The 57,671-nt window shown below is 74.4% G+C and carries 38 protein-coding genes and 4 pseudogenes (1 of these 42 cut by a window edge); 19 read left to right on the top strand and 23 right to left on the bottom strand.

Features of this window, described 5'->3' with window-relative positions:
* The 6 genes from E4N63_RS06810 to E4N63_RS06790 all read right to left on the bottom strand — a co-directional run.
* On the bottom strand, positions 1 to 1,232 hold the 5' portion of the coding sequence (locus tag E4N63_RS06810) for a nitrite/sulfite reductase (protein ID WP_125626510.1). It extends 466 nt beyond the left edge of the window; 1,232 of the gene's 1,698 nt are visible here — the first part of the coding sequence; its start codon is at positions 1,230 to 1,232; its stop codon lies off the left edge, out of view.
* 213 nt (positions 1,233 to 1,445) lie between these two features.
* Positions 1,446 to 1,529, bottom strand: coding sequence for a putative leader peptide (locus E4N63_RS31435; protein WP_311133484.1), 84 nt, complete (start codon positions 1,527 to 1,529; stop codon positions 1,446 to 1,448).
* 343 nt (positions 1,530 to 1,872) lie between these two features.
* Positions 1,873 to 2,448, bottom strand: coding sequence for a GNAT family N-acetyltransferase (locus E4N63_RS06805; protein ID WP_125626509.1), 576 nt, complete (start codon positions 2,446 to 2,448; stop codon positions 1,873 to 1,875).
* 106 nt (positions 2,449 to 2,554) lie between these two features.
* Positions 2,555 to 3,223, bottom strand: a complete 669-nt coding sequence (locus tag E4N63_RS06800; protein ID WP_125626784.1) for a class F sortase — start codon at positions 3,221 to 3,223, stop codon at positions 2,555 to 2,557.
* A gap of 183 nt (positions 3,224 to 3,406) precedes the next feature.
* On the bottom strand, positions 3,407 to 4,783 hold the full coding sequence (locus E4N63_RS06795; RefSeq protein ID WP_125626783.1) for a helix-turn-helix domain-containing protein: 1,377 nt from the start codon (positions 4,781 to 4,783) through the stop codon (positions 3,407 to 3,409).
* 320 nt (positions 4,784 to 5,103) lie between these two features.
* On the bottom strand, positions 5,104 to 6,741 hold the full coding sequence (locus tag E4N63_RS06790; RefSeq protein WP_125626782.1) for an acyl-CoA dehydrogenase family protein: 1,638 nt from the start codon (positions 6,739 to 6,741) through the stop codon (positions 5,104 to 5,106).
* Positions 6,742 to 6,759: 18 nt separating this feature from the next.
* Between E4N63_RS06790 and E4N63_RS06785 the strand changes: the two genes are divergently transcribed.
* Both E4N63_RS06785 and rsgA read left to right on the top strand, forming a co-directional pair.
* On the top strand, positions 6,760 to 8,178 hold the full coding sequence (locus tag E4N63_RS06785) for a YihY/virulence factor BrkB family protein (protein ID WP_230240213.1): 1,419 nt from the start codon (positions 6,760 to 6,762) through the stop codon (positions 8,176 to 8,178).
* Between the two features lie 385 nt (positions 8,179 to 8,563).
* The gene (gene rsgA / locus E4N63_RS06780; protein WP_230240212.1) at positions 8,564 to 9,751 is read left to right on the top strand and encodes a ribosome small subunit-dependent GTPase A; all 1,188 of its coding nucleotides are present in this window, start codon (positions 8,564 to 8,566) and stop codon (positions 9,749 to 9,751) included.
* A gap of 92 nt (positions 9,752 to 9,843) precedes the next feature.
* Here the strand turns inward: rsgA and E4N63_RS06775 are convergent, their stop codons facing one another.
* Positions 9,844 to 10,578, bottom strand: coding sequence for a hypothetical protein (locus E4N63_RS06775; protein ID WP_374112699.1), 735 nt, complete (start codon positions 10,576 to 10,578; stop codon positions 9,844 to 9,846).
* 1,797 nt (positions 10,579 to 12,375) lie between these two features.
* Here E4N63_RS06775 and E4N63_RS06770 point away from each other — a divergent pair.
* Positions 12,376 to 13,797, top strand: coding sequence for a protein phosphatase 2C domain-containing protein (locus E4N63_RS06770; RefSeq protein WP_230240211.1), 1,422 nt, complete (start codon positions 12,376 to 12,378; stop codon positions 13,795 to 13,797).
* A gap of 494 nt (positions 13,798 to 14,291) precedes the next feature.
* Here E4N63_RS06770 and E4N63_RS06765 read toward each other — a convergent pair whose 3' ends face one another.
* Both E4N63_RS06765 and E4N63_RS06760 read right to left on the bottom strand, forming a co-directional pair.
* Positions 14,292 to 15,431, bottom strand: coding sequence for a DUF2637 domain-containing protein (locus E4N63_RS06765; RefSeq protein WP_230240210.1), 1,140 nt, complete (start codon positions 15,429 to 15,431; stop codon positions 14,292 to 14,294).
* Positions 15,432 to 15,824: 393 nt separating this feature from the next.
* Positions 15,825 to 16,658, bottom strand: a complete 834-nt coding sequence (locus E4N63_RS06760) for a (2Fe-2S)-binding protein (protein ID WP_230240209.1) — start codon at positions 16,656 to 16,658, stop codon at positions 15,825 to 15,827.
* 232 nt (positions 16,659 to 16,890) lie between these two features.
* Here E4N63_RS06760 and E4N63_RS06755 point away from each other — a divergent pair, with 232 nt between their 5' ends.
* Complete coding sequence (locus tag E4N63_RS06755) at positions 16,891 to 17,793, top strand: GntR family transcriptional regulator (protein WP_230242388.1); 903 nt, start codon at positions 16,891 to 16,893, stop codon at positions 17,791 to 17,793.
* 65 nt (positions 17,794 to 17,858) lie between these two features.
* Here the strand turns inward: E4N63_RS06755 and E4N63_RS06750 are convergent, their stop codons facing one another.
* The 3 genes and pseudogenes from E4N63_RS06750 to E4N63_RS06740 all read right to left on the bottom strand — a co-directional run bounded on the left by E4N63_RS06750 (position 17,859) and on the right by E4N63_RS06740 (position 22,735).
* The gene (locus tag E4N63_RS06750) at positions 17,859 to 18,812 is read right to left on the bottom strand and encodes a hypothetical protein (protein ID WP_230240208.1); all 954 of its coding nucleotides are present in this window, start codon (positions 18,810 to 18,812) and stop codon (positions 17,859 to 17,861) included.
* Positions 18,813 to 19,426: 614 nt separating this feature from the next.
* Positions 19,427 to 21,193 carry a PucR family transcriptional regulator ligand-binding domain-containing protein gene (locus tag E4N63_RS06745; RefSeq protein WP_230240207.1) on the bottom strand — a complete coding sequence of 589 codons (1,767 nt, stop codon included), beginning with the start codon at positions 21,191 to 21,193 and terminating at the stop codon, positions 19,427 to 19,429.
* Positions 21,194 to 21,672: 479 nt separating this feature from the next.
* A pseudogene (locus tag E4N63_RS06740) lies at positions 21,673 to 22,735 on the bottom strand (LuxR C-terminal-related transcriptional regulator).
* Between the two features lie 122 nt (positions 22,736 to 22,857).
* Between E4N63_RS06740 and E4N63_RS06735 the strand changes: the two are divergent.
* The 3 genes and pseudogenes from E4N63_RS06735 to E4N63_RS06725 all read left to right on the top strand — a co-directional run bounded on the left by E4N63_RS06735 (position 22,858) and on the right by E4N63_RS06725 (position 28,455).
* Positions 22,858 to 24,605, top strand: a pseudogene (locus tag E4N63_RS06735) (AMP-binding protein).
* Positions 24,602 to 26,359 carry an AMP-binding protein gene (locus E4N63_RS06730; protein WP_125626664.1) on the top strand — a complete coding sequence of 586 codons (1,758 nt, stop codon included), beginning with the start codon at positions 24,602 to 24,604 and terminating at the stop codon, positions 26,357 to 26,359. The pseudogene E4N63_RS06735 and the gene E4N63_RS06730 overlap by 4 nt, the downstream one beginning before the upstream one ends.
* Positions 26,360 to 26,514: 155 nt before the next feature.
* Positions 26,515 to 28,455 carry a glycoside hydrolase family 9 protein gene (locus E4N63_RS06725; protein WP_230240206.1) on the top strand — a complete coding sequence of 647 codons (1,941 nt, stop codon included), beginning with the start codon at positions 26,515 to 26,517 and terminating at the stop codon, positions 28,453 to 28,455.
* Positions 28,456 to 28,480: 25 nt separating this feature from the next.
* On the opposite strand, the gene E4N63_RS06720 is transcribed toward E4N63_RS06725, so the two are convergent.
* The 4 genes from E4N63_RS06720 to E4N63_RS06705 all read right to left on the bottom strand — a co-directional run bounded on the left by E4N63_RS06720 (position 28,481) and on the right by E4N63_RS06705 (position 32,663).
* Positions 28,481 to 29,197 carry a hypothetical protein gene (locus tag E4N63_RS06720; RefSeq protein WP_125626776.1) on the bottom strand — a complete coding sequence of 239 codons (717 nt, stop codon included), beginning with the start codon at positions 29,195 to 29,197 and terminating at the stop codon, positions 28,481 to 28,483.
* 171 nt (positions 29,198 to 29,368) lie between these two features.
* Entirely contained in the window at positions 29,369 to 30,301 is a 933-nt protein-coding gene (locus E4N63_RS06715; protein ID WP_268271237.1) for an ABC transporter ATP-binding protein, read from the bottom strand.
* Between the two features lie 104 nt (positions 30,302 to 30,405).
* On the bottom strand, positions 30,406 to 31,590 hold the full coding sequence (locus tag E4N63_RS06710; protein ID WP_230240204.1) for an iron chelate uptake ABC transporter family permease subunit: 1,185 nt from the start codon (positions 31,588 to 31,590) through the stop codon (positions 30,406 to 30,408).
* A complete protein-coding gene (locus E4N63_RS06705; protein WP_125626774.1) occupies positions 31,587 to 32,663 on the bottom strand; it encodes an iron chelate uptake ABC transporter family permease subunit in 1,077 nt (358 codons plus the stop codon). Before E4N63_RS06705 ends, E4N63_RS06710 begins: the two co-directional genes overlap by 4 nt.
* 147 nt (positions 32,664 to 32,810) lie before the next feature.
* On the opposite strand from E4N63_RS06705, the gene E4N63_RS06700 reads away from it, so the two are divergent.
* Together E4N63_RS06700 and E4N63_RS06695 are read left to right on the top strand one after the other, a co-directional pair.
* Positions 32,811 to 33,845, top strand: a complete 1,035-nt coding sequence (locus tag E4N63_RS06700; protein ID WP_230240203.1) for an ABC transporter substrate-binding protein — start codon at positions 32,811 to 32,813, stop codon at positions 33,843 to 33,845.
* A gap of 277 nt (positions 33,846 to 34,122) precedes the next feature.
* Positions 34,123 to 35,678 (top strand): annotated as a pseudogene (locus E4N63_RS06695) (aspartate aminotransferase family protein).
* 3 nt (positions 35,679 to 35,681) lie between these two features.
* Here the strand turns inward: E4N63_RS06695 and E4N63_RS06690 are convergent.
* Positions 35,682 to 35,921: a hypothetical protein gene (locus tag E4N63_RS06690; protein WP_230240202.1), complete on the bottom strand. Its 240-nt coding sequence runs from the start codon at positions 35,919 to 35,921 to the stop codon at positions 35,682 to 35,684.
* Here E4N63_RS06690 and E4N63_RS06685 point away from each other — a divergent pair.
* From E4N63_RS06685 to E4N63_RS06650, 8 genes are all read left to right on the top strand, one after another.
* Positions 35,814 to 37,094 (top strand): lysine N(6)-hydroxylase/L-ornithine N(5)-oxygenase family protein, encoded by a 1,281-nt coding sequence (locus tag E4N63_RS06685; protein ID WP_230242387.1) that lies wholly within the window; start codon positions 35,814 to 35,816, stop codon positions 37,092 to 37,094. The genes E4N63_RS06690 and E4N63_RS06685 overlap by 108 nt on opposite strands.
* Positions 37,091 to 37,732: a GNAT family N-acetyltransferase gene (locus E4N63_RS06680; RefSeq protein ID WP_230240201.1), complete on the top strand. Its 642-nt coding sequence runs from the start codon at positions 37,091 to 37,093 to the stop codon at positions 37,730 to 37,732. Before E4N63_RS06685 ends, E4N63_RS06680 begins: the two co-directional genes overlap by 4 nt.
* Positions 37,729 to 39,825, top strand: a complete 2,097-nt coding sequence (locus tag E4N63_RS06675) for an IucA/IucC family siderophore biosynthesis protein (RefSeq protein ID WP_308188659.1) — start codon at positions 37,729 to 37,731, stop codon at positions 39,823 to 39,825. The genes E4N63_RS06680 and E4N63_RS06675 overlap by 4 nt, the downstream gene beginning before the upstream one ends.
* A gap of 6 nt (positions 39,826 to 39,831) precedes the next feature.
* Positions 39,832 to 41,550, top strand: coding sequence for a DHA2 family efflux MFS transporter permease subunit (locus E4N63_RS06670; RefSeq protein ID WP_230240200.1), 1,719 nt, complete (start codon positions 39,832 to 39,834; stop codon positions 41,548 to 41,550).
* Positions 41,547 to 44,348, top strand: coding sequence for a penicillin acylase family protein (locus tag E4N63_RS06665; protein ID WP_230240199.1), 2,802 nt, complete (start codon positions 41,547 to 41,549; stop codon positions 44,346 to 44,348). Before E4N63_RS06670 ends, E4N63_RS06665 begins: the two co-directional genes overlap by 4 nt.
* A 103-nt stretch (positions 44,349 to 44,451) precedes the next feature.
* Entirely contained in the window at positions 44,452 to 45,198 is a 747-nt protein-coding gene (locus tag E4N63_RS06660; RefSeq protein ID WP_308188658.1) for a GNAT family N-acetyltransferase, read from the top strand.
* An 83-nt stretch (positions 45,199 to 45,281) separates the two neighbouring features.
* Positions 45,282 to 45,575 carry a helix-turn-helix transcriptional regulator gene (locus E4N63_RS06655; RefSeq protein WP_039823405.1) on the top strand — a complete coding sequence of 98 codons (294 nt, stop codon included), beginning with the start codon at positions 45,282 to 45,284 and terminating at the stop codon, positions 45,573 to 45,575.
* Positions 45,572 to 45,958 (top strand): VOC family protein, encoded by a 387-nt coding sequence (locus E4N63_RS06650; protein ID WP_125626142.1) that lies wholly within the window; start codon positions 45,572 to 45,574, stop codon positions 45,956 to 45,958. Before E4N63_RS06655 ends, E4N63_RS06650 begins: the two co-directional genes overlap by 4 nt.
* Positions 45,959 to 46,071: 113 nt before the next feature.
* Here the strand turns inward: E4N63_RS06650 and E4N63_RS06645 are convergent, their stop codons facing one another.
* The 3 genes and pseudogenes from E4N63_RS06645 to E4N63_RS06635 form a co-directional block, all read right to left on the bottom strand.
* Entirely contained in the window at positions 46,072 to 47,529 is a 1,458-nt protein-coding gene (locus E4N63_RS06645) for an FG-GAP and VCBS repeat-containing protein (protein WP_230240198.1), read from the bottom strand.
* Between the two features lie 388 nt (positions 47,530 to 47,917).
* Positions 47,918 to 49,243, bottom strand: a pseudogene (locus E4N63_RS06640) (MFS transporter); the annotation flags it as partial.
* Positions 49,240 to 50,040 (bottom strand): helix-turn-helix domain-containing protein, encoded by an 801-nt coding sequence (locus E4N63_RS06635; RefSeq protein WP_230240196.1) that lies wholly within the window; start codon positions 50,038 to 50,040, stop codon positions 49,240 to 49,242. The pseudogene E4N63_RS06640 and the gene E4N63_RS06635, both read right to left, overlap by 4 nt.
* A gap of 854 nt (positions 50,041 to 50,894) precedes the next feature.
* Here E4N63_RS06635 and E4N63_RS06630 point away from each other — a divergent pair.
* Positions 50,895 to 52,235, top strand: a complete 1,341-nt coding sequence (locus E4N63_RS06630; RefSeq protein WP_230240195.1) for an HNH endonuclease signature motif containing protein — start codon at positions 50,895 to 50,897, stop codon at positions 52,233 to 52,235.
* Positions 52,236 to 53,376: 1,141 nt separating this feature from the next.
* Positions 53,377 to 53,673, top strand: coding sequence for a PepSY domain-containing protein (locus E4N63_RS31000; RefSeq protein ID WP_185831406.1), 297 nt, complete (start codon positions 53,377 to 53,379; stop codon positions 53,671 to 53,673).
* A gap of 242 nt (positions 53,674 to 53,915) precedes the next feature.
* On the opposite strand, the gene E4N63_RS06620 is transcribed toward E4N63_RS31000, so the two are convergent.
* The 3 genes from E4N63_RS06620 to E4N63_RS06610 form a co-directional block, all read right to left on the bottom strand.
* A complete protein-coding gene (locus E4N63_RS06620) occupies positions 53,916 to 54,581 on the bottom strand; it encodes a pentapeptide repeat-containing protein (RefSeq protein ID WP_230240194.1) in 666 nt (221 codons plus the stop codon).
* A 250-nt stretch (positions 54,582 to 54,831) separates the two neighbouring features.
* Positions 54,832 to 56,451, bottom strand: a complete 1,620-nt coding sequence (gene aceB / locus E4N63_RS06615) for a malate synthase A (RefSeq protein ID WP_230240193.1) — start codon at positions 56,449 to 56,451, stop codon at positions 54,832 to 54,834.
* Between the two features lie 365 nt (positions 56,452 to 56,816).
* Complete coding sequence (locus tag E4N63_RS06610; RefSeq protein WP_230240192.1) at positions 56,817 to 57,566, bottom strand: NTP transferase domain-containing protein; 750 nt, start codon at positions 57,564 to 57,566, stop codon at positions 56,817 to 56,819.
* Between the last annotated feature and the right edge of the window lie 105 nt (positions 57,567 to 57,671).

The raw sequence follows: 57,671 nt of genomic DNA, 5'->3' as shown, positions 1-57,671 counted from the left end.
CCGGAGACGAGGGAGTCGATCCGCTCCTTCTCCACGTCGAGAATGATCATCTTCTGCTCGACGGTGGTGTTGAGCCGGTCCGAGCCGTGGGCGGCCGCCAGGTCGGCGAGGCGGGTGAGGGTGGCGCCGTCGACGCGGCCGACACGCGGGGCGAAGCCCACGTAGTAGCGGCCGTCGTTCTGCCGGTGGACGCCGACGTGGTCGCGCCACTGGGTGGAGGGCTCCGGCGGGGCGGGGCCGTCCGTGAGCTTCCGCTTCAGGTACTCGTCCTCCAGCACCTGCCGGAACTTCTCGGTGCCCCAGTCCGCGAGGAGGAACTTCAGCCGGGCGCGGTTGCGGAGGCGGCGGTAGCCGTAGTCGCGGAAGATGCCGGTGACACCGGCCCAGACGTCCGGCACCTCGTCCAGCGGCACCCAGGCGCCGAGGCGCTGGGCGAGCTTGGGGTTGGTGGACAGCCCGCCGCCCACCCAGAGGTCGAACCCCGGGCCGTGCTCGGGGTGGTCGACGCCGACGAAGGCGATGTCGTTGATCTCGTGGACGACGTCCTGGACGGGGGAGCCGGAGACCGCGGTCTTGAACTTGCGCGGCAGGTTGGAGAACTCCTTGCTGCCGATGTAGCGGCGGTGGATCTCCTCCACGGCGGGGGTGCCGTCGATGATCTCGTCGGCGGCGATGCCGGCCACCGGGGAGCCGATGATCACGCGGGGGCAGTCGCCGCAGGCCTCGGTGGTCGACAGCCCGACGGCCTCCAGCTTCTCCCAGATGGCGGGCACGTCCTCGATGCGGACCCAGTGCAGCTGGACGTTCTGCCGGTCGGTGATGTCGGCGGTGCCGCGGGCGTAGCTCTCCGACACCTCGCCGATGGCGCGGAGCTGAGCGGTGGTCAGGCGTCCGCCGTCGACGCGGACCCGCAGCATGAAGTACTTGTCCTCCAGCTCCTCGGGCTCCAGGACGGCGGTCTTGCCGCCGTCGATCCCGGGGCGGCGCTGGGTGTAGAGGCCCCACCAGCGCATCCGGCCGCGGAGGTCCGTGGGGTCGATGGAGTCGAAACCGGCCTTGGCGTAGATCGTCTCAATGCGTGTCCGTACATTGAGACCGTCGTCGTCCTTCTTGAACTGCTCGTTGCCGTTGAGCGGGGTGTGGTGTCCGACGCCCCACTGGCCCTCGCCGCGGTGGCGGCCGGCCTTCCGGCGGGTCGTGGCGGTACTGGCGCGTTCTGAGGTGGCGGCCATGGCGGTGGTGTCCTTCTCGGGCTGCTCAGGGGAGAGATGCCTCCCGCCGGTCGGGCCGGGGGCGAAAGGTGAACGGGGCACACCCCTGCCGACCTGTGCTGCGGCAGGAGTCCACCGCTCGGCGCGGCGGAGCCCGCGGCGCTGCGGGTGGTCAGGGGTGCTCGCTCGTCCGCGGGGGCGGGGACGGCGGGAAGCTCGGTGGTGCTGGGACTGTCAGCCCGCCGGACAGATGGCGCTGGACATGCGGCAGAGATCGACGTGGCGCCGACTCACCAAGGCAATTCCAGCTTCAGACATGCCGAGAGCGTGCCATGACGCTCGCGGGGCAGTCCATTGTTGTCCGCCAATTGGACAACAATGTTTCGCAATGTGGACGTTTGTGGCCGGGGTCACAGGCCGGGCCGTCCCGGCCGTGACCGAATGGTGCCGCCCGCGGCCGGATCCGCTCGATGGCGGAGCGCCTCCGGGTGCGGCCTCCCGGCGCGCGGCGGGGGCCGCACGGCCAGGCGGGCGGCGCGGGACATCCGCCGCGGGCGGTCCGGGCCACGGTGGGTCCGGACTCCCCGGGTCCCTCCGGGGGAGGTCCGTCCGCCGGCTTCCGTCCCCCGGGGCCCGTCCGCCGAAGGGCGGACCGGAAAGGTCAGAAAGCCCCCGGCCACGGGCCCGGAGGCGGCGTCCCGGGCTCCTCCGCGGTGCGCGTGTCGTACAGCCGGAACCCGCGCCGCCGGTAGTTGTCCAGCGCGTACGGGCCGTCCTTGCTGCAGGTGTGCACCCACACCCGCCGCGTCGGGGCGAGCCCCGGCCACCGCCCGGCGAGGTCCCAGGCGCGTGCCGTGCCCAGGCTCAGCAGATGCCCGCCGATGCGGCGGCCGCGGAAGGACGGGATCAGGCCGAAGTAGACGATCTCCACCACCCCGTCCTCCTGCGCCTCCAGTTCGATGTACCCGGCCGGGCTGCCCCGGTCGTACGCCACCCACGTCTCGACGCCCGGCCGGCCGAGGAACTCCCGCCAGCGGGCGTACGGCCAGTCCAGCCGGTCCGTCCACGTCACGTCGCCGCCGACCGCCGTGTAGAGGAAGCGGCTGAACTCGGGGGAGGGGATCTCCGCCCGCTCGACGCGCGGCACCCGCCCGTCCGCCGGCGCCGCGGCGGGCACCAGCTCGGCGGCCGAGGTCTGCTCCAGGTACCAGGTGGTCACGGTGACGCTGCTGCTCATGGCGCCATCCCATCACGCCCCCGCACGCCCCCGCCGCGCCCCCATCCCCATCCCCATCCCCGTCAGGCCCCGGCGCGGACCGGGGCCCGGAGCCGGGCGGCCGTGCTCACCGCACCGAGGTCAGCCGGGCGTAGACGACGACGTTGCCCGCGTAGCCGGTCTTCTCGTCGTAACCGCCCCCGCAGGTGAGCACCCGCAGCTCCGCGTGGCCCGTGCCGTCGTACACCCGCTCGGCCGGGAAGGGGTCCTTGGCCACCACCTCGACGCGGTAGACCCCGAACACGGCGGTGCGCCCGTCCGCCCGGGACACCTCGACGTCCATGCCGGGCCGGACGGCCCCGAGGGAATAGAAGACGGCCGGTCCGGACGCGTTGTCGACATGCCCGACCAGGACCGAGGTGCCGCGCTCCCCGGGGGTCACCGCCTCCGCGAACCAGCCGGCGAGGTTCCGCTCCCGGGCGGGCGGCGCCTCGATCCAGCCGTCGCCGTCCGTGGCGACGGGCGTCAGGGGGGCGTCGACGCGGACGGCGGGGACGCGCACCCGCCGCGGCACGGAACGCGGCAGCGGCTCGGCGGCCCGCACGGCGGGCGGACTCCGCAGGTCCGCCAGGGCGTTCGCGGGCTGCGGCGGACCGCCGGAGCCGGCCGTGCCCTGGTGCAGCAGTGTGAGCCCGACGAGGAGGAGCAGCGCGAGCAGCCCCCAGACGCCGGTCCCGGGCCGCGCGCGGCGGGGGCCGCCCGGGACCCGCTCCTCGCCGCTGCCGCCGCCGTCCATCGCTCTCCCCTCGGGGCGGGCCCTCCGCCGCGCCGGACCGGCCCCCGTCGCACGCCGACCACCCCCTCGCACGCTAAAGGCGCGGAACGGGCACGGCCACAGCGGTGGTGCGAACGGGTGCCCGCCCCCGGGCGGGCGGCCCGCAGCGAGCGGCCGCCTTGGGGCCGGCCGGACCCGCCGGGCTCAACTCCCCGGCAGCGGCGGCCGGGACGGTGCCGGCCCGCCCTCCGCCCGGCGGGCCGCGACGACCAGCGGGGCCGTGGAGCGCGGCAGCAGGTCACCGGGGTGATCCGGCGCGAGCAGCCGCACGTCCACACCGTCCGCGAAGCGGTACGGGCGGTGGTCCAGGACTCCGGCGAGGGTCCGCCGCAGCCGGGACATCTCCGCCCGGACGGTCACCGTGCGGGACGGGTCCCCGAACAGGTCCGCGGCGAGCTGGGCCGCGGACCGCCCGGCGGGGCGGCGCGCCAGCGCGTACAGCATCTCCGCGTGGCGCGGGCTCAGCGGCTGCGTCCAGTCGCCCGTACCGCCGCTGACCGTCAGGGTGGGGCGGCTCGGCCGGCGCAGGTCCAGCGCGACGCCCGTGACCGGCGGGGCGTCGCCGGGGCCGGGCGGGGACACCTCGTCCAGCCGGATCAGCCAGCCGTCCGGCAGCGGCTCCACGGTGCAGGCGCCCAGGGCGGGAAGCCGGCGGCTGCCCGTGCCGAAGTTCTCCGGAAGCGCCAGCCGCCCCGGGGGCGGCATACCGGTGACGGCGGCCGTCCAGCCGGAGCGGTCGATCGCCACGGCCCGGGCACCGCCCAGCCGGCACAGCAGGGGAGCCGCCACGGCCCGCAGCCGCTCGATGGTCTCCAGATGCCGCTCCCGCAGCTCGCTCTCCCCGAGCCGGGCGACGGACGCCACGAGCCGCGCCGTCGCCGGATGCACGGTGGCGGCCGGCCCGCTGACGTCCACCACGCCCAGCAGCCGCCCGTCCCGCGGATCGTGCAGCGGCGCGGCGGCGCAGGTCCAGGCGTGGTGGCTGCGGACGAAGTGCTCCGCCGAGTGCACCCGCACCGGCCGGCCGGTGACCAGGGCGGTGCCGATGCCGTTCGTGCCGACCGACTCCTCGGCCCAGCTGGAGCCCGGCTCCAGGCCGATACGGTCCGCCTCCAGCCGCACCCGGGCGTTGCCGTCCCGCCACAGCACCCGGCCGTCCGCGTCGGTGACCACCATGATGTGCCGCGCCGCATCCGCGACCGACACCAGCCCCTCCCGGAGCGTCGGGAGGACGGCGGCCAGCGGGGAGGTGCGGCGGCGGTGCTCCAGCTCGTCGAGCGGCAGCAGCCGGGCCGGGGCCCCGCGGTCCGGGTCCAGGCCGAGCCGCAGCACCCGCATCCAGGACTCGCCGATCAGCGGGTGGGCGGCCGGCGGCGGACGCAGACCGGAGAGCGCGGCCTCCCGCAGACCGCTGAGCACCCGGGCGGTTTCGCGCGTACTCCCGGGTGCGGCCGGGGCCGGCTTCTGCGGTGTGTGGTTCACGGTGCGGTCTCCGTCAAGGAGGGGGGCCGGTGGCGGCATCGGCACCGGCGGAACGGCGGCTTCCCCCATGGTGCCGCCCAAGCGGCCTGAACAGCACACCACTTGACGCAAATGCTGCAACCCGCCGCAACCTCTGCAACCTTTGTACCCGGCCACGCGCCGCAGCACAGTGGGGTGACGCCGTACGACGCGCACTGGGGTGCCGCGGAGGCGGCGTTCCCGCGGCGGGGGTGGTGCCGTGACGGCGCAGCACCACCCACCGCTCCACGCTCCGGGTCAAGCCCTCCCCGGCGACCCGGAGCGGGCCGGGACCATCTCCCGGGCCGCGCCCGCCCCGGCTCCGGCCGGCCCTCCCGCCCTCAGAACGGCACCCGGGCCCGTTCCACCACCGACGCCAGGTCCAGGGTGTGCGGCAGCGTGCCGAACGCGCCGCCCCAGTCGCCGCCCAGCCGCGAGGCGCAGAAGGCGTCGGCCGTCTCCGGCGGCGCGTACCGGACGAGCAGCGAGCCCTGCAGCACCAGCGCCATCCGCTCCACCAGCCGCCGCGCGCGGCCTTCGATGCCCTCCAGATCGGCGAGTTCGGAGAGCAGGTCCTTGATGGCGCCGTCCAGCCGGTGGTCGGCGCCGCGGGCCAGGCCGACCTCCGTGAGGAAGGCGTTGAGCGCCTCCGGCTCGCGCCGCAAGGCGCGCAGCACGTCGAGCGCCTGGACGTTGCCGGAGCCCTCCCACACCGAGTTGACCGGGGCCTCGCGCAACAGCCGCGGCATCCCCGACTCCTCCACGTAGCCGTTGCCGCCCAGGCACTCCAGCGCCTCCGCGGCGAGCACCGGTGCCCGCTTCGTCACCCAGTACTTGGCGGCCGGGACGGCGAGGCGCAGCAGCAGCCGGTCCCTCTCGTCCCCCGAATCCATGGCGGCCGCCAGCCGCAGCCCCACGGTCGTCGCCGCCTCGGACTCCAGTGCCATGTCGGCCAGCACGTTGCGCATCAGCGGCTTGTCGACCAGAAGGCCGCCGAAGGCACTGCGGTGCGCCGCGTGGTGCACGGCCTGGACGACGGCCTGGCGCATCAGCGCCGCCGAACCGAGAACGCAGTCCAGCCTGGTCGCCGCGACCATCCCGATGATCGTGGAGACCCCGCGCCCCTCCTCGCCGACCCGGCGCACCCGGGTGGTGCCGTCGAACTCGACCTCCGAGGAGGCGTTCGAGTGGTTGCCGAGCTTGTCCTTGAGCCGCTGGAGACGGAAGGTGTTGCGGCTGCCGTCCGGCAGCACCCGGGGCAGCAGGAAGCAGGTGACGCCGCCGGGCGCCTGCGCCAGCACCAGGAAGGCGTCCGACATCGGGGCCGAACAGAACCACTTGTGGCCGGTGAGGGTGTACGCCCCCTCCTCGGCCAGCGGCTCCGCGACCGTCGTGTTCGCCCGTACGTCCGAACCGCCCTGCTTCTCGGTCATCCCCATGCCGAACAGCGCGCCCGGCTTGCCGCCCGGCGGCAGCAGCTCCGGCTCGTACGCGTCCGAGGTCAGCCGGGGCTCCCACTCGGCCGCCAGCTCCGGGTCGGTGCGCAGCGCCGGCACGGCGGCGTGCGTCATCGACACCGGGCAGCCGTGCCCCGCGTCCACCTGCGACCAGACCATGAACCCCGCCGCCCGCCGCAGATGGCCGTCGGGGCGGGACCAGGCGCCGGTGAGCCCGGCGGAGACGGCGTGGCCCAGCAGCCGGTGGTAGGCGGGGTGGAACTCGACCTCGTCCAGCCGGTTGCCGTACCGGTCGTGGGTGCGCAGCACCGGGCGGTGCTCGTTGGCCTGCGCGCCCCACCGCTGTGCCTGGGACGAGCCGGCGGCCCGGCCCAGCTCGCCCAGCTCGGTCCGGATCTCCCCGAGCCGCTCCGGCGCCGCGTACCGGGCGACGCCCTCCGTGAGGACCGCGTCCGCGGCGAAGACGTCATATCCGACCAGCGGCGGAGCCTGGTTGGTCACGGTGTGTGTGGTGGCTGCCATGCCGGATACGTTAAGCGCGTGCAAGCAGCCGAGTCATCCCCCGAACGGCCCCAGAGCCGTCTGCGCAGGGCCCGCGCCCTGTACCCCCACGTCTCCAAGCGCAAAGTGGCCTGGCTGCTGCTGAAGGACACCGTCAACTCCGGCATCGAGTACCGCATCCTCGGACTCGCCGCCGAGGCGGCGTTCTTCACCCTGCTCTCCCTGCCGCCGCTGCTGCTCGGCCTGGTCGGGCTCCTCGGCTACCTCGACGCCTGGATCGGCACCGAGACCATCGAGGGCATCCGGCAGAACATCTTCACGGCCTCCCGCACGGTCCTCTCCGAGCGGGGCGTCGAGCAGCTCATCCGGCCGCTGCTCGACGACGTGACCCGGGGCGGCCGCCCCGACGTCATCTCCCTGGGCTTCGCGCTCGCCCTGTGGTCCGGCTCCCGGGCGGTCAACGTCTTCATCGACACCATCACCGTCATGTACGGGCTGGACGGGCACCGGGGGATCGTCAAGACCCGGCTGCTGGCCTTCCTGCTGTACGTGGTCGCCCTGGTGATCGGGGCGGTGGTGCTGCCGCTGATGATCGCCGGCCCGGACACCGTCATCGAGATCGTGCCGTGGAGCACGGCGGTCGTCCGGGTGCTCTACTGGCCGGTCGTGCTGGTGCTGTCGGTGGTCTTCCTCACCACGCTCTACCACGTGTCGGTACCGGTGCGCTCGCCCTGGGTGGAGGACGTCCCCGGGGCCCTGGTCGCCCTCGCCATGTGGGTGCTCGGCAGCTTCCTGCTGCGCATCTACCTCAGCAGCACCGTCGAGGGCCCCACCATCTACGGCTCGCTGGCCGCGCCCGTGGCCGTCCTGCTGTGGATCGGCGTCTCCGCCTTCGCGGTGCTCGTGGGCGCGGCGGTCAACGCCGCCATCGACCGCGTCTGGCCGTCCGTCGCCACCGCCGCGGCGCGGGAACGGAACCTGCGGCTGCGGGAGGCGGAGGCCGCGGAGATCATCGCCCGGGCGGAGGCCGAACGCGCGGCCCGCGGACGGTCCGCGGCGGACGAGACGGACGACGACTGGGACGAGCGGGAGGACGGCCCGGACCGCGAGCCCCCGCCCGAGTTCCCCGAACGCTGGGCGCGCTTCCTGCCGCCGGACGACATACGCTCCCGGCTGCACAGCCCGCTGCACACCCGCCGCGGACACAAGGGCAGGGCACCGGACGCGGGGAGGAGCCCGGCGGCACGGAGAGCGAAACGGCCGCCGGGGCGGGGAGCCGGGACGGGCCGGGCGCGGGGACGACGGAGCGGACCCGGGGCGGCGCGGCCGGAGGGCCGTGGGGACCGGCGCAGGGGAGACCCGGGCCCCGGGCAGCCGCCGCCGGCGGACGCGGACGCGGACACGGCCGCTGACACGGATGCGGACACGGACGCCCGGCGGCGCGGCGGCCGGGGCTGACCCCGCACGGACAACCGGCCGACCGGCAGCACCTGAAACGGAGCAGCCGTACGGACCTCCGGTCTCCGCGCGGCTCCTCGTGCCCGACAGCGGAAGGTCCGGGCGCCGGGCGGAAAACGGCTGGCGCCCGTCTCCGGTCCGGGCTTAGGCTGACCGGCGAACCGGACGGCGGCGGACAGCCGCCGGTACCGGACGTGTGAGCGAGCGCAAGGGGAGGTGAGGACTGTGATGACGACGGTCGTTGTGACGGGCGCTGCCCGGGTCCCGAAGTCCAGCAATCCCACTCCCGCGGTCACCGGCTGACGGCTCACGCCACTCTCCAGCAGGGCCCCGCGGCGCACCATCGCGCCGCCGCCCCTGCGCACCCGCAGCCGGGACCGCCCCCGTGAAGGGTCATCCCGTTGCGTCAGCAAGCGCATCACCTCTCTTCTTCTCCGTCCTCCCACTCCACTCCCTCCCCGCCCCTCTCGCCCGCTACGGCTGGGACGCGGCCCTCGCCGAGGCTTTCGCCCCGTATGCGGCGGACGGGCTGCTGCCCGGCCGGATCGTCCGCGTCGACCGGGGCCTGTGCGACGCCGTCGTCCCGGCCCCGTCCGGCCCGGGTACCGGTTCCGCCGGGGCTGCGGGGCTCCGCACGGTCAGGGCCGACCTCGGTCCCGTCTCCGACCCGGACCCGACCCGCTGGGCCTGCACCGGTGACTGGATCGCCTACGACCCGGACGAGCGCGCGGTCCGGGCCCTGCTGCCGCGCCGTACGGCCGTCCTGCGCTCCGCCTCCTCGAAGCGGTCCGACGGCCAGGTCCTCGCGGCCAACGTCGACCACGTCCTGATCGCGGTCTCCCTGGCGGCCGAGCTCGACCTCGGCCGGGCCGAGCGGTTCCTGGCCCTCGCCTGGGAGAGCGGCGCCCAGCCCCTCGTCGTGCTCACCAAGGCGGACCTCGTACCGGACCCGGCCACGCTCGCCCATCTCGTGGCGGACGTGGAGGCCACGGCCCCGGGCGTCTCCGTGCTGACGGTGAGCGCGGCGACCGGTGACGGCGTGGACGTCCTGACGGCCGCCGTCGCCGGCGGCACCACCGTCCTCCTAGGCCAGTCCGGCGCGGGCAAGTCCACGCTCGCCAACTCCCTGCTGGGCAGCGAGACCCAGACCGTGCGAACCATCCGCGACAGCGACGGCAAGGGCCGCCACACCACCACCACACGCGACCTGCTGCCGCTTCCGCTGCCGGGCGGGGGCGTCCTCATCGACACCCCCGGGCTGCGCGGAGTCGGCCTGTGGGACGCCGAGGGCGGAGTCGCGCAGGTCTTCTCGGAGATCGAGGAGCTGGCCGGCGACTGCCGGTTCCACGACTGCGCGCACACCGCGGAGCCGGGCTGCGCGGTCCTCGCCGCGCTGGAGGACGGCACCCTGCAGGAACGCCGGCTGGACAGCTACCGCAAGCTGATCCGGGAGAACGAGTGGATCGCCTCCCGCACGGACGCCCGGCTGCGGGCCGAGCGCCGCCGGGTCTGGAAGCAGCGGCAGGCGCTCGGCAAGCACCTGGTGCAGCGCAAGCGCGGCCCGCAGCGCTGATCGCGCGGGCGGCGCGCCCGGCGGTGCACCGGCTGCGCGCGGGTGGCGCGGGCGGCGTACCGGTCGCGCGGCCGGGGTTCAGCGATCGGCGATCAGCGATCGGCGACGGGCGGGGGATGGCCGGGCAGGGGCTCCTCGTCCGCCGCCCGCCGCACCGTTGCGGCTTTGGTGTGGGCGCCGGTCCCGTATAAGGCTCCGGCGCCGGCGGCCGTCCTTCCGGTGGGGGTCCGTGCCGGCCAGCCGTGTTCGCAGGCGTGCCAGCCCAGTTGGAGCCGGGTGGAGACCCCGGCGATCTCCATCAGCCGTTTCACCCGCCGCTGGACGGTGCGCAAGCCGAGGTCGAGCTGTTTCGCGGCGCTCGCGTCGGTCAACCCGGCGAGCAGCAGGGACAGGATGCGCAGATCCACGGCGTCCGGCCCGTCCGTGGTGCCCTGTACGGCGGGCCGGGCGGGCTCGGCGCCCACCCTCGCCCCGGCACCGGCGGCACCGGCCGCGTGCGTCCCGGCCCGGTGGCCGTCCGGCCCGGCGGGATCGGCCGTCTGCCGCGTTCTCCGGGGTGCGGGATCCCCCGCCTCGGGTACGGGCTGCCGCTGCCGCGGAGCCCCGGTACCGTCCGGCCACGCCGTCCCGGCCGCGAGCCACCGACCGGGGCGGGCCGGCGAACGCACCGCCAGCCCGTGCCGCTCCAGCCGCCGCAGAATCCTTGCGGCGTCCTCCTCGGGGAGGGTCAACCGGGCCGCCAGCTCGGCTGGTTCGGCGCCGCCCAGTCCGACGAGCGTGCGGTACGCGGACTCGTGGTCCTCGTCCAAGTCTGTTGCACCCGGCATGTCTCCCCTCCCGGCACATCATCCCCGCACCCCGCCCCTCTCTGCCACCGTTCCCCGCCACCGCCCCACCGGACCGGCGGGACCGCCGTCCGGCGGGCGCGCAATGCGCAGCCCCGGCCCGGGGCGGGCAGGATGGACGATATGGGCATGAGTCAGTACGGGGAGCGGAACAGCCACGAGGACGCGTGGTGGGGCGAGTTGTACGGCGAGGAGAAACCGGACGCGGGACCGGCCGCGGCGGACGACTCCCTGGACGACCGTTTCGACTCGGCCTCCCGCGCGGTCGGCCCACCGTCGGCCGACCCCGGACCGGCACCGGAGCGGTCCGGCCGGGAGAGCCCGGCCGGGGGAGATCCCCGACCCGGATGGTTCGCCGCCCGGGGTTTCTCCCACGGCGGCCCGCCGGCCCCGGGGCACGACGGCGACCCGCCGCCCGGTCGGGGCGGGAAACCCGTCACCGGGCCCGGCCCCGGCACCGGTGCCGCGGACGGAACCGGTGCCGCCGACCGCGTGGAAGCGGAAGCAGACACCGGCGGCGCTCCCGGAGGCCCCGCCGCCCGGATGGATGCCGGTTCCGAGGTGGCAGACGCCGGTGCCGGTCCGCGCGAGCTTGTCACCGGGCCCGGCACCGGTACCGCCGACGGATCCGGCACCGCCGACTGGGCGGAAGCGGAAGCCCGTGCCGCCGCCGGAGCCCCTGCCTCCCAGCCGGATGTCGGTGCCGAGGTCACAGACGCCGGTGCCCGTGCCGGTTCCGGTCCGGGCGGGGAACCCGTCACCGGGCCCGGCGGTGACGGCACCGGTGCCGCCGGTACCGGTCACCGCGCCGGCGGCACCAGCCACTGGGCCGGGACCGGCGGCGGCTCCCGGGCCGGGCGGACCAGCACCGGCGACCGCACGGAACCGGAAGCCGGCGTGGCCGCCGGAGACTCTGCCGCCCACTTGGACGCCACTGCCGAGCCGGCAGACGCGGATGACGCCGCCGATGCCGGTACGGATGTTCCCGCTCCCGCCGAGTTCGCCGCTCCCGAGCAGTGGACGGAGCCGCCGCGGCCGCTGGGCCCGCCTCCGCATCGGGAGACCGCAGGAGCCGGGAGCGGAGGCCCTTGGGACACGGCCGCCGCGTCCCCGCCCTCCGCGGAGTCGGCGCCGGACGAATGGTGGTTCAGCACCCCGGCCACCCCTGGCCCGCCGCCGGATCGACGGCCTCCGGGGACCGTGCCGAGCCGTCCGGGAACCCTGCCACGCCTCCGCCCCCGCCCCGCCCTCGCCCCCGTCCGCGCCCGGCCCCGGCGCACCGTGGCAGCCACCGGGCACGGCCTCCGGGACAACTCGGCCCTTCACGGGAGCCGTTGGACCGGCCGCGCCGCCGTCCTCCACCCCGCCGTCCTCCACCCCGCCGACTGGCGGAAGCCCACCACGGCGGACGGACGGTCCGGGCCCGCCGTGCCCGGAGGGGAACCGGAGCCCGGCCCGGAAGGCCCGCAGCCGGCAGCCGGACCTCCCGCCGCGGCGCCGACTCCCCGGAACGCCCGCCCGATGCGCTCCATGACGCCCCCGCGCGCCCCGTGGGAGCCGCCGCTCGACCCGTCGGAGTCATGGGACGCTGAAGAGGCCGCGCCCGAGGGCCCGGTGGGGGACCGTCAGCGCACCACCTCGCCATCCACCGCTCCGTACGGCCGGACCGGACGGCCGTACCATTCGCCGGAGACCGGCCCGGAACGCGGCGCGGAAAGCCGCCCGGACGGCGGGTCCGCCGGAACGGACGGAGCGGCTCCCGGCCCGTACAACCCCGTGGTGCCGCTGTGGCGGGACCAGCGGGCCGAGCAGACCGAACAGATCGGACCGGACACCCGTAACACCACCCAGGACACCCAGAACGACCAGAGCGCGCAGAGTACGTCGGCCGGGACACCGGCCGATCCCGGTCCGGTCCGGACCGGGGCGGTGGCGCGGACGGATGGAGGACATGTGGCAGTGGGCATGCTTCGGCGCGATGGCGGCGAGGCCGCCGGCGACGGCGGGCGGTACGGGGGCGCCGTCGGAGCCGGGAGTACCGGAGCCGGGAGCACCGGAGGGGGCGTGCGGGCCGGCGTGGAGCCCGGGTACGTCGGCGAGCGCCCGCCCACCTATCAGGGCGAGCCGACGGCCCTCCCCGAGGCCGACCCCAAGGATCTGGACGATCTCGTCCCCGACACGGTTCTGGACGGTGCCCGTTACGGCACGATGACCCTCCGGGCCGCCTCACTGCGCGGCGACTCCGCGCGCTACCGGGGCGAACCGCGCCGGGACGCGCTGCTGACGGCCCGGTTCGGCCGCGGCGACCAGGCGCTGCTGCTGATCGCCACGGCCACCGGCGGCCGGGCCGCGGAGGACGCGCACCGGGCCGCCGCGGATGTCTGCCGGTGGGTCGCCGAAGCGGTCGGCCGCGCCCACGTCCGGCTGGCCGAGGACATCAGGGAGGGGCGGCGCGGCGCCCTCAAGTCGGGGCTGCACCGGCTGACGGACCGTTCGTACGGCAAGCTGCGGGCGCGGGCGGCGGAGCTGGGCCTGCAGCCCGCCGCGTACACCTCGGGGCTGCGCTGTCTGCTGCTGCCCGTCGATCCGGCGTGCCGCACCCGGGTGTTCTTCGGGATCGGCGGGGGCGGGCTGTTCCGGCTGCGGGACGGCGAGTGGCAGGACCTGGAGCCCTCGCTGCCCGCGCAGCCGCAGGCCGCGGGCGGGCCCCCGGCCGGCTCCGGCGCCGTCCTGCCGGGCCAGGGAGGCGGCCCGCGCGGCCCGGCCGCCGCCGTCGGTCCGGAGGCGGCCGGGCCGACGGCGGCGGGCTCCGCCCCGGCCGCACCGCCCGCCGGCGACGGTACGGGGCGTCCGCCGGGCGCTGGGGAGCCCGGGGGAGCCGACGGGCCCTCCGGGCCTGCCGGGGACCGGCTCACCGTGGATCTGGGCACCCGCGCCCCGGGCCGTCCAGGGGCGCCGGGCGATCCGGGTGCCGCGCCCTTCCGGTTCCGCGCCTCCGTCGCCCGTCCGGGGGACACCCTGCTGCTGTGCTCCGCCGGACTCGCGGACCCGCTGCGGGGCGAGCCCGCGCTGGCCGGCCTCCTGGCGGCGCGCTGGGCCGTGTCGCCGGCGCCGGGCCTGGCCGCGTTCCTCTCCGACGTGCAGCTCCGGGTGAAGGGCTACGCGGACGACCGCACGGCCGCCGCCGTCTGGGAGGACTGACCCGCCGCCGGCCCGGTCCGCTGTGTGCCGGACCGGGCCGCCACCGGCGCCCCGCCACTCCGCCATTACGGCAATCGCGTGAAAAGCGGGATACATGACATGTAGGGAAAGAGTCCGGGGAATTCACCTGTCAGTGACTGTTGCGCCGCGGATCTCCACCGCGCGAACGTCCTCCCCTGAATGCCCGGCACCGTACTCCCGGCGGTGCCGGGCATTGCCCTGTCCGGGCACCACTCCGGTCGGGGCCGCCGCCCCCGGCCGCCAGGCCGCCGCCTCCGCCGGCCTGGCGGCCGAGCCCGCGAGGCGCTTGCCTCGGGGTCGGTGCGGGACGGCGCCGAGAACCGCCTTCCGCGGCCCCTGCCGTAGCCGACGCAGTCCCGGGGCCGCGGTCTGTTCGAGGACCGGGCCGGGCGGAGCGACCCGGAGCCGCAGCCGCGGCCCGGCTCAGCCGGTGCCGTCGTCCCGTTTCCCCCGACCGGCGCCGGCGTCCCCCGTCAGCCGAACTGCTGCTCCAGGTCCTGGAGTTTGCGCTCCAGGGAGTCGAGGCGGGGGATCGTCAGGGTGTCGTCCTCGGCCGTGAGGTCGACGGTCCGGGAAGCGCGCTCCGTACGGTCGCCCCCCGGGTCCGGGCCGGAGCCGGCGCTCCCCGGGGTGTCAGTCCGGTCGACGCGGACGGCCTGCAGGAGCGGGCCGCCGCCCGCCGGGGAGTCCCCGGGCGAGGAGGAGGGGAGTGCCGCCGGCTGTCCGTCCGCTCTGGCGGGTTCGGAGCCGGTCTGGGCGGCGCCGGCCGGCAGCAGCCCCGGCAGCTCGACCTGGCGGCCGCCCCGGACCCGTCCCCACACCCGGTGCTGCCGGGTCATGGCCTTGATGCGGGCGCGTTCGCGCTTCTCCTCGTCCCGCCGCCGCTGCCGGTTCTGCTGCTTGATCCGCCGGTCCTCGCGGACCTCGTCGACCGCCTCGTCCAGGGTCCGCACGCCTTCCAGCAGCATCAGCGACCAGGCGGCGAAGGTCTCGCGCGGTGCGCGCAGCCAGCGGACGATGCGGATCTGCGGCAGCGGCCGCGGGACGAGTCCCTGCTCGCGCAGCGCCGCCCTGCGGGTCTGCTTGAGTGCCCGGTCGAAGAGGACCGCGGCGGACAGGGACATCCCGGCGAAGAACTGCGGGGCGCCCGCGTGGCCGAGGCCGCGCGGCGCGTGCACCCAGTTGAACCAGGCCGCCGCGCCCGCGAACGTCCAGACGAGCAGGCGGGAGCCGAGGGCCGCGTCACCGTGGCTGGCCTCCCGCACCGCCAGGACCGAACAGAACATCGCCGCGCCGTCGAGGCCGAAGGGGACCAGGTATTCCCAGCCGCCGGAGAGGTTGAGGTTCTGCCGGCCGAAGCCGACCAGACCGTGGAAGGAGAGGGCGGCGGCGACCGCGGCGCAGCAGAACAGCAGGACGTACGAGGCGGAGCCGTAGATGGCCTCCTTGCGCCGCCGGCGTTCCTCGCTGCGTTCCCAGGAGTCGGCGAGGTTGCCGTCGTTCTCGGCTGTCGCGCGCCGGCCGCGGGCGAGGACCACCGCCGCGCCCGCGATGCCGACGAGCAACACCGCGCCCGGCAACACCCAGTTCAGCGCCATGTCCGTCAGTCTCATCTCGGGCCCCTCGCCTCGCTTCCGTCCCGCCCGTGCCATGTCGCGTGCGGTCTTGCCCGCGACATCTTGGCGGAATCGGTTCTTGTGCCAGGCGGATTCAGGGCAAGGGATCGACAATGGGCAGAAGACGCAACCGAAAATATGTCCGCATGATCAGAACCGGTCGAATGTTCTGATCATGCGGACGTAGCGCGGGTCGTGACCGTAGGATCGGGGGCTCGCTTGCTGGCGCGGGGGCGGTCGTTCGCCGGTCCGAACCGGCCCCTGCCGTCGCGGCGGCGTCGGACGCCAACGCCCGCAGGACGGCGCCGCACCGGACCCGGCTTTTGGACCCCGGCCTCCGGACCCCGGTTTCCGGGCCCGGCCTCCGGAGCGGTCGGAAGTCCCGTGCGGTCAGGCGCCGCTGAGCCGTGCCACGCGCTCCGCGTCGCAGGTGCGCGGGCAGGTGACGCAGGTGTCCTCCGGCCGCAGGGTGTAGAACATGCAGCAGCTCGCCCGGTCACGGGTGGACAGCGCCTCCCCGGCCGGTCCGGTCAGCTCCCGGAACGACGGCGCGCCGACGAACGGCTTCGTGGCCCCGGGCAGCAGGGCTTCCAGCTCCGCGATCGCCCGGCGCTCCTCGCCGAGCAGGTGGCCCGCGTACCAGAGGCTCTCGACGATCTCGTCGGTGGCCATGCCCCACATGGCGCGCGGTCCGCGCCGCATCCGGGGGCGGAAGCCCTCCAGCACCGGCTCGAGATGCTCGGCGAGCGCTCCCCGGACCTCGGTCCGCAGCGCGTCCTCCCCGCTGACGACCCGCGCGCCCGGCAGCCCGGCCGCCGGGTCGTCCGGCAGGCACGCGAACTCCCGGACCCGCGCGGTCATCCGGCCCTGTGCGCGGTGGAACGCGACCTCGCCGGCCGGCAGCCGCGGCACACGGCGGAGCAGGAACCAGGGGACGGTGATGAGCAGGCACGCGGACCAGGCGTAGCGGTGCAGCCCGAAACCGGCGGTCACGTCGGGGCGGGCCGGGCGCCCGTAGTTGCCGACGACCTCGGCCTCCTCGGCGGCCAGGAAGGCGTTGAGGGCGGGGCCGCCCGATGCCAGCTCACCGGCTTTCACCCAGCCGCCGCCGGAGCGCGGAGCGCCCTCCAGCAGCCGTACGGCGGGGAGCACCTCGGCGAGCCGGGAGTACGCCCCCGCCACGGGGTGGTGCGAGAGGGCCGGTACGGCCGGTGCCACGGACATGCGGGGACCACCAACTCAACGCGATCGTTTGCAGGTAAGCCTTACCTTACCCGACAGCTCGGACCTTTGAAGTGCGGGGTGGTCCGCTTATCGTTCTGTGGGACCACAGGAGGACCCGATGGAGCAGTCGCGAGCCGCAGCATCCCGGGGGACCGGAGAGGCCGGGCGGGGCGCGGGTGCGCCGCGGCCGGGAATCTCCCCGTCGGCGGACGGCACCCGCCCGGGCGAGGCGATCCCTGAGGACCACGGGCGCGGTTCGTACGGGGCCGGTGCGCGGGGCGCGCCGTGGCCGGACCCGTCCCCGCAGGTCCGCCGCGAACCCCGGGAGCACGGAAGCGGCGAGCACGCAGGCGATGAGCGCGGGAGCGGCGGACCCGGCCGGGGCACCGGCGCCCGGGGAGAGCTCCCGGCGGACGGGCCCGCGCCCGGCGCGCACGCCTACGGCGCCGGGGAACAGCCGGACGGGACGGCGCGGGCCCCCGGTCGCCCGGCACCGCGCAAGCTCCCCGCCCGCCACTCCGTGCGCGGCCAGATCCTCGACGCCCTCCGCACCGCGCTGGTCGGCGGCGATCTCCTGCCCGGCGAGGTGTACTCGGCGCCCGCCCTCGGCGCGCGGTTCGGGGTCTCCCCGACGCCCGTGCGGGAGGCGATGCAGCAGCTCGCCGCCGAGGGCGCCGTGGAGGTCGTCCCCAACCGGGGCTTCCGCGTGGCCCGCCGCAGCGAGCGCGAACTCGCCGAACTGGCCGAAGTGCGCGCCCTGCTGGAGGTCCCGGTGCTCCTCCGGCTGGCGCGGACCCGGCCGCCCGCGAGCTGGGAGGAGCTGCGCCCGCTCGCCGCGGCCGGCGTGGCGGCGGCGGCCCGGGGCGACCGGGTCGGCTACGCCGAGGCCGACCGCGCCTTCCACCACGCACTGCTCGCCCTCTCGGGGAACCGCCAGCTCGCCCTGATCGGTGACGAACTGCACCGGCGGGGCCAGACGCCGGCGGGCCGCACCCGGGCCACCGGGACCGCGGAACTCCTGGCGGAGGCGGCCGAACACAACGCCCTGCTGGACGCCCTGAGCGCGGGCGACACGGCGGCCGTCGAGCAGCTCGCCCGCCGGCACTTCACCGCCGCCCGGCCGCCCCGGGTCTGAACCCTCGCCGCACGGCCGCGGGCCCGGCCGGTCGCCGTCAGCCGGGGTCCGTCGGCCGGGGTCCGTCAGTCGGGGCGGGGAGGGTCCGGGCCGGAGGGGCCGCGGGGTGCCGTGGTCGTCGCCGTGGCGGCCGGTGCGGCCGCCTCCCCCGCCGGTGCGGCCACCGCGAGGTCCGCCGTCTCCGCGGACGGCGCCGCGTCTCCGGATACGGCCGCTTCCGGCGTCTCCACCGCGGCGGCCGCACCGGCGGGCCGCAGCCGGTCCGCCAGCCAGGACGGCACGCCGCCCAGCAGCCGCACCAGGCGCAGGGCCTCCGCCCGCAGCCGGGACGCGTCGGGCTCCGGTTCGATGTCGGCCAGGGCCGACAGAGCCGGAGCGATGCCGATCAGGTAGCCGAGCTCTTCGCGGATGCGCAGCGATTCCGCGAAGCCGTGCCGGGCCTCCGCCCGGTTGCCCTCCTGCTCCGCCATCGAGGCCAGATGCCGCCAGGTGAACGAGAGCAGCAGTTCGTCGCCGAGCGTGGAGGCGCCCGCGTGCGCACGGGTGAACGCCGCCTGGGCGCCGCGTGGGTCCCCGGCCAGGTGCTGGGCGACGAGCCCGCGCCGGAAGTCCAGCAGCGGGCGGTTCGGCGAGCCGGGCGGCAGCAGCGCGGCGGCGCGGCCGAGGGCCGAGCGGGCCTCGTCGGCGCGGTCCCGCACCCCGAACAGGGTGGAGGCGTAGGCGAGATGGCCGCGTTCGCAGGCGGCGCTGCCCCGTTCCTCGTCACCGGTGACCAGCGCCTCGGCCGCGCGGAGTGCGTCGTCGGCCTCCTCCCAGCCCGTGGCCGTGAACAGGCACCGCTCCACGAGGATGGTGGTGCGCCCGAGTGCGGCGGCCGACTCCGTGACGGCCGAGGAAGCGAGCAGCGCGGCGGCGTCCTCCCAGCAGCCGCGGGAGCGGAGCCGCCACACGGCGCTCTGGAGCGGGTCGTCCCAGGGGACCGGTTCCGTAGCGGGGTTCTTCGGTCCAGAACGTGACATGGCGGTATCCGCCACATTCCCTCCCATGCGCGCCGTCGAGCCCGGAAAGCCGTGGGCGAATCTCAGCATGAATCATGGTGCGGAGCCAAGGGGCTGGGTGAACGGGTTCACAAAGCACCGCGAGACTGCTGTGACCCAGGTCACGCGCAGGATAGCGGGCTCCGGAGGGCGCTCGCGCGCGGGGGCGCGGGGCCGTGTCGCGGCCCCGGCGGTGGGGGTGCGCGGAGGGTCGTGCCCGGTAAGCGGACGGCAGGCTTCCGGGCGCCGCCGCGGGATGTCGCCACGGGATGCGGACCGCCGGGTTCCGTGCTCCCGCCGGCTCCGCGATCCCCGCGCCGCTTCCGCGAGGCTTGCCGGCTTCCGCGAGGCCCCCGGGGGCGCAGGGCACGCGGGGGCGAGTCCGCCCGGCGGGGTCGTCCCCGGAGCCGGTGCCGCACCAGGCTCCGGCCGACGGCGGGGTCGTGCACCGGCAGGCCGTGCTCCGGACGCGTTCGTTCCGCCGGGAGCCGCAGGACGCCCGCCCCGGCCGTGTCCACCGGCCCGGCGCCCCCGTCCGCAAGGGCGGCGCGTACCCGGAGGCGGCGGGCACGGCGGGCGCTGTGGTGCGGTCCGGGTCAGCCCATCCGCAGGGCGAGGAAGAAGTCGAGCTTGTCCTCCAGGCGGGACAGGTCCCGGCCGGTCAACTGCTCGATACGGCCCACGCGGTAGCGCAGGGTGTTGACGTGCAGATGGAGCCGGGCCGCGCAGCGGGTCCAGGAGCCGTCACTGTCGAGGAAGGTCTCCAGCGTCGGGATCAGTTCCGCGCGGTGCCGGCGGTCGTAGTCCCGCAGCGGCCCCAGGAGGCGCGCGGTGAAGGCGCGCCGCACGTCGTCCGGTACGAACGGCAGCAGCAGCACGTGCGAGGCCAGTTCCTGGTGCCCGGCCGCGCACACCCGGCCGGTCCGGGCCGCGGCGACCCGGCGGGCGTGCCGGGCCTCCTCCAGCGCGCCGCGCAGCCCCTCGGGGGTCAGCACCACCGCGCTGACGCCCAGGGTGAGCCGCCCGCCGCCCGCCTCCAGGCCGCGTTCCAGCGGCCCGCGCGCGGCGCCGAGCAGATCCTCGGTCCGGACGCCTCCGCCGTCAGGGCTTCCGCTGTCCGGGCCGGCGCCGTCCGGGCCCGCCACCGCGGGCAGCGGTATCAGCGCGACGGCCTCGTCACCGCCGCAGGCCACGGCGCTGCGGTCCGCCGGTTCCGGGCCGCCCGCGCGCGGGTCGAGGAGGATCTCCTCCAGCAGCGCCCGCGCCGCCGGCCCGCCGGGCTCGTCCCCGGTACGGCGGACGGGCCCGTCCGCCGCGGTGGCCTCCGCCGGGTCGGCGGGCTCCTGTTCGAGCCGGGCGACCACGATCTGCCAGTGCGGCGCGCTGCCGAGACCCGGGAGCAGCACGGGCGCGGCGGCCCGCAGCCGGGCCGCGGTCTCGGCGGGCGGCGCACCGTCCCGCAGCAGGTCCACGACCTCCTGGGCCAGCCGCCGCCGTACCGCCCGGGCGGCGTCCCGGTGGCCGCGTTCGGCGGCGATCAGCTGGGTGACCCCGTGCAGCAGGTCGAGCCGTTCGGCGGGCCAGTCACCTGCGTCGGCCTCGACGGCCAGCAGCCAGTCGGAGAGCACGGCCGCCGGCGCGTCGCCCGTCTCCCGTGCGGAGGCGGGGCCGGTGGCGCGGACGGGGAAGAGCGAGTGGACGGTGCCGGAGGCGGCGAGCCGGTGCGGGGCCGCCCGCCCGGCGGTCTCCGCGGCCAGGTACTCGCCCGCGAGCGCCGCGCACAGCTCCGGGTCCGGCCGCTCCACGCCGGCGTCCGGTCCCGCGCCGGCTCCGGGACCCGCGACGAGCCGGCCGGTGGGCGAGAGCACCCAGGCGCGCAGGTCCAGATCGCTGCCGAGCAGATCGAGGACCACGTCCGGGCCCCGGCCCGACGGCCCGGCCGTCATCATCCGGCGGTGCCGGTCGACGACGGCGGCCAGATCACCGGCCCGCTCGCCGGAGACCCGGCGCACCACGTGCTCGGTGATGGTGGCGAACGCCACCCTCTCGTCCACCGCGAAGAGCGGCAGCCGGTGCCGCTCGCAGGCGGCCACCAGGTCCGCCGGGACGGTACGCAACTCGGCCTCGCCCGCCGCCAGGCCCGCGGCGCCGGCATCGGTGAGAATTCGGACGAACCGCTCCGAGTCCTCCGGCCCGTGGTGCCAGGCCAGGCCGCTGAGCACCAGTTCGCCGCCCGACAGATAACGGCCGGGATCGCGCAGGTCGGTGGTCATGACGCCGTGCACGGTGCGGTCCAGCTCCGCCTCGCCGCTGAGCAGGCGCAGGCCCAGGACGTCGTTCTCCAGCAGTGCGCGGAGGCGCATGGTCGCTCGCCGATCGGTCGGAAACGGGTGCAGGGGAGGCGTGGGGAGAGGGCGGGGCCGGTGGGATCGTTCCGGTGTCCGGGGCCCCGCCTTTTGTTCGAATCTACAAGAAGAGCCCCCCGGCCAGCCAATCGCGTCCTGCGCGCCCGCTCGGCCGGACCGGCAGGCCGGGCGTGCCGGGAGCTCTCCCTCCGGAGGCCCGGAGGCCCGGAGGCCCGGAGGCCCGGAAGCTCCGGGCGAGGGACTCGGCGCGGGTGCCGATCGCGGACGGGGCCGGGGTCGCGACGCCAGGGGCTGCCGGAGGCAGCGCCTCGCGTCCGGATGACCGGTGGCCGGTGTTCCCCCGCTGATGCCCAGCCGCCGTGCCGGTCCGTCGGCCAACCGGGCCGGTTGCTGCTCACGGTTGCCGGCTTCCCGCTCTCGCCCGTGGCCCGTGGCCGTCACCCGTGGGCTCCGGGCAGCAGACCCGACCCGTGGGCTCAGGGCAGCAGACCCGCCCGCCGTGCCGCCACCACCGCCTCCAGCCGGCTGTGCGCTCCCAGCCTCCGCATCGCCGACCGCAGATACGCCTTCACCGTCTCCGGCCGCACCCCCAGCCGTTCCGCCGCGTCGGCGTTGGTGGCTCCCGCCGCCACGCACGCCAGGACGTCCAGTTCGCGCGGTGCCAGTCCCGTGCCGCCCGGGGCCCCGCGGCGGTCCGCCGCCGGCTCCGCCGAGCCGGCCTCGGCCAGCCGTTCGCAGACCGCCAGCACCTCGTCCCGCAGCTCCGGGTCCGCCACCCGCGGCGCCAGTGCGCGCAGCCGGGCGTGCGCTTCGCGCACCCTCTCCCACGCCGCTCCGGACATCACCCCGCCGGCCCCGTCCGGATCACCGGGACCGCCGGGTCCGCCGAAGCCGTCCGGACCGCCGGGCCCGCCGGGAAACCCCGGACCGCCGGGACCGCCGAGGGCACCCGCACCGGCGACGTCCGCCGCGCCCCCGGCCCCGCGAAAGCCCCGGCCGCTCCCGCCCCGGCCGCCCTGCCGCCCGCACCGTGCCGGTCCGCCCCTCCGCGAGCAGCCACTGTGCCTCGTCGCGGACCGCCAGGGTCCGCTCCAGCTCCCGCGCCGCGCCCATCGCGGCGTGCAGGGTGCGGTCACCCAGCGGCACCGGCTGCCGCAGCGCCCCGTAGAGCACGCCCCGCACCTGCCGTCCCACGATCACCGGGACCGCGAGGACGGCGCGCAGGCCCTCGGCCGCCACCGCGCCGTCGTACTCGTGGCTGATGGTCCGTGAGGCCGGGTAGTCGGTCACCGTCACCGGCCGGGACAGCGCCAGGGCCTTGCCGCCGAGGCCGTTGCCGGTCGCCACCGACAGGCCCGCCAGGGAGCCGGTGGACGCGCCGCTGAGCTCGCCGATGCGCAGCCGCGTGCCGTCCACCAGCAGCCCGCCGAAGGCCACGGGCAGCCCGCTGGCCCGCCGCAGGCGCAGCAGCGCCGCTCTGACCTCGGCGGCCGCGCCCGGCGTACGCGGCCCCTCCGCGTTCGCGCCCCCGTGCTCCAGTTCGGCCACGGTCAACTCCCCTCCCCCGTACGCATATACCGGTGTCACCCCCGTCCGGGGGTAGTGAGACGCAGGTCACTGCCTCAAGATGCTACTGAGCCGCACCACCACGAGGAGGACAGATGACGGGAAGCGGAACCACGGCGTCGGCCGGCGCCGGTGAGCCGCCCGCCGCCACGGAGGAGTTCCGCCGGGCCCGCGACTTCCTCCTCCGCCACCGGGAGGACTACGAGGCCGCCCGCGCCGGGTTCCGCTGGCCGCGCCCGTCCCGCTTCAACTGGGCCCTGGACTGGTTCGACCGGGTGGCCGAGGGCAACGACCGCACCGCGCTGCACATCGTCGAGGAGGACGGCCGCGAGAGCCGCAGCTCCTTCGCCGAGCTCTCCGCCCGCTCCGGCCGGGTCGCCAACTGGCTCCGCGCCCAAGGGGTGCGGGCCGGCGACCGGATCGTCGTCATGCTCGGCAACCAGACCGAGCTGTGGGAGACCGCGCTCGCCGCCATGAAGCTGCGCGCCGTCGTCATCCCCGCCACGCCGCTGCTCGGCCCGGCCGACCTGGCCGACCGCGTCGCCCGCGGCCGGGCGGGGCACGTCGTCGTCCGGGCCGGGGACACCGCCAAGTTCGCGGACGTCCCCGGCGACTACACCCGGATCGCCGTCTGCGGCACCGGGCCGGACGCCCCCGGCCCGCCGCCCGGCTGGCTCCCGTACGAGGAGGCCCGCGGCTTCCCGGACGCCTTCGCCCCGGACGGCCCCACCGCCGCCGGCGACCCACTGCTGCTGTACTTCACCTCGGGCACCACGGCCCGCCCCAAACTCGTCGAGCACACCCATCTCTCGTATCCGGTGGGCCATCTGGCCACCATGTACTGGATCGGGCTGCGGCCCGGCGACAGCCACCTCAACATCTCCTCGCCCGGCTGGGCCAAGCACGCCTGGAGCAGCTTCTTCGCGCCGTGGAACGCCGAGGCCACCGTCGTCGTGCACAACTACACCCGCTTCGACGCGGCCCGGCTCATGGAGCACATGGACCGCCTCGGCGTCACCAGCTTCTGTGCCTCGCCCACCGTCTGGCGGATGCTCGTCCAGGCCGACCTCACCCGGCTGGCCACCCCGCCGCGCGAGGTGGTCGCGGCGGGGGAGCCGCTCAACCCGGAGGTCATCGAACGGGTCCGGGCCGACTGGGGGGTGACGATCCGGGACGGCTTCGGCCAGACGGAGACCGCCGTCCAGATCGCCAACAGCCCCGGGCAGCCCAACCGGGGTCCATGGGCCGCCCGATGCCCGGCTTCGCCATCGATCTGCTCGACCCGGCCACCGGCGAGCCCGGCGACGAGGGCGAGGTGTGCGTCCGCCTCACCGGCCCCGACGGCGAGCGCCCCGTCGGCCTCATGACCGGCTACCACGGCGACGCCTCCCGCACCGCCGAGGTGATGGCCGGCGGCCACTACCACACCGGAGACCTCGCCTCCCGCGACACCGGGGGCCACCTCACCTATGTCGGCCGCGACGACGACGTCTTCAAGTCCTCCGATTACAAGATCTCGCCCTTCGAGCTGGAGAGCGCGCTGCTGGAGCACGAGGCGGTCGCCGAGGCCGCCGTCGTCCCCGCGCCGGATCCGCTGCGGCTGTCGGTGCCCAAGGCGTATGTCGTCCTGGCCGAGGGCTGGACGCCGGGGCCGGAGACCGCCCGGGAGCTTTTCGCCCATTCCAGGCGGAACTTGGCGCCGTACAAACGGGTCCGTCTGATCGAGTTCGCCGAACTGCCGAAAACGGTCTCGGGCAAGATCCGCCGGATCGAGCTGCGACGACGTACCGCAGAGGGAAGCACCACAAGCGCCACCGCATACCGCGAGGGGGACCACCCATGAGCAAGCGTTCCGCCGTTTCCGCCGACGGCACCGCAGAGGGCACCGGCACCGCCCCGGAGGGGCCGGATCAGGCCGGCGCCTCCACACCGGCGGCCGGCGAGCTCTCGTACGTCGCCGGTACCGCGGACGGGCCGCTGCTCGGCGACACCATCGGGGCCAACCTCGACCGCGCGATCGCCGCCCACCCCGACCGCGAGGCGCTCGTCGACGTGGTGTCCGGCCGCCGCTGGACCTACGCCGAGTTCGGCGCCGCCGTCGACGAGGTGGCGCTCGGCCTGCTCGCCAAGGGCGTCCTCAAGGGCGACCGGGTCGGCATCTGGGCCGTCAACTGCCCCGAGTGGGTCCTCGTGCAGTACGCGACCGCGCGTATCGGCGCCGTCATGGTCAACATCAACCCGGCCTACCGCGTGCACGAACTGGCGTATGTGCTCAAGCAGGCCGGGATCGGGGTGATGGTCTCCTCCGTCGAGCACAAGACCAGCGACTACCGGCGCATGGTCGAACAGGTCCGCGCCCACGCCCCCGCCCTGCGCGACGTCGTCTACATCGAGGACTCCACCTGGCAGGGCCTCATCCGGGCCGGCCAGGGCGTGCCGCGCGAGCGCCTGGCCGCCCGCGCCGCCGAACTCAGCTGCGACGACCCCGTCAACATCCAGTACACCTCGGGCACCACCGGCTTCCCCAAGGGCGCCACCCTCTCCCACCACAACATCCTCAACAACGGCTTCTGGGTGGGCGAGCTGATCCACTACACCGAGCAGGACCGCATCTGCCTGCCCGTGCCCTTCTACCACTGCTTCGGCATGGTCATGGGCAATCTCGCCGCCACCACCCACGGCGCCTGCATCGTCATCCCGGCCCGCTCGTTCGACCCCGCGGCCACCCTCGAAGCCGTCGCCGCCGAACGCTGCACCTCCCTCTACGGGGTGCCGACGATGTTCATCGCCGAACTCGCCCTGCCCGGCTTCGAGGACTACGACCTCTCCTCGCTGCGAACGGGGATCATGGCCGGCTCGCCCTGCCCGGTGGAGGTGATGAAGCGGGTCGTCAGCGAGATGAACATGGCCGAGGTGTCGATCTGCTACGGCATGACCGAGACCTCCCCCGTCTCCACGCAGACCCGGCGCGAGGACGACCTGGAGCGCCGCGTCGGCACCGTCGGCCGGGTGCTGCCGCACCTGGAGGTGAAGATCACCGACCCGGCGACCGGCCTCACCGTGCCGCGCGGCACCGCGGGCGAACTCTGCACCCGCGGCTATTCGGTGATGCTCGGCTACTGGGAGGAGCCCGAGCGCACCGCGGAGGTCATCGACCACGCCCGCTGGATGCACACCGGTGACCTGGCGGTGATGGGCGAGGACGGCTACGTCCGAATCGTCGGACGCATCAAGGACATGATCATCCGCGGGGGCGAGAACGTCTATCCGCGGGAGATCGAGGAGTTCCTGTACAGCCACCCCAAGATCGCCGATGTGCAGGTGGTCGGGGTGCCGGACGAGACCTACGGCGAGGAGATCCTCGCCTGCGTCATCCTCCGCGACCCGGCGGACCCCCTGACCCGCGACGAACTGGCCCGCTACTGCCGTGGCCGGCTCGCGCACTTCAAGGTCCCCCGCCATCTGCGGGTCATGGACTCCTTCCCCACCACCGTCAGCGGCAAGGTGCGCAAGGTCGAGCTGCGCGAGGGCTTTACGGCACCGGCCCGCACCCCGCAGCAGTCGCGCTCCCCGGAACGCGCCCGCGCCGGGACGTGACCGGCGGCAGGGGAACCCACCGGCCGCGGTGACGGCCGGCCCGGACCGTACACCCTCCGGGGTGAATACCCGGGCCGGACGGGTGAGTCCGGTGGACCCCCGGGCGGCGATGACGGTAGCGAAGCCCCGTCATCGTCGACCGAAGGGGATGCCCCATGCCGGCCAACCGACCACGCCCGCCCCGGCGGCCGCACGCGCGAGCGGCGGCCGCCCTGGCCGCCGGGCTCGCGCTCGCCGCCCTCACCCCCCAGGCCGCCGAGGGCGGCCCGCCGTCCGCGCGGGCCGCGGACAGCGGCCGCCAGGAGGACAGCGGCCGCCAGGAGGACAGCGGCCGCCAGGAGGACAGCGGCCGCAAGGAGGACGGCGGCAGCGAGAAGGACGGCAGCGGCGCCGCCGTCCGCGTCAACCAGATCGGCTATCTCACCGGGGCCGCCAAGGTGGCCGCCGTCGTCAGCGCGGCCCCGAAGCCGGTCGGCTGGCGGCTGCGGGTCCACGGCTCCGGCGCCGTCGCGGCATCGGGCCGCACCCGGGTGTACGGCCACGACCGGGCCTCCGGCGACCATGTCCACCACGCCGACTTCTCCCGGCACCGCACCACCGGCCGCTATGTGCTGGAGGCGGACGGCGCGGGCCGCAGCGTCCCGTTCTCCGTGCGGGACCGCGCCCTCTATCCGGCGCTGGCCCGCGACGCGATGGGCTACTTCTACTTCCACCGGATGGGCACCCCCGTCGAGGCCCGCCACCTCCAGCACCCGGCGCACGCCCATGAGGCCCTGCACCCCGGTGACGCGTCCGTCCCCTGTTACCGCCGGTGGTGCGGCAAGCAGCGGCTGGACGTCCGCGGCGCCTGGGCGGACGCCGGCGACTTCGGCGTCTACCCGGTCAACCACGCCCTCGCCGCCTGGACCCTGCTCAACCTCCACGAACGCGATCCCCGGGCCCTCCCCGACGGATCCCTCGCGATCCCCGAACGCTCCAACGGCCGCCCCGACATCCTCGACGAGACCGCCTTCGGCTCCCGCTTCGTCCCCGGCATGCTGCCCCGCGAGGGCCTCGCCTCGCACAAGGTCCACAACCACGCGTGGAGCGGCTTCCCGCCCGAGTCGGTGGCCGCCGAGAACGCCATGAAGCGCTCCGCCATGCCGCCCTCCACCAACGCCACCTACGCCGTCGCCCGCACCACAGCCCACCTCTCCCGCGTCCTCGCCCCCCACGACCCGCGGCGCGCCGCCGCCCTCTGGCGCACCGCCGAGGACGCCTGGTCCCGCGCCGAGGCCCGCCCCGACACCGACTACACCGGTGCCGTCAAGGACGCCGAGGGCGGCGGCGACTACGAGGACCGCGGCAACAGCGACGACCGCTACGCCGCCGCGGCCGAGCTCTACCTCACCGGCCACCGCCGCGCCGACCCCTCAACCGCCGCCTACCGCAGGGCAGTCACCGGCTCCCGCCACTACCGGGAGATCACCCGCCGCTTCTCCTGGGCGCGGACCGCGACCACCGGCACCCTCTCCCTGCTGGCCGCCCGCAACGACCTGCCCGCCGCCGACCGGGACCGGATGACGCGGCGCCTGCGCGCCGAGGCCGACCGGATCCTGGCCGTTCTCGGCAAGGAGGGCTACCCCGTCCCGCTCGCCGGGGACCGGAGGTACCCGTGGGGCTCCAACTCCGCCGTCGTCAACCGCGTCCTGCTGCTCGGCACCGCCCACGACCTGACCGGCGACCGGCGCTATCTGCGCGGTGCGCACCGCGCCATGGACTACCTCATGGGGACCAACGCCCTGCGCCTCTCCTACATCACGGGGTACGGCGAGCACAGCGAGACCGACCTCCACGACCGCTGGGCCTGGGGCCGCTTCCCGCGCGCCCCGTTCCCCCGGGGCTGGCTGGCCGGCGGGCCCAACAACACCCTCGTCAACGACAAGGCCACCCCCAAGGGCCGCCCGGCCGCCAAGTCCTACGCGGGCCCCCGCACGGCGCCCGGGGCCTGGAGCTCCAAGGAGAACGCCGTCAACTGGAACGCGCCCCTGGTCTGGGCCGCCGCCTTCCTCGACCGCACCTCCGGAGAACTCACCGGTACGGGGCGGCGGGACTGAGCCCGCCCGGCCCGCCCGCCCGGCCTCAGGCGCCCATCCGGATCAGGTCGTCCGCCGCGTCGTTCACGGGCTGCGGTGTGCCGGTGAGATCCATGACGAACAGCGGCACCAGTAACTCGTCGGCGCGGGTCCGGGCGTCGTGGGCGTAACCGGCCAGGGAGAAGAACACCCCGACCGCCGAGGCGTTGAGCCCGTTGAGCCAGAGGCACTCGACCTCGCGCAGTGCGGACGGCCGGGTGGTCGGGTCGACCTGGGCGACGACCCCGGTGCCGCGCAGGTCCACACCGGTGCCGGGGCGGTCGTCGCAGGCGAGGACGTCACGGAAGCCCAGCCAGCGCAGGTACTTCGCGGCGGCGTTGACCGCGTCCCGGCCGGTGCGGATCGTCACCGGCCGGAACGCGGGCCGCGGCACCGCCGAGGTCGGTGCGGGCTGCCGGGGCGGCTCCGCGGGAGAATCCGGGACGGCCGGGGAGGCACTGGTCAGCGGCGCGACGGGCAGCCGCAGCAACAGCCCGCACGGGCAGCCCAGTTCGGGACGCGGCCACTGGCTGCGCCGCCCGCAGGCATCGCAGCGCACGGTGACCCAGGTGTCCTCCCAGGTGTGGTGTTCGACCCGGACGGGAGATCCGCCGCGCAGGATGCGCGGGGTCAGCGGGGAACCGCAGGCGCAGGGGTAGGTGTTCGGGGTGTACGAGTGCTCGCGGCGGCACGAGGGGCAGCGCACCGGCACGCTCTCCGCCATGTTCGGGCTCCAGCAGGGGCGTAGGGATATCGGCCCCCATGGTCCCCGACGACCGGCCGCCGCGGGAGGAAAACGGAAGAGGTCCGTACATCCGGATAACGCGGGCGGGCCCGGGGGCGGTGCCACGGGGTTCCCCCAGGCGGCCGGGGCCCGTGTCCGGCGACGCGCCCGTCAGCGCCCCGTCCTCGCCGCCCCCTCCGTCACCGGCCGCGTCCCCGTCGTCTTCGCCAAGGGCACCGCGCGGCGGTTCCTGGCCGCCGGTACGACCAGCGGTGTGCCGGTCTCGGGATCGTCGATGACCCGGCAGGGGAGACCGAACACGTCCTCGACCAGCTCCGCCGTGACGATCTCCGCGGGTGGCCCGGAGGCGACGATGCGGCCCTCGCGCATGGCGATGAGGTGGGTGGCGTACCGGGCCGCGTGGTTGAGGTCGTGGAGGACGGCGACCAGGGTGCGGCCCTCCTCCTCGTGGAGGCGGGCGCACAGGTCCAGGATCTCGATCTGGTGGGCGAGGTCCAGGAAGGTCGTCGGCTCGTCCAGGAGCAGCAGCGGTGTCTGCTGTGCCAGGGCCATGGCGATCCACACGCGCTGCCGCTGCCCGCCGGAGAGTTCGTCCACGGTGCGGTCGGCGAGGTCGGTGATCCCCGTGGCGTCCATCGAGGCGGCGACGACCCGCTCGTCCTCCGACGACCACTGGCGCAGCAGTCCCTGGTGCGGATACCGGCCGCGGGAGACGAGTTCGGAGACGCCGATGCCGTCCGGGGCGATCGAGGACTGCGGCAGCAGCCCGAGGGTGCGGGCCACCTGCTTCGCGGGGGTCGCGGAGATGTCCCGGCCGTCGAGGAGCACGCTGCCCGCCGCCGGCTTGAGCATCCGGGACAGCGCGCGCAGCAGGGTGGACTTGCCGCAGGCGTTGGGGCCGATGACGACGGTGAAGGAGCGGTCGGGGATCGCGACGGTCAGATCCTCGGCGACGGTCCGCCGGTCGTAGGCGAGGGTCAGCCCGCCGCCGCACAGCCGGGTGTCCGGGCCCTCCACCGGGGCGGGCCGCCCGTCCCGCTCGTCCCGCCCCGCTCCCGGCCGTTGCCGCTGTCCCGGCGCCATGTGCTGTGCTCCGTCCTCGCTGTGGTCGTTGCCGCCGCGGGCCCGTGCCCCGGTCTCCGCCTCTGCCCCGGTCGCTGTCCCGGTCCCTGCCGCCTTCTCCGCGTTCACAGCCGCCCCGCCCTCCGCTGCCGGGCGAGCAGCCACACCAGGTAGCCGCCACCGAGCAGACCCGTCACCACACCGACGGGCAACTGCCGTGCGCCGAAGGCGTTCTGCGCGGCCCAGTCGGCGCACACCAGCAGCGCCGCTCCCATGCAGGCCGCCGGGACCAGGTTGGGGCCGGGCGCCTTCGTGAGGCGCTTGGCGAGTTGCGGGGCGGTGAGCGCGACGAAGGCCACCGGGCCCGCGCAGGCGGCGGCGAACGAGGCCAGGGCCACGGCCGACCCCAGGGCCACCAGCCGGACCCGTTCGACCCGGATACCCAGGGCGTGCGCCGCGTCGTCACCCATCTCCGCCATGCGCAGCGCCCGGCCGCAGCCGACGACGGTCACCGGGAGCAGCACCGTCACCGCGATCAGCAGGGGTGTCACCTCGGCCCAGCCGCGCCCGTCCAGGCTGCCCGTCAGCCAGAGGACCGCGCGGGACGCCTCCATCAGCTTCGCCCGGGTGAGCAGATAGCCGTTGACGCCGGTGAGCATGGCCATCACACCGATGCCGATCAGTACGAGCCGCAGGCCGTGCAGCCCCTGCCGCCACGCCAGGGCGAAGATCAGCAGGCCGGTGAGCAGCCCTCCCGCGACGGCACCACCCGCCAGGGCGGCGCTGCTGCCGCCGGTGATGACGACGACGAGCGCGCCGGTCGACGCGCCCTGCGTCAGCCCGAGCAGGTCGGGGCTGCCCAGCGGATTGCGGACGACGGACTGGAACACCGCCCCCGACAGCGCCAGCGCCGCCCCGGCCAGCAGCGCGGCGATCACCCGGGGGAGCCGCAGCTCGTTGACGATGAAGTCCTGGGCGGGGGTGCCCGATCCGGTGACGGTGCGCAGCACCTCGGCCGGGCCGATGGGGAACTCGCCGCTGCCGACGCTCAGGACGCCGACCGCCAGCGCGGTGAACAGGCAGCCGGCCGCCGCGGCGAGCGTCCGGGGGCGGTAGCGGAGGCTGACGGCGGGGAGCGGGCGCAGCGTGCGCAGTGTCCCGCCGGGCGGTGCGCCGGCGCCGCCGAGGCGCCGCGGGCGCCGTACACGGGCCGGGGCGGTCCCGCTCCGGCCGCCAACTCCCCTGCTGGCCGGGGCTTCTCCCGTGCCGGTCCGCTCCGGTGCGGTCTTCTCCGTGGTCACCGGCTTCATGCTCCCGCCACCTTCCGGCGCCGCAGAACGTACAGGAAGAGGGGCCCGCCGAGCACCGCCGTGACGATGCCGACCTGGAGTTCGCCGGGCCGCCCGAGGAGCCGGCCGAGCACGTCGGCGCCCAGCAGCAGCACCGGAGCGAGCACGGCGCAGTAGGGCAGCATCCAGCGCAGGTCCGGGCCCGTCAGCGCCCGCACCAGGTGGGGGACCATGAGCCCGACGAAGACGATCGGCCCCGCGGCGGCGGTGGCCGCCCCGCACAGCAGGGTGACGGCGACGATGGAGGCGACGCGCACCCGGGCGGGCCGGGCGCCGAGCGCGCGTGCCTGGTCGTCGCCGAGCGCCAGGGCGTTGAGCGGCCGGGCCAGCGCCAGCGACACCAGCACCCCGGAGGCGACGAACGGCAGCACCTTCATCACCGTTTCCGTCTGGGCGGAGGCGAGGGAGCCGACGGTCCAGAACCGCATCCGGTCGAGCGACACGGTGTTGAGGATCATCGCGGCGTTGACGTACGAGTAGAGCGCGGCGTTGAGCGCGGCCCCGGCCAGCGCCAGCCGCGCCGGGGTCGCTCCCCGTCCGCCGCCGACCGTGTAGACGAGGGCGGAGACGACGGCGGCGCCCGCCAGCGCGAACCACACATAGCCGGTGAAGGCCGTCACCCCGAGGAAGGTGATGGCGGTGACCACGGCGGCGGAGGCGCCCGCGTTGATGCCCAGCAGCCCGGGGTCGGCCAGCGGGTTGCGGGTGAGGGCCTGCATCACCCCGCCCGCCAGGCCCAGGGCGACGCCGACGAGCAGGCCGAGAAGGGTGCGCGGCAGCCGCATCCCGTGCACCACCTGGTAGGCCGCGGCGTCGCTGTCGAGCAGGCCGTGCCACACCTCGGCCGCCGTGAGCGGCCGGGCGCCGAAGCCGAGGCTGAGCACCGTCAGGGCCAGCAGGAGGACGAGCGCGCCCGCCAACCCCGCGGCCCGCAGGGCCCATCGGGCACCGGCGGGCCGGCCGGCCGGCGGACGGAGCGGCGGCGGAGCCGTGGTGGTGCTCCGCGTCGCCGGGGACGGCTCGGTGACTGACACGTACGGCTCCGGTCGGGCCGGGGGGCGGGAGGAACCCGCACCCTTGGGCGGAAACTTTGGTTAGGTTAACCTAACATCTGCTGATCGGCCGCTGCGATCTCCGCCGGCCTTCTCCGCGTTCCGCCGCCCTGTACGAAAGGCACCACCATGTCCGGGAACCGTCCCGCTTCCCCCTCCCGCCGCGGCCTGCTCGCCGCGACCGGCGCTCTCGGCCTCAGCGTCCTGCTGGCGGCCTGCGGCGGCGACTCCGGCTCGTCCTCCGGCGCCGACGACAGCAAGAGCAAGCCGTGGTCCTTCACCGACGACCGCAAGAAGAAGGTCACCGCGGACAGCACCCCGGAGCGGATCGTCGCCTTCACCGGCACGGCCGCGGCCCTCGCGGACTTCGGCCTGAAGGACAAGATCGTCGGTGTCTTCGGCGAAACCACCCTCAAGGACGGCTCCGCCCACCCGCAGGCCGGTGACCTCGACGTGAAGAAGGTCGAGGTGCTCGGCAACGCCTGGGGCGAGTTCGACATCGAGAAGTACGCGGCCCTCAACCCCGATCTGCTGGTGACGCACCAGTACGACAAGGGCTCGCTCTGGTACGTCCCCGAGGAGAGCGCGGACAAGATCCTCAAGGTCGCGCCCAGCGTCGCCACGCAGGTCGCCGACGTCTCCCTCACCGAGCCCATCGAACGCTACGCCGAACTGGCCGAATCCCTCGGCGCCGACCTGAAGTCGAAGCAGGTCGCCGAGGGCAGGGAGCGGTTCGAGAAGGCCGCCGAGAAGCTGCGGAAGGCCGCGGAGGCCAACGGCGGGCTGAAGGTCATGGCCGCCTCCGGCAGCGCCGACTACTTCTACGTTTCCACCCCCGGCCCCGCCGCGGACCTGAAGTACTTCGAGGAACTGGGCGTCGAGTTCGTCACCCCGAAGGACGTGAAGGAGAGCGGTGGTTACTTCGAGAGCCTGAGCTGGGAGAACGCCGACAAGTACGACGCCGACCTGATCATCCTCGACAACCGCAGCACCGCTCTGCAGGCGAAGGACCTGGAGTCCAAGCCCACCTGGAAGAAGCTGGCCGCGGTCGAGGCCGGCCAGGTCGCCGAGTGGGACCCGGTGCCGCGCTTCTCCTACCAGGGTGCCGCCCCGCTGCTGGAGAACCTCGCGGAGGCCATCGACGAGTCCGAGAAGCTCGACTGACGGCCCGTGGCCGGAGGCGGCGGTGCCGCCGGAGGCGAGGGGCGGAACGCGGACCGGCCGGGGGGTTCGGCCGGTCCGCGTCCGCGTGTGCCCCGCCCCCGTCCTTCCGTGCGCCCCCACCGGGCCCGGCCGAAGTGGCGGGAAACCGCATGTGAGAAAGGCTGGGGCGGGGGTTGAGGGCGAATCAAGTTAGGTTAGGCTAACCTTCGTTCCTGCCCCATCCCCGCCCCCGACGGAGGACGTGCACGTGAGTCTTCAGGGACCCCTCCCCACCGCCCTGACCGGCGTGGCCCCACCCGCCGCCGACCCCGACCCCCGCTCCCACCTGCTGGGGAACGAAACGGCCGACGACTACCGGCGCCTGGTCACCGACGGCGTGACGCGAGTCGCCGCCGCGGTGGCCCGGACGGCCCGCCCTTCACCGGCGTCTCCCCGGACGAACTCGCCCCCCGCGTGGGCGCGATCGACCTCGACCGGCCCCTGGGCGACCCGGCCGCCGCCCTCGCCGAACTGGAGGAGGTGTACCTGCGCGACGCGGTCTACTTCCACCACCCCCGCTACCTCGCCCACCTCAACTGCCCGGTGGTGCTCCCCGCCCTCCTCGGCGAAGCCGTCCTGTCCGCCGTCAACTCCTCCCTCGACACCTGGGACCAGAGCGCCGGCGGCACCCTGATGGAACGTCACGTCATCGACTGGACCACCGGCCGCATCGGCCTCGGCCGCGCCGCCGACGGCATCTTCACCAGCGGCGGCACCCAGTCCAACCTCCAGGCGCTGCTGCTGGCCCGCGAGGAGACGTGCCGCATGCTGCGGAAGAACCTCCCCGCCCCGGCACCGCTCGCCGCGCTGCTGCCGCACCTGCGCATCCTCACCTCCGAGGACAGCCACTTCTCCGTCCAGAAGAGCGCCAAACTCCTCGGGCTGGCACCCGAATCCGTCATCCCCGTCCCCTCCGACGGCAACCGGCGGATGCGCACCGACCTCCTCGCCGCCGAGATCGACCGCTGCTCCGCGGCTGACCTCACCGTGATGGCCGTGGTCGCCACCGCCGGAACCACCGACTTCGGCTCCATCGACCCCCTCCCCGCCATCGCCGGACTCTGCGAACGCGCCGGCATCTGGCTGCACGTGGACGCCGCCTACGGCTGCGGACTGCTGGCCTCCCCGACCCGCCGCCACCTGCTCGACGGCATCGAACGCGCCTCGTCCGTCACCGTCGACTACCACAAGTCCTTCTTCCAGCCGGTCAGTTCGAGTGCCCTCCTGGTCCGCGACGGCGCCACGCTGCGCCACGCCACCTACTACGCGGACTACCTCAACCCGGCCCGCAGCGCGGAGCGGCGCATCCCCAACCAGGTCGACAAGAGCCTGCAGACCACCCGGCGGTTCGACGCTCTCAAAATGTGGCTGACGCTGCGCATCATGGGCGCCGACGCCGTGGGACGCCTCTTCGACCAGGTCGTCGATCTCGCCGCCGACGCCTGGCGGCTGCTGGACGCGGACCCGCGCTTCGAGGTCGTCACCGAACCCTCCCTGTCCACCCTGGTCTTCCGGTACGTACCGGCCGGCGGCGAGCACACCGATGCCGACCGGCGCCACACCGACCTGGCCAATCTGCACGCCCGGGAGGCCCTGGCGGCCTCGGGGGAGGCGCTGGTCGCCGGAACGGTCGTCGACGGGCGGCACCACCTGAAATTCACCCTGCTCAACCCGCGCACCACGCTCGACGACATCCGCGCCGTGCTGGACCTCGTCGCCGCCCACGCCGACGACCACGCCGCCGCCCCCGAACCGGCGGCGGCCACCGGGTCCGCGGGTTCGCCGGTCCGCTGACCGTCACCGTCCCGGCCCCGGCCAACAGCCCTCCGCCAGTAGCCAGTCCTCACCCTCCACGGAGACCGACGTGCCCGACACCACCACGACGCCCGGATCGCCCACCGGCCCGGCCCGCCCGCCCCGCACGACGTCATCGGCATCGGCCTCGGCCCGTTCAACCTCGGCCTGGCCTGCCTCACCGAGCCCCTCGACGACCTCGACGGCCTCTTCCTGGAGAGCCGCCCCGAATTCTCCTGGCACCCGGGCATGATGCTGGCCGGCACGCACCTGCAGACCCCGTTCATGGCCGACCTCGTGACCCTGGCCGACCCTGCCTCGCCCTACTCCTTCCTCTGCTACCTCAAGGAGACCGGGCGGCTCTACCCGTTCTACATCCGGGAGAACTTCTACCCGCTGCGCTCGGAGTACGACGCCTACTGCCGCTGGGCCGCCGCCCGCCTCACCTCCCTCCGCTTCGGACACGAGGTCACCTCGGTGACGTACGACGAGACCGACGGCCTCTACACCGTCCACGCCGTCCGCGCCGCCACCGGCGAACGCACCGAGCACCGGGCCCGCCACCTCGTCCTCGGCACCGGCACCTCGCCGTACATCCCCGAGGTGTGCCGCGACCTGGGCGGCGACGTCCTCCACAACTCCCGCTACCTGGAGGAGAAGGAGGCACTCCAGGCCAAGCGGAGCATCACCATCGTCGGCAGCGGGCAGAGCGCCGCCGAGATCTACCACGAGCTGCTCTCCGAGATCGGCACCCACGGTTACCGGCTCGACTGGATCACCCGCTCCCCGCGCTTCTTCCCGCTCGAATACACCAAGCTCACCCTGGAGATGACCTCCCCCGAGTACGTGGACTACTTCCACGCCCTCCCCGAGGACACCCGCCACCGGCTGGCGGAGGAGCAGAAGCCGCTCTACAAGGGCATCAACTCCGAACTCATCAACACGATCTACGACCTGCTCTACGAGAAGAGCGCCGCCGGCCCCGTCCCGACCCGGCTCATCAGCAACACGGCACTCACCGAAGCCTCGTACGACGAGTACACCGGCACCTACACCCTCGGCCTCCACCAGCGGGAACAGGACCGGACGTTCTCGCTCACCACGGAGGGCCTGATCCTCGCCACCGGCTACAGCTACCGGATCCCCGCCTTCCTCGACGGCATCCGCGACCGGCTGCGCTTCGACAGCCGCGGGCGCCTCGACCCGGCCCGCGACTACAGCGTCGACCTCGCCGGCCGCGGGGTGTTCCTGCAGAACGGGGCCGTCCACGCGCACAGCGTCACCTCGCCGGACCTCGGCATGGGCCCGTACCGCAACGCCCACATCATCCGGGACATCCTCGGCCGCGAGGCCTACCCGGTCGAGAAGTCCTTCACCTTCCAGGACTTCGCCGCACCCGAGGGGAGCCCGGCATGAGCGTCGCCCCGGACCACGGCCCCGGCGCCGGACAGGCGGATCTCGCCGGTCCCGGCGGCCCCGGCTCCCGCACGCCCCTGTTCCGCCGTGCGGACCCCCGGCTCGGCGAGTTCGCCGTCGTCCCCCTCGACCCGCACGCCGACGCGGCCCTGCTGCACCGCTGGGTGACCGATCCCAAGGCCGCCTTCTGGCTGATGCAGGACGCGGACGAGAAGGACGTGGCCGAGGAGTACGAGCGGATCGCCGCGCACCCGCACCACGACGCCTTCCTCGGCCTCCACCGCGGCCGGCCCGCCTTCCTCGTCGAACGCTACGACCCCGCGCACGTCGAACTCGCCGGGCTCTACGACCCGCTGCCCGGCGACGTCGGCATGCACTTCCTCACCGCCCCCGGCGACACCCCCCTGCACGGCTTCACCCGTGCCGTGATCACCACCGTCATGGCGATGCTCTTCGACGATCCGGAGGCCCGGCGGGTCGTCGTCGAGCCCGACGTCCGCAACACCGCCGTCCACGCCCTGAACGAGGCCGTCGGGTTCGAACCCGTCGCCACCATCGCCAAACCGGAGAAGGACGCCCTGCTGAGCGTCTGCACCCGCGACCGTTTCGCAGCAGCCGTACGAGGAGCAGCGACATGAGCACCACCGCCCCCCACGGGGCCGCAGCCGCCGACGCCGCCCCCACGGCGCGGCCCGCTCCGGCCCGCCCGCACACAACGGCTCCCCACGAGGCCGTCGCCCACCTCACCCCCGGCCACTGGGACACCGCCGTCCGGCTGCTGATCCGCAAGGCGCTCGCCGAGTTCTCCCACGAGCGGCTGCTCGCCCCCGAGCCGCTGTCCGGCGGCCGCTACCGCGTCACCAGTGACGACGGCACCGTCGAATACCGCTTCGCCGCCCGGCGGATGCGGCTCGACCACTGGCACGTCGACGCAGCGAGCATCACCCGCCACCGCGTCGGCGGCACCGGCACCGATGAGGTGCGGGGCACGGCTGAGGCGCGGGGCGCGGCTGAGGCGCACGGCAACGACGCGGCCCGGGCAACCGCCGAGGCGCAGGGCACCGAACTCCCGCTCGACGGCCTCGCCTTCTTCACCGAGCTGCGCACCACCCTGGGCATCGCCGACGACATCCTCCCCGTCTACCTGGAGGAGATCGGCTCCACCCTCTCCGGCACCGCCTACAAACTCAGCAAGCCTCCCGTCAGCGCAGCCGAACTGGCCGCCGCCGACTTCCAGGCCATCGAGACCGGCATGACCGAGGGCCACCCCTGCTTCGTCGCCAACAACGGCCGCCTCGGCTTCGGCATCCACGACTACCACGCCCACGCGCCCGAGACCGGCGCGCCCGTCCGGCTGCTGTGGCTGGCCGCCCACCGCGACCACACCACCTTCACCTGCTCCGCCGACACCGACTACGACACCCTGCTCCGCGCCGAACTCGGCGACGCCGTCCTCGGCCGCTTCACCGCCACACTCACCGGCCTCGGCCTCGACCCCGGCGACTACCTCCTCATACCCGTCCACCCCTGGCAGTGGTGGAACAAGCTCTCCGTCACCTTCGCCGCCGAGATCGCCCAGCGGCGCCTGGTCTGCCTCGGCCCCGGCGACGACGACTACCTCGCCCAGCAGTCCATCCGCACCTTCTTCAACACCAGCGACCCGGCGAAGCACTACGTCAAGACGGCCCTCTCCGTGCTCAACATGGGCTTCATGCGCGGCCTCTCCGCCGCCTATATGGAGGCCACCCCCGCCATCAACGACTGGCTCGCCGACCTCGTCGCCCGCGACCCCGTCCTCCGCCGGACCGGCCTCACCGTCATCCGCGAGCGCGCCGCCATCGGCTACCGCCACCGCGGCTACGAGGCCGCCACCGACAAGCACTCCCCGTACCGCAAAATGCTCGCCGCCCTCTGGCGCGAGAGCCCCGTCCCCGGCCTGCGACCCGGACAGCGGCTCGCCACCATGGCCGCCCTCCTCCACACCGACCGCGACCGCCGCTCCCTCACCGCCGCCCTCATCGAACGCTCCGGCCTGACCGCCGAGGACTGGCTGCGCCGCTACCTCGACGCCTACCTCACGCCGCTGCTGCACAGCTTCTACGCCCACGACCTGGCCTACATGCCGCACGGCGAGAACGTCATCCTCGTCCTGGAGGACGACGCCGTGGCCCGGGTGGTCTTCAAGGACATCGCCGAGGAGATCGTCGTCATGAACGACGGCGCCGAGCTGCCGCCCGAGGTCGAACGCGTCCGGGCCGAGGTGCCCGAGGACATGAAACTGCTCTCCATCCTCACCGACGTCTTCGACTGCTTCCTGCGCCACCTGGCGGCCGTGCTGGCGGCGGAGGAGGTCGTCGACGAGGACGCCTTCTGGCGCACGGTCGCCGGGACCGTCACGGCCTACCAGGAGTCGGTGCCCGAACTCGCCGACCGCTTCGCGCGGTACGACATCTTCGCCGGCGAATTCGCCCTGTCCTGCCTCAACCGGCTCCAGCTGCGCAACAACCGGCAGATGGTCGACCTCCAGGACCCCTCCGGCGCCCTCCAGCTCGTCGGCACCCTGGAGAACCCGATCGCGGCCCACGCCCCGGCGGCAGCGGCCCCGGGAGCGACCGCCTCGGCTCCGGCGGCGGCCCCCGGTGCGGACGGGACCCCCGGCGCGGCGGCGGCAGACTGCGTGCCGGCCCCCGCGCCGGCCTCCGCGCCGGCCCCTGCACCGTCGAGGACCTGACCGCCCATGCAGCCGGAGACGAAACCGCAGAGGCGGCCGGAGCCGGGAACGCGGCCCCGCCCGGCCGCCGGACGCCCCGCCCCTGAAGCCGGCACGGACCACCCGGACCACCCGGATCACCCCGGCCACCCCGCCCGGTGGCTGATCCTCGCCGTCGTCTGCCTCGCCGAACTGGTCGTCGTCCTCGACAACACCGTGCTCAACGTGGCGATCCCGTCCCTCACGGCGGAACTCGGCGCCTCCACCGCCGACATCCAGTGGGTGATCAACGCCTACGCGCTGGTCCAGGCCGGGCTGCTGCTCACCGCCGGCAGCACCGCCGACCGCTACGGCCGCAAACGGATGCTGCTCACCGGGCTCGTCCTGTTCGGCATCGGCTCCCTCGCCGCCGGACTCGCCGGTTCCGCCGGCCAGTTGATCGCCGCGCGGGCCGGCATGGGCGTGGGCGCCGCCCTGCTGCTCACCACCACCCTCGCCGTCGTCCTGCAGATCTTCGGCGCGGCGGAACGCCCCAAGGCCATCGGCATCTGGGCCGCCGTCAGCGCGCTCGGCTTCGCCGTCGGGCCCGTCGTCGGCGGCCTGGTGCTCAGCCACTACTGGTGGGGTGCGATCTTCCTGGTCAGCATCCCCGTGGTGCTGTTCGCCCTGGCCGCCGCGGCGGTCCTCGTCCCGGAGACCCGCGACCCGGCCGCCGGCCGCCCCGACCTGCCGGGCGCCGCCCTCTCCGTCGTCGGCATGACGGCCCTGGTGTACGCGGTGATCACCGGGCCGGAGCACGGCTGGACCTCCGGGTCCGTGCTCCTCCCCGCGCTGTTCGGCGTCGCCGGGCTGGGCCTCTTCGCCGCGTGGGAACGCCGGGCCCCGCACCCCATGCTGGACCCCCGGCTGTTCCGCGACCGCCGCTTCTCCGGCGCCGTGACGGGCGTCGTCCTCATCACCTTCGGCAGCGGGGGAGCGCTCTATCTGCTCACCCAGCAACTCCAGTTCATCCGCGGCGGCACCCCGCTGGAGGCCGGACTGGCCATCGCGCCCTTCGCGCTGACCGTGGTGGCGCTGAACTTCACCGGTGTCTCGGCCCGGCTGATCCGCGGCTGCGGGCCGCCGACCGTGATCACCTGCGGGATGGCCGTGCTGGCGGCCGGGTTCGCGGTGGTGGCGCTGGTGGGCGACGGGCACTACGGCGGGCTGCTGTCCGGCCTGCTGCTGATGGGCGTCGGCTGCGCCTTCGCCAACCCGGCCATCGCCGAGGCCGTCATGGGCTCCATCCCGAAGGAGAAGGCCGGCGCGGGCGCCGGGGTCAACAGCACCCTCGCCGAACTGGGCGCGGGGCTCGGCGTCGCCGTCCTCGGCGCCGTCCTCGCCTCCCGGTTCAGCGGGCTGCTGCCCGCCTCGGCAGCCGGCGCCGACTCGCTTCCCGAGGCCCTGGGCCGCGCCGCCGGCGAAGCGGAGCGAGCCCGGATCACCTCGGCCTTCGCGGCCGGTCTGGAGACGGGTCAGCTGGTGGGCGCCGTGGCCGTACTCGCCGGGGGCTGCGCGGCGGGATACCTGCTGCGGCGCGCGGGCGGGGATGCGGACGGGGACCCCGGCGCGGGGACGGCCGTGGGCGCGGGGGCTGCCGTAAGCGCGGGAGCTGCCGCGGGCTCCGGCCCGGACCCGGGCGCACCGGCCGCGTCCGCCGCACCCGGCCGCCCCGAGGGCGGCCCCGGCAGAGGAGACCGGAGATGATGCTCTACCGCGACGCCTGGGGGGTCCCGCATCTCCGCGCGGACAGTGCGAACGAACTCGCCTTCGCCCAGGGGCACAACGCCGCCCTGGACCGGGCCTGGCAGATCGAGGTGGAACGGCACCGGTTCCGGGGCACAACCGCCGCGTTCCTGGGGCCGGAAGCCGTCGGCTGGGACCGGTTCGCCCGGCAGGCCCGGCTGGACGACACCGCCGGACGCTGCCTGCGCACCCTGGACCGGGAGGACCCGGACACCGCGACATGGCTCCGGCACTACGTCGACGGTGTCAACGCGGGTCTGGCCGAAGGAGCCTCCCGCTCCCCGGAGTTCGCGGCCACCGAGCTCACCCCCGGGCACTGGGAGCCGTGGACGCCCCTGGGCATCTGGCTGTCCACCCACATCCTCTTCGCCGGTTTCCCCACCAAGCTGTGGCGCGAGGAGGTGGCCCGGCGCCTCGGCGAGGACTGGACCGGACTGTTCGCCACCGACGGCCCCGGGACCGCGGGCAGCAACGGCTGGCTCGTCCCCGGCGACCGTACCGTCACCGGAGCGGCCGTCCTCGCCGGAGACCCGCACCGCTTCATCGAGGCCCCGGGCGTCTACCAGCAGATCCGGCTGGCCTGCCCGGAGTTCGACGTCATCGGACTGGCCGTCCCGGGCGTTCCGGGCATCGCCCACTTCGGGCACACCGGTCACGTCGCCTGGTCGATCACCAATGCCATGGCGGACTACCAGGACCTGTACGCCGAACGCCTGCGGCGGGGCGGGGGAGAAGAGGGCGCGGACGGTGGTGGTGCGGACGGCACGGACGGCGCGAACGCCTCGGCCCCGGACCATTCCCTCGGTGCGGGGGACCTCTGCGGGGCGGTGGACTTCTCCGGGACCGTGGAGGCGCTGGGCCCGGACGGCTGGCGGCCGGTGACGCGCCACGTCGAGACCATCGAGGTCGCGGGCGCCGATCCGGTGCGGATCGCCGTCCTGGAGACGGAGCGCGGGCCGGTGATCATCCCGCCGGCTCCGTCTCCGGCTCTGGCCACGACTCCGTCTCCGTCTCCGTCTCCGGCCTCGGCTTCGGATCCGGCGACTGACGGAGGAGGGCACGCCCTTGCCGTCAGTCTGCGCTACCCGCCGCGCGTACGCGAAGACCTCGGGTTCACCGTCCTGCCCGCGCTGTTGCGGGCCAAGAGCGTCGCCGACGTCGACCGGGCCCTGGACCGCTGGGTCGAGCCGGTGAACGTCGTCCACGCGGCCGACACCGCCGGCGGAACCCTGCACCGGGTGGCCGGCGCCGTACCGCTGCGCCACCCCGGGAACCGGCTCCGCGTCGCACCGGCCTGGGAGGCCGATCGCGCGTGGCGGGGCTGGCACCACCCGATGCCCCGGGACACCGTGCGGGGCCCCGCGGTCATGGCGAACCAGCGGGGGATCGCAAGCCCGCTCGGTGTGGAGTTCGCACCGCCGCATCGCGCCGAGCGCATCAGGTCCTTGCTGGACCGGCAGGCCCTCTGGTCCGCCGGGGACATGGCGGCGATCCACAGGGACACCCGACTGTCGTCCGCCGAACCGCTGCTGCGGCTCCTCGCGGGTCTCGACCGCGCGGACGGCCACGGAGACGGCCACCACAGGGACGGCCACAGGGACGGCCACAGCAACAGCCGCGGGGACGACCCCGCGGACGGCGGAGACGGCACCGGGCCCACCTCCGCACCGGGCCCCGCACCCGCATCGGCAGCCGCACCCGTATCGTCACTCGCATCGGCACCGGGCGCGTCCGAGCCCACCACCGGCCGCTTGAGCCCCGCGGCCGCGGGGCTGCGAGACCGGCTGCTGCGCTGGGACCGCCACATGGACGCGGACAGCACCGACGCCGCGGCCTTCGCCACCGTACGGGCGCGCGTCGTCCGGCGACTGGCGGAGCACCCCGTGCTGGCGCCGCTGGCCGTGCCTCCGCCTCATCCGGACGTGTTCCAGCCCTGGCTGGCCCTGGTCCCGCGGGTGGCCTTCGCGCTGGAAACCCTGCTGACGTCCGACCGGATCCCCGTCGCGGACCGGATCGAGGCGGTACGACGGGCCGTCGAGGAGACAGCCGGGGAGGAGGCCGGGGCCACCGGCCCGCCACGGCGGTGGGGAGACCTGCACCGCCTGGCCCCGTGGCAGGCACTGCCGGAGCCCGCACCCGGCCGACGCGCGGGAGACTCGGACACGACGGCCGAGCCCGTGCCCGCGGCCCCGGACACGGCGCCCGACATCCGGCCCGCCCTCTCCGGCGACCACGACTGCGTACTGGCCACCTCCAGCGTGCCCGGCCTCACCCACCACAGCGCCAGAGCCTCCGCCGCCCGCTTCGTGTGGGATCTCGCCCGCCGCGAGGACAGCCGGTGGATCGTGCCCCTGGGCGCCTCCGGGATCCCCGGCCACCCGCACCGGAGCGATCAACTGCCGCTCTGGGTGCGCGGCGACCTCGTCCCCGTGGTCACCGACTGGAGCCTGCTCACACCGGAGCCCGCCGGCGGGGGCCCGGCCGGTCCCGATCCGGCTGGCCCTGATCCGGCTGACCCCGATCGGTCCGGTTCCGATCGGTCCGGTCCCGATCGGTCCGGTCCCGATCGGTCCGGTCCCGATCGGTCCGGTCCCGATCCGGCGGGCCCGGACGGCGCTCCCGCGGATCGTCTCGGTGCGGGCGATTCCGCTCGGGTGCCCCCGGGCTCGTACGACACCGGCCCGGTCCTCCTCGGGGTCGAGCCGGCCGACCCGATCCACCGGGCGGATACCGTTCCGCCGGAGGCCCGTCACCCCTGAACCCCACACCGAGCCCTGCCACGTCACCCCACCGAACCACCGAACCACCGAACCACCGAACCACCGAACCACCGAACCACCGCGCAGCCGAGCCAGGAGAGGCATGACCCCCGACGACTTCCGTGACACCGGCGAACCAGCCCGGACCGACGTACCGCGGACCGGTGCCTCCGCCGCCACTCCCGCCGAGTCCGGGGCCGGGGCCGGGGCCGCTGTCGAGCCCGGCACCGGGTCCGGCACCGGTGGCCCTTCCCGTGCCCCGGTGCACGAGAGGCACGTCGACGGCTTCGGGACCGTCCGCGTCGTCCCCGTCGACCCCGCCCGCGACACGGAGCTCCTCCACGACTGGGTCACCCGGGACCGCGCCCGCTTCTGGGGGATGCGCGAGCACTCGCGCGAACAGGTCCGGGAGATCTACGAGTTCCTCGACTCCCTCCCCACTCACCACGCCTACCTGATCCACCGGGACGGCCGCCCGGTGGCGCTCTTCCAGACCTACGAACCCTCCGCCGACCCGGTGGGCGACTGCTACGACGTGCGGCCCGGCGATTTCGGCCTCCATCTCATGATCGGCCCTGCCGACGGCCCCCCCGAGCCCGGCTTCACCGACACCCTCCTCTCCGTCTTCCTCGACCACCTGCTGGCGGAGGATCCGCACCGCAGGCGGATCGTCGCCGAACCCGACGCCCGGAACGCGAAGGCCATCGAGCGTTTGCGGCGCACGGGCTTCGAGCTCGGCCCCGAGATCGAACTGCCGGGGAAGCGGGCGCGGATGCTCTTCCTCGAACGCGATACGCACCTGGCCCGCGCGCGAGCGTCCCGGTCCGGGCCCCGGCCCACGTCGCGGTAGCCGGGCGGTTTCCCCGGCTCGACCGGGCACCGTCGGAACACCCGACTTGATAGGCAAGTCATCACTTGCCTATGGTGGGCGTCATGGCCGAGGATGTCTTCAAGGCGCTGGCCGACCCCACCCGCCGGCGCATCCTCGATGAGCTGGTGGAACGGGACGGCCAGACCCTGTTCGAGATATGCACGCGGCTCGTGACCAAGCACGGACTGGGGCTGTCCCGCCAGGCGATCAGCCAGCACCTGGCCGTACTCGAAGCGGCGGGCCTGGTCCGTTCGCGGCGCCAGGGCCGCTACAAGTTCCACGACGTGAACACCGAACCCCTTGAGCGCATCGTGACCCGGTGGCTCAGGCCCGACGAACCGGAGAGCGCCCCATGAGGATCCACCTGTCCAGCGTCTTCGTCGACGACCAGGAAAAGGCCCTGCGCTTCTACACCGACGTGCTGGGCTTCGTGAAGAAGCACGACGTCCCGATGGGCGAGGACCGGTGGCTGACCGTGGTCTCACCGGAGGAACCCGACGGGACCGAACTGCTCCTGGAGCCCTCCGGCCACCCCGCGGTGGAGCCGTACAAGACGGCGCTGGTCCAGGACGGCATCCCGGCCGCCTCCTTCGCCGTGGACGACGTGCAGGCGGAGTTCAGCCGGCTGCGCGAACGCGGGGTGCGCTTCACCCAGGAGCCGCTGGAGATGGGCCCGATCACCACCGCCGTTCTGGACGACACCTGCGGCAACCTCATCCAGATCGCGCACAGCAAGTAACGACTCGGTGCACGACAGGCGATGCCGCCGACCACCAGTCGTAAGTCGGCACAACGGAGGGGGCGGCACCGGAATCCTCCGGTGCCGCCCCCTCCGGCTGTCTTTCCACGTGCTCAGGAGCCCGACATGGTGTCCCCGAACATGGGGTCGTCCCCGGAGCGGGCGATGCCCACGGTCGGCCCGCTGAAGCTCACCGCGCCGGAGGTCGTGATGCCGCCCGAGGCGCCGCGCAGCATCCACACGGCTCCGTCGTCGCTGTTCTCGCCGGCCGCGCCGACGGACAGGTCGGCGCGGCCGTCCCCGGTGAGGTCGGCGAGGTGGACGACGCCGCCGAAGCCGTCGGACGACTCATTGGCGCCCGGCACCCCCGAGGTCCCCTGGTTGAAGGACTTGGCGCCGGTCGCGGTCAGGCCGGAGGGGCCGCCGCGCAGCACCCAGGCGTTACCGGTGTGGGAGGCGGAGCCGATGGTCTCGAAGTCGGCACCGATCGCCAGGTCCGGGAAGTCGTCGCCGTCGACGTCGCCCGCGGCGAGCGCGCCACCGAACGAGTCCTGGGACTCGTCCGCCCCCGGCACACCCTCGGTGGCCTGGCTGAACACGGTGCCGCGGGAGGCGTCGACGCCCGCCGCGCCGCCCGGGAACACCGTGACGTAACCACCGTCCGCCGTCGCGTCCAGGACTCCGACGAAGTCGTTGCCGACGACCAGGTCGTCGTGCCCGTCGAGGTCGAAGTCGGCCACGGTGAGCGCGCCCGCGTACCCCGTGCCCACCTCGGTCTGCAGCGTGGGCCCGGTCGAGGCGCCCCGGTAGACGAAGTTGCCGGCGGAGGACGCCACCACCACGTCGTCCGCCCCGTCGTCGTCGAAGTCCCCGGCGGCCAGCTGGACGGCGCCCATGGGGTACGCGCCGGACTCGATCTGCGCGTCGAAGCGCAGCTTCCCCGCCGCGCCGCCCGACTTGGTGAAACCGCCCTTGAAGATCCACACGTCCTTGCCGGTGGAGCCGACCGCCAGGTCCGTCCTGCCGTCGCCGGTGAAGTCGCCGACCGCGAGGGACTGGCCGAACCGGTCGTGGCCCGACGCGTTCGGATCGCTGATCGTCGTGCCGCCGGACAGACCGGACGAGCCGCCCCACAGGATCGTCACCGTGCCACGGTCGATGTCCCCGGGGACGTCCTCCAGGGGGATGCCCACGACGAGATCGCCGTAGCCGTCGTCGTTGAGGTCGCCGTGCGCCAGCTCGGTGCCGAACCGGTCGTCCACCTCGGAGGCGCCCGGCACACCGGAGGAGCTCTGCGACGTGATCTTCTTGCGGGACGCGCTGATCCCGCTCGACGAGCCGTAGTTGACGACGATGGCACCCGCCTTCGCCTTGCCGTTCGCGACGGCACCCGGCGCGGCGCTCGCCAGATCGCGGTAGCCGTCACCGTTGAAGTCGTCGGCGAGACCGGAGGGCGCGGCACTGGCGGTGCCGGGCAGGGTGATCAGCAGGCCGCCGGCCAGGGCTGCCGCGACGGCGGCGGCGCCCAGGACGACGGGACGCCGGGAGCGCTTGTGGTGGGACTGGGGCATGGGTTCCTTTCCACGAGATACCTGTGGACTCAGAGACGACCTCTGGTGAGCCTGAGGGGTTGTACGGGACAGATGGGGTTCTGGTGCCAACGACCGCGCACCACGCTCAACCCGATGGGCGACGGACCGGTCCCGGCGTCTCCGGCAGAACCTCCGGCAGGCCGGTGGACGGAGCCCCGGCCAGGGTCGACGGCAGCCGGCCGGAGGCGGTGACGATCGGCAGGGCCTCGGCGGGGTCGGCCGCGCCGGTGCGGGCTGCGGAGTCCGCCGGGTCCGTGGGGTCTTCGGCGCCCGAGCGGACCGGAGGCGACCCAGCCCGCACCGGCGACCCGGCGGTGGCCACCGCGGTCGCTGCCGCCGCCGGTGCCACCGGTGCCGCCGGTCCTGCCGGCGCCGCGGACGCCAGTGGCCCCGCCGGCGCCACTCCCGCCGTCGGCAGTGGCGTGGGACGGATCCACAACCCCGCCCCCACGAGCAGAACCCCGGCCACCAGCAGCCAGGGCAGCGGCCCCGTCGGCAGGACACCCGCGAGGAGCCCGGCCAAGGCGGCGGCCAGTTGCAGAGCGAGGGACTTCACGGACAGCGCGGTGGCCCGGCCCGCGCTGTCCACCCGGTGGTGCAGCAGATCGTTCTCGTTCGGACCCGCGGAGCCGAGCCCGAAGTAGACGAGGGCGTATCCGACGGCAGCGAGCGCCAGGGCGGTCGTTCCGGTCCACAGCAGGGTCGCTCCGAGCAGCGTCAGACCCGTGGCGCTCAGGGCGAGGCTCACCAGGACCGCGCGTTCACCGCTCCCCGTCAACCGGGCGACCGACGGCGCGCAGTGACTGCCGAGGGCCGTGCAGAGAAAGCCCGCACAGGCGAGCGCTGCGAAGAGCAGCGCTCCCGACTCGGCGGCACCGGTCAGCGCGGCGGCGCGTCCGGGAGCCAGCAGCTCGATGGCGGCCAGGGCCGTTCCGGCCGCCGCGGCCGTGAGGAGAACGCGGCGCACCAGACCGTCCCGGGCCCCCAGGCGCAGCCCGCCCAGGACGGTCGCCGGAACCCCGTGCAGTACGCCGCGCAGTGTGGCCGGAAGCCGCGGTGGCTCCCGCAGAGCGGTCAGCACATACGTCACGAAGACCAGCCCCACCGCCGCACCGAGAAGCGCCGGCACGGAGAGCGGCAGCAGTGCTCCGCCCGTTGCGGCGTCCAGCCCGCTGCCCAGCCCGGAAGCCGGGCCTTGCAGCAGCCAGGGCAGTCCACCGCCGATGAGGGTGCCCAGGGCCAGCGCGGTGGCGCACGCCGTGTTGCCGCGGGCGAGTCCGGTCCGCAACTCCGCGCCGGGGCCGGAATGGGCCTGCACGGTGTCGACGTACCAGGCCTCCGCGGGGCCGCTGGACAGGGCCCGTCCGGAACCCATCAGCACCATGGCGAGGGTGAGCGCCCAGACGGTCGTACCCAGGGCCAGCAGGGTGAGGGCGGTCAGGTTGAACACGCCGGCTGCGGCGAGGACGGTGCGGCGGCCGATGACATCGGACAGACCACCGGTCGGCAGTTCCAGAGCGGCCACGGTGAGGGAGTACACGGCGAAGAGCCCGGCGATCGCCGCGAGGCCCATCCCGCGCTCACCGAGCAGCAGGACTTGAGAGGGGAGGCAGAGGCCGACCGGCAGCCAGAACAAGAAGTTGACGGCGGTGAAGCGGCGGCGTGCGCTGCGGGGAGTGACAGCACCGGTCATGACATCCCGGCGCCCGGGCCGGTGTTCGGCGGTGTCCCCGGCGTGTCCGGCGGTGAGTCGGGCGGTGAGTCCGGCTGTGAGTCCGGCGGTGAGTCGGGCCCGGTGTTCTCGGTCCAGGTGATCGACTCGGGACGATCCGCGGCGGCCCCGGTGGTGTGGGTGGCGACGGGGCGGCTGGTGACGGGGCGGTTGGCGAGCGGGCGGTTGGCTGGGTCGCGGGTGGCGAGGGGAAGCCCGGCGCTGAACACCACGACTGGCTCGGCGCGCGGATCGGACGCGTCCCGGTCGGCGAGTTCTTCGGCGTTCCGCGCGAACCGCTCCATGAGTTCGCCGAGAGACTCGGGCGTCAGGCGCAGGAGGAGATCGGAGATCCCGGACGGCTCCAGCCACTCCGGGCCCAGCCGCGCGGCTGCCAGATCCTCCTCGTGCTGGACGAGGGAGCGCTCCAAATGCTCGATCTGCGCCCTGCGCGTGACATCGAGGAACGCCCGATGCTCGGGGGAGGCGCTGACCGCGGCGTTGTTCCAGGACGTGACGGCGTGCACAGCCCGCCAGCGACGCTCCCGGCCGTCACGGTGCTCGGCCTCGGCCACGAACCCGTACTTGGCCAGAACTCGCAGGTGGTAGCTGGTGGAGGCGGACGACTCCTGTGTCCTGCCGGACAGTTCGGTGGCGGTGGCGGGCCCGTCCTGGCGCAGCATCCCGAGCAACCGGATGCGCAGGGGGTGGGTGAGGGCTTTCAGGGCTGCCGAGTCCTTCTCCGGGTCGAGTACGCGCCGGCTTTCTCCATGGGCCATGAGGCGAGGCTAGCGTCGGCGAGGGAGTCTGCAAAGTTATTTCTGCAGAATTAATTTGGGGAAGTTCGTAGGGGAGATCTCGTCCCGTGCTGCGGTGGCCGGTGGCCGGTGGCCGGTGGCCGGTGGCCGGTTGCGGAGGGCGGGGGCGGGGTGGGCGGCAGGTGGCCAGGTAGCGGCTGCGCCGAGAAGGCCGTCGGTTGTTGTGCCCGGCTGGGGTTACGGCGCCGGGTGGGCGGCGCGTTGGTGGTGGCGGGTGCGTTGCGGGCGGCGGGTGTCGTTTTGGTGGGGGTTACGGCATCCGTGCTGGGGTGGGCCGGTGGTCGGTCGTCTATCCGGTGCCGTGCGCGCCCGGGGTCGTCTTGAAAAGCGATGGCGTGGCTGGTGCCGGTGGGTGGTTGAGGGGCACACGCGCGCCTGGGCTTCTCGGCTTTCCCGTTCGTCGTGGCGGGCTGTCGGTGGTGGCGGTGGTGTCCGGCTGTCGTGGCTGCTGCGGGGGTGTCGGCTGCCGCTGGGGTCGGGGTCTGGGCGGTGGCTCTTCCGGGTGGGCGAGCTGTGGCCGGGGGCGGTCGCTCACGGTGATGACACTCGGCTGAGGAGGCGCCGCCCGGGCGCGCGTGCCCTGTCCCTCGGCTCTGCCGCTGCCGTGGCGGGCCCTCGGTCGTGGTGGCGGTCGTGGGTGGCCTTGTTGGTGTTTGGTGTGGGCCATGGGTGGAGTTCCCGGTTCCGCTTTCGATCACTCGTTCGGGTGGTTCCATGCCCTGGACCTGGATTCATCACCGTCCGTGACGGAAAATAGAGGTACGAACTCGCTCCGTGAGGGCGGGAGTTCACGCGTGTGATCCGGACGGGGGGACATGATGCAGGCCACGTTGCTCGACCACGACGACACGGCCACGACCGAAACCACTGGCCCGCCGGAACAGCCGGTGACGGCGGATGAGTGGGCCGCGCATCTGGCGTCGGCCACCCCGGGTCCGCAGACGGCGGCGATGCTTGCTCTGCTGGAGCGCGGGCAGCTCTCCACCACTGGGCGGATCGATGCTTTGAAGGCCTGGGAGCGGCATGTGGCGTGGATCCAGGCCCAGCAGGTTGGTCTGCTGGCCGATATCGAGGCCGATGCGCTGGATGCGACGCCGAATGAGGTCGGGTGGGTGGACTATGACTGGAACTTCGCCTGTGAGGATGTGGCCTGTGCGTTGAAGCTGTCGGGGAACACGGCCGCGGACCGTCTGGCGGTCGCCACCGCCTTGGAGGGGCGCTTCCCCACGACGGTGGGGCTGTTGGAGCGGGGGGAGATCTGCTATCTGCAGGCGAAGGCGGTGGCGGAGGTCACCGGCACCCTCGACCCCGAGGCCGCAGGTGTGGTGGAGGCGATGGTCGCGCCCAAGATGCCCGCCCAGTCCGTCGGCCAGACCCGGCGCGCGCTGAACCGCGCCGTCCTGAAGGCCGACCCGCTGGGTGCGGAGCGGCGGCATCGCCGGCGGCGGGAGGACCGGACGATCTGGCACCGGGCCGCCGAGGACGGTATGGCCACCTGGACCGCGTTCCTCCCCACCCCGCAGGCCGCCCAACTGGACGCGGCCGTCGACGCGCATGCTGCCACGTTCACCGACGACGGGCGCACCCTGAACCAGAAGCGGGTGGACGCCCTGTACGACCTGGTCGTCAACCGCCCCACCGGAGACCCGACCCCGGGTGGCCGGTCGGCGGCGGTCGTGCAGGTGACGGTGTCGATGGACACGTTGATCGGGGTGGATGAGGAGCCCGGACAGCTCAAGGGCTACGGCCCGGTCAGCGCCACCGCGGCGCGGGAGGTGGCTTTCGCTCCGGGCACGATCTGGCGGCGTCTGATCACCCACCCGAAGACCGGCCTGCTGATCAAGACCGACCCCACCACCTACCACCCCACCGCCGAGACCGAACGCCACGTCATCGCGCGGGACATGACGTGCACCTTCCCCTCCTGCCAGATGCCCGCCCACCGCTGCGACCTGGACCACATCCAGCCCTTCGACCACGAGAATCCGACGGCGGGCGGGGCGACGGAGCCGGACAATTTGATGCCGCTGTGCCGACGCCACCACCTGTTGAAACACCGCACCGAATGGCAGGTGCAGCGCGACCCTGACACCGGCGAGGTCCGCTGGACGGCACCGACGGGCCACACCTACACCAACCCACCCCACACCACCTAGCCCCAGCCCCGCAGCGGGCCGCAGCCACCGGCATCAGCCCCTTCGCCACCGTGAGGGGCCCACACCCCTGCCCTAAACCCGAACCCACCCCGGGTAGCCATCGGGTGGGCAACACCTGACAGGGGCCACGCGCACACCTCGGCGTCCATGCGCACCGGCGACGGCAGGCACCTCGGCGTCCACGGGCACGAGTTGCTCCCAGCCCCCACCGACCGGCAACCGGCTACCGGCTACCGGCAAAGGAGAGAACCGAGCCCGCCACACCACCACCCGCCACGACCGTCACCACCGACAGCCCGCCACGACGGCGGGTGAGCCGAAGAACCCAGGCACGCGTGTGCCCCCTCAACCACCCACTGGCACCAGCCACGCCATCGCCTTTCAAGACGACCCCGGGCGCGCACGGCGCCGGATAGACGACCGACCACCGGCCCACCCCAGCACGGATGCCGTAACCCCCACCAGAACAACATCCGCCGGCCCGCAACGTACCCGCCACCACCAACGCGCCGCCCACCCGGCGCCGTAACCCCAGCCGGGACACCACCGGACAGTCCGCGAAACGCACCCGCCACCACCAACGCGCCGCCCACCCGGCGCCGTAACCCCAGCCGGGACATCACCGGACAGTCCGCGAAACGCATCCGCCACCATCACCGCGCCGCCCACCCGATGCTGTCACCCCGGCCGCCACCTCGACTCCGACCCGCATCCAAACGACGACGGCTGTCGGCGTGTAACTTCCCGTGGCATCACTGCCGTCTACCTGATGCCCACGTTCCACCGGGAGGGCGCCGGAGCCCGCGACGCATCCGCGACCACACCATCCACCACCCTCCACCACCCTCCTTCCACCCACCGCATCCCGCCCCAACCCAGCCCACCCCGGCTGCCCATCGCTGAACTGTGGATTCCGCGTAGCCTGCGTGCAGTTGCACGGTCCCACCACGACCGGCTCCGCCATGGACTGCCCCATCAGGACCTGCCCGATCAGATCCCGGCTCCGGCTCCTCAAGATCCCTGTCAGCAGCCATCGCCTCCCTGGGACCTCACCCTCGCCATCGGTGGAATCACCCTCGGCCTGACGGCCGGTGCTGCGTCGGCCTCGGCCGGTGAGCCGGAGCGGCCCGGCCCGAGAGCCGTGGAAGCGGCTTCCTCGGCGGGGCGGGCCGCGTCACCCGCCTTCGAGATAGAGATCGATCCAGAACTCGACGCCCGTTTCGGGCCCCGCCCCGTCAACGCGGTGCAGGCGGCCGGGATCGTCACCGACCTGATGCCCGGGGCGCGGGTGGTCAAGGTCGAGCTGGACGAGGAGGACGACCGGGCCGTCTGGGGCGTGGAAGCCGTCATCGGCTCCGGCGAGGCCGAGGTCGATGTCGACGCCTTCACCGGCGACGTCCTGGACGGCGTGGAGGGTGCGGAGGAGGACGACGACTGATTCCGGCCGGTGATCCGCCCGGTGACGGCCTGCCGGGCTCCCGCCCGGCAGGCCGAGGGAAGCAACGGTACGGACAGGAGGTGAGGCCGGAGGAAGCCGCTTGATCCCGTCACGGCAGGCAGGACCCCCGCCCGCAGCGATCCGCCGGGGGTGCCTGCCTGTTCGTGCGGCCCGTTGCGCGGCTGTACGGCCTGCGCTCTCGGGCGGTTGCGGCCGCGGTCGGGTGATCGTGCGTGGCCGGGTCAGCGGTCCCGGACCGTGATGCCGAGAGCCTGGGCGAGCATCGGCGCGATGGCGAAGAGCTGTGCGTTGTCGATGAGGGCCCCGCGCAGTGAGTCGTAGCCGGCGGTGATGCCGAGACGGACGGCTCCGCGCAGATCGGTCCTCTCCAGCCGGGCCTTCTCGAACCGGACCCCGTCCAGGTCCGAGCCGGGGAACGCCACATCGGTCAGGGCCGCGCCGCCGAAGTCCACATCGCGCAGCAGGCAGTCCCGGAAGGAGACGTCCCGCAGTGTGGTGGCGCGGAAGTTCACCGAGTCGAACTTGCACTGGTGGAAGGTGACGCGGCGCAGCTCGGCGCCGAACATCTCCAGTCCGGCGAGCGAACCGGAGACGACCTCGGCGTCCAGCCAGTCCGTCTCGGCGAGGTCCGTCCCCACCAGGCGCGAGGTGTGCAGCCAAACGTCGTTGAAGCGTGCGCGCCGGAGACGGCCGCCGGTGAAGGACACCGAGGAGAACGCGCACTCGGCGAACCGCGCGCTGCCACTGTCCGCGTCCTCGAAAGTGTCGCCGTCGAAGTGCAGGGTGTCGTGGACGGCCTCCGGTGTCAGCCGCCCGCCGAACCGCTCCAGATACTCCGCGTACGGCAGATCACCGAGATCACGGGGCGGCGGCAGGGCGTGCGGCATGGGGCCTCGCAGGGGTGGGCGGAGCTGGGCACCGGTCGCGTCCGACTCTAGGCGTGACCGCTGACAGGGGAGAGGCACCGGAGACACGGACGGCAGGGCGGTCCTGCCCGTCGGGGGGAGCGGACAGGCAGGACCGGGGCCCGGGTGCCGGCGGGACGAGGGGCCCGGCTGCCGGCAGGGCCGGTGAGAGGGTGGTGTACCCGGGAGGAAAAGCCGGGTCGGTGACGGCGGTGGCCGTGGCTGCGGCGGTTCAGCCCAGCAGCTCATAGGCCGGCACGGTGAGGAAGTCCTCGAACCGCTCGTCGAGCGAGACCCGGAGCAGCAGGTCGTGGGCGCGCTGCCACTCACCCGCCGTGAACGACTCCTCACCCAGTTCCTCGCGGATCGCGGCCAGTTCGTCGGCAGCGATGCGGCGGACCAGTTCGCCCGTGGCCTTTTCGCCGTTCTCGAATTCCACTCCGGCATCGACCCACTGCCAGATCTGGGAGCGGGAGATCTCGGCGGTGGCGGCGTCCTCCATGAGGTTGAAGATGGCGACGGCGCCGGTGCCGCGCAGCCAGGACTCGATGTACCGCAGGCCGACCCGGACGGCGTTGAGCAGACCGTCGTAGGTGGGCTCGGCCTCCAGGGTGTCGACGGCGAGCAGATCGGCCGCCGAGACGCGGACGTCCTCGCGGAGCCGGTCCTTCTGGTGGGGGCGGTCGCCAAGCACGGCGCCGAAGGACTCCCGGGCCACGGGCACCAGGTCGGGGTGGGCCACCCAGGAGCCGTCGAACCCGTCGTTCGCCTCCCGGTCCTTGTCCGCCTTCACCTTTTCAAAGGCGGCCCGGTTGATCTCCGCGTCCCGGCGGGAGGGGATGAAGGCCGCCATGCCGCCGATGGCGTGCGCGCCGCGCTTGTGGCAGGTGTGGACCAGCAGTTCGGTGTACGCGCGCATGAACGGGGCGGTCATGGTGATGGCATTGCGGTCCGGGAGGACGAAACGGGCCCCGCCGTCACGGAAGTTCTTGACGATGGAGAAGAGGTAGTCCCAGCGGCCCGCGTTGAGCCCGGAGGCGTGGTCGCGCAGCTCGTAGAGGATCTCCTCCATCTCGTAGGCGGCGGTGATCGTCTCGATGAGGACGGTGGCGCGGACGGTGCCCTGCGGGATGCCGAGCCGGTCCTGGGCGAAGACGAAGACGTCGTTCCAGAGGCGGGCCTCCAGATGCGACTCCAGTTTCGGAAGGTAGAAGTACGGCCCTGTGCCGGGGCCGACGAGGCGCCGGGCGTTGTGGAAGAAGTACAGGCCGAAGTCGACGAGGGCGCCGGGGAGGGCGCGGCCGTCCTCGCCCCGGAGGTGGCGCTCGTCCAGGTGCCAGCCGCGGGGGCGGGTGACGACGGTGGCCAGCTCCTCGGCGGGGCGCAGCGTGTACGTCTTGCCGCGGGGGTCGGTGAAGTCGATGCGGCGTTCGTACGCGTCGATCAGGTTCAGCTGGCCGAGGACGACGTTCTCCCAGGTGGGGGCGGTGGCGTCCTCGAAATCGGCGAGCCAGACCCTGGCGCCGGAGTTGAGGGCGTTGATCGTCATCTTGCGGTCGGTGGGGCCGGTGATCTCGACTCGGCGGTCGTTGAGCGCTTCGGGAGCCGGGGCGACCTGCCAGTCGCCCTCGCGGATGTCCGCGGTCGCGGGCAGGAAGTCCAGGGTGCCGGTGCGGGCGATCTCCTCGCGGCGCTCCGTGCGGAGGGCGAGGAGTTCGTCGCGGCGCCGGGTGAACCGGTGGTGGAGTTCGCCCAGGAAGGCGAGTGCTTCCGGGGTCAGGATCTCCTCCTGCCGTTCCAGCGGCGCGGCGTTGACGACGGTCGGCGCGGACGGCACCGGTGCGGCGGACATGGCGGTCACTCCTTCGAGGGCGGATGTTCGGGGAGGATCGGGAGGAGAAGTCGGGACGGGACGGAGCGGGGAGGCGCCGCCGTGCTCTCGGCCGGGAGGGCGGGGTGGTTCACGGATCGTGCGGTGGTACGGGGGTGGGGCTGCTGGGTGGCCGCCAGCCCTTTGTAAATGGAGAGTAGTTTCCTCATTGTGGAAGTTCAACGCCGGGTGGAGGCGGCGGCATGGCAGCGGGGCGCGGTGGGCTGCGAGGAGGGGTGCGCCCGCCGGATGTCGGCTCGCTCTTCCCCGTCGGCGTTCCCTCGGCGTCGGCGTCCTCACGGCGCCGGTGTTCCCTCGGCCGCGCCCGTCCCGCGGCTTCCGGCGCGTCACCTGCCGCCGTTCAGCCGGTGCAGGTCCTCGGGGGTGTCGATGTCGGCGGGTGACGCGATGCCGGAACAGTCCACCAGCTCCAGTGTGTCGTGGTGCTCCGCCAGATAGGCCCGGGCGCCCTGGTCGCCCACTGCCCGGTCGGCGATGGCGGCCCAGTGGGCGGCGCCGAACAGCACCGGGTGCCCGCGACGGCCGTCGTACGCGGCCGCGGCCAGGCTCGTACGGGAACGGAAGGCGGCCCGCACCCGTGCCACGGCGTCCGCGCCCACGCCGGGCTGGTCGACGAGGGCGACGACCACCGCCGTCACCTCGTACGGAGCGGTGCTGGTCGCGCCGTGGCCCGGGGAGCGGTGCCGAAGGGCGGATGGAGCGGCGGCCGGGGAGGGCCGCGGCGGGGGTGTGCGCGGCGAGAGGGAGATGAGGCCCGCGCGCAGTGAGGAGCCCATGCCCTCCGCCCAGTGCGGGTTGCCGACCAGTACGCAGCCGGGGAGTTCCGCCCGCTCCCGGACCTCCTCCTCCGCCGCGCCCAGCACCACGTGCACCGGCGCGCACCCGCCGTCACGGAGCGCGCGGGCCGCGTGTTCGACGAGTGGCCGCCCCCGGTGCGGCAGGAGCGCCTTGGGCCGTCCGCCGAGCCGCCGGCCACCGCCGGCCGCCAGCAGCAGACCGGCGATCGCGGGCGCGGGGATGTCCGTCCGGGTGCCGGCGGCGTCCGGCCCCGGGTCTGTCGCTGATGACTCCGCCATGTCCCTTGCATACCGCACCGGTTGCCGTGCCGCTCTCCGCCCACCGTTCAGAAGGCGAACGCGCGTGGCCCTCTGCGGCCCCGGACTCGGGTCGATCACGGGAGC

This window comes from Streptomyces sp. MNU89, assembly GCF_020982505.1.
In the GTDB taxonomy this organism is placed as follows: Bacteria; Actinomycetota; Actinomycetes; order Streptomycetales; family Streptomycetaceae; genus Streptomyces; species Streptomyces xinghaiensis.
The sequence above is the reverse complement of the archived record's forward strand: the minus strand, read 5'-3'. Positions and strand labels throughout refer to the sequence as shown.

What these genes read in the sequence shown, in the direction of transcription:
- E4N63_RS06655 (WP_039823405.1), top strand. Translation starts at nt 45,282, where the DNA reads ATGGCCGAGGATGTCTTCAAGGCGCTGGCCGACCCCACCCGCCGGCGC.
- E4N63_RS06680 (WP_230240201.1), top strand. Translation starts at nt 37,091, where the DNA reads ATGAGCGTCGCCCCGGACCACGGCCCCGGCGCCGGACAGGCGGATCTC.
- E4N63_RS06710 (WP_230240204.1), bottom strand. Translation starts at nt 31,590, where the DNA reads ATGAAGCCGGTGACCACGGAGAAGACCGCACCGGAGCGGACCGGCACG.
- E4N63_RS06760 (WP_230240209.1), bottom strand. Translation starts at nt 16,658, where the DNA reads ATGTCCGTGGCACCGGCCGTACCGGCCCTCTCGCACCACCCCGTGGCG.
- E4N63_RS06725 (WP_230240206.1), top strand. Translation starts at nt 26,515, where the DNA reads ATGCCGGCCAACCGACCACGCCCGCCCCGGCGGCCGCACGCGCGAGCG.
- E4N63_RS06720 (WP_125626776.1), bottom strand. Translation starts at nt 29,197, where the DNA reads ATGGCGGAGAGCGTGCCGGTGCGCTGCCCCTCGTGCCGCCGCGAGCAC.
- E4N63_RS06675 (WP_308188659.1), top strand. Translation starts at nt 37,729, where the DNA reads ATGAGCACCACCGCCCCCCACGGGGCCGCAGCCGCCGACGCCGCCCCC.
- E4N63_RS06700 (WP_230240203.1), top strand. Translation starts at nt 32,811, where the DNA reads ATGTCCGGGAACCGTCCCGCTTCCCCCTCCCGCCGCGGCCTGCTCGCC.
- E4N63_RS06775 (WP_374112699.1), bottom strand. Translation starts at nt 10,578, where the DNA reads ATGCCGGGTGCAACAGACTTGGACGAGGACCACGAGTCCGCGTACCGC.
- E4N63_RS31435 (WP_311133484.1), bottom strand. Translation starts at nt 1,529, where the DNA reads ATGTCTGAAGCTGGAATTGCCTTGGTGAGTCGGCGCCACGTCGATCTC.
- aceB (WP_230240193.1), bottom strand. Translation starts at nt 56,451, where the DNA reads ATGTCCGCCGCACCGGTGCCGTCCGCGCCGACCGTCGTCAACGCCGCG.
- E4N63_RS06765 (WP_230240210.1), bottom strand. Translation starts at nt 15,431, where the DNA reads ATGAGACTGACGGACATGGCGCTGAACTGGGTGTTGCCGGGCGCGGTG.
- E4N63_RS06660 (WP_308188658.1), top strand. Translation starts at nt 44,452, where the DNA reads ATGACCCCCGACGACTTCCGTGACACCGGCGAACCAGCCCGGACCGAC.
- E4N63_RS06610 (WP_230240192.1), bottom strand. Translation starts at nt 57,566, where the DNA reads ATGGCGGAGTCATCAGCGACAGACCCGGGGCCGGACGCCGCCGGCACC.
- E4N63_RS06665 (WP_230240199.1), top strand. Translation starts at nt 41,547, where the DNA reads ATGATGCTCTACCGCGACGCCTGGGGGGTCCCGCATCTCCGCGCGGAC.
- E4N63_RS06730 (WP_125626664.1), top strand. Translation starts at nt 24,602, where the DNA reads ATGAGCAAGCGTTCCGCCGTTTCCGCCGACGGCACCGCAGAGGGCACC.
- E4N63_RS06715 (WP_268271237.1), bottom strand. Translation starts at nt 30,301, where the DNA reads ATGGCGCCGGGACAGCGGCAACGGCCGGGAGCGGGGCGGGACGAGCGG.
- E4N63_RS06670 (WP_230240200.1), top strand. Translation starts at nt 39,832, where the DNA reads ATGCAGCCGGAGACGAAACCGCAGAGGCGGCCGGAGCCGGGAACGCGG.
- E4N63_RS06800 (WP_125626784.1), bottom strand. Translation starts at nt 3,223, where the DNA reads ATGGACGGCGGCGGCAGCGGCGAGGAGCGGGTCCCGGGCGGCCCCCGC.
- E4N63_RS06630 (WP_230240195.1), top strand. Translation starts at nt 50,895, where the DNA reads ATGATGCAGGCCACGTTGCTCGACCACGACGACACGGCCACGACCGAA.
- E4N63_RS06795 (WP_125626783.1), bottom strand. Translation starts at nt 4,783, where the DNA reads ATGCCGCCACCGGCCCCCCTCCTTGACGGAGACCGCACCGTGAACCAC.
- E4N63_RS06645 (WP_230240198.1), bottom strand. Translation starts at nt 47,529, where the DNA reads ATGCCCCAGTCCCACCACAAGCGCTCCCGGCGTCCCGTCGTCCTGGGC.
- E4N63_RS06745 (WP_230240207.1), bottom strand. Translation starts at nt 21,193, where the DNA reads ATGCGCCTCCGCGCACTGCTGGAGAACGACGTCCTGGGCCTGCGCCTG.
- E4N63_RS06790 (WP_125626782.1), bottom strand. Translation starts at nt 6,741, where the DNA reads ATGGCAGCCACCACACACACCGTGACCAACCAGGCTCCGCCGCTGGTC.
- E4N63_RS06650 (WP_125626142.1), top strand. Translation starts at nt 45,572, where the DNA reads ATGAGGATCCACCTGTCCAGCGTCTTCGTCGACGACCAGGAAAAGGCC.
- E4N63_RS06635 (WP_230240196.1), bottom strand. Translation starts at nt 50,040, where the DNA reads ATGGCCCATGGAGAAAGCCGGCGCGTACTCGACCCGGAGAAGGACTCG.
- E4N63_RS06750 (WP_230240208.1), bottom strand. Translation starts at nt 18,812, where the DNA reads ATGTCACGTTCTGGACCGAAGAACCCCGCTACGGAACCGGTCCCCTGG.
- E4N63_RS06805 (WP_125626509.1), bottom strand. Translation starts at nt 2,448, where the DNA reads ATGAGCAGCAGCGTCACCGTGACCACCTGGTACCTGGAGCAGACCTCG.
- E4N63_RS06620 (WP_230240194.1), bottom strand. Translation starts at nt 54,581, where the DNA reads ATGCCGCACGCCCTGCCGCCGCCCCGTGATCTCGGTGATCTGCCGTAC.